At 56.3% G+C, this 56,139-nt stretch carries 59 protein-coding genes and 1 pseudogene (1 of these 60 only partly in view); 42 read left to right on the forward strand and 18 right to left on the reverse strand.

What is annotated here, in order from left to right; all coding sequences use genetic code 11:
- Positions 1–417: 417 nt before the first annotated feature.
- From HMPREF1224_RS42540 to HMPREF1224_RS45060, 7 genes and pseudogenes are all read right to left on the reverse strand, one after another.
- Positions 418–918: a GNAT family N-acetyltransferase gene (locus HMPREF1224_RS42540; protein ID WP_000376623.1), complete on the reverse strand. Its 501-nt coding sequence runs from the start codon at positions 916–918 to the stop codon at positions 418–420.
- 127 nt (positions 919–1,045) lie between these two features.
- Complete coding sequence (sul1, locus tag HMPREF1224_RS42545; protein WP_000259031.1) at positions 1,046–1,885, reverse strand: sulfonamide-resistant dihydropteroate synthase Sul1; 840 nt, start codon at positions 1,883–1,885, stop codon at positions 1,046–1,048.
- The gene (locus HMPREF1224_RS45050) at positions 1,879–2,226 is read right to left on the reverse strand and encodes a quaternary ammonium compound efflux SMR transporter QacE delta 1 (protein WP_000679427.1); all 348 of its coding nucleotides are present in this window, start codon (positions 2,224–2,226) and stop codon (positions 1,879–1,881) included. Before HMPREF1224_RS45050 ends, sul1 begins: the two co-directional genes overlap by 7 nt.
- 116 nt (positions 2,227–2,342) lie before the next feature.
- Positions 2,343–3,187, reverse strand: a pseudogene (locus tag HMPREF1224_RS42550) (AadA family aminoglycoside 3''-O-nucleotidyltransferase).
- Positions 3,188–3,261: 74 nt separating this feature from the next.
- Positions 3,262–3,597, reverse strand: coding sequence for a hypothetical protein (locus HMPREF1224_RS42555; RefSeq protein WP_010794259.1), 336 nt, complete (start codon positions 3,595–3,597; stop codon positions 3,262–3,264).
- Between the two features lie 120 nt (positions 3,598–3,717).
- Complete coding sequence (locus HMPREF1224_RS45055) at positions 3,718–4,206, reverse strand: contact-dependent growth inhibition system immunity protein (RefSeq protein ID WP_155951717.1); 489 nt, start codon at positions 4,204–4,206, stop codon at positions 3,718–3,720.
- Between the two features lie 90 nt (positions 4,207–4,296).
- Positions 4,297–4,773 (reverse strand): AAC(3)-I family aminoglycoside N-acetyltransferase, encoded by a 477-nt coding sequence (locus HMPREF1224_RS45060; protein WP_081717426.1) that lies wholly within the window; start codon positions 4,771–4,773, stop codon positions 4,297–4,299.
- A 157-nt stretch (positions 4,774–4,930) separates the two neighbouring features.
- On the opposite strand from HMPREF1224_RS45060, the gene intI1 reads away from it, so the two are divergent.
- From intI1 to HMPREF1224_RS42570, 3 genes are all read left to right on the forward strand, one after another.
- Positions 4,931–5,944, forward strand: coding sequence for a class 1 integron integrase IntI1 (gene intI1, locus HMPREF1224_RS42560; RefSeq protein WP_000845048.1), 1,014 nt, complete (start codon positions 4,931–4,933; stop codon positions 5,942–5,944).
- Between the two features lie 374 nt (positions 5,945–6,318).
- Positions 6,319–6,879: a recombinase family protein gene (locus HMPREF1224_RS42565; protein ID WP_003090771.1), complete on the forward strand. Its 561-nt coding sequence runs from the start codon at positions 6,319–6,321 to the stop codon at positions 6,877–6,879.
- Between the two features lie 3 nt (positions 6,880–6,882).
- A complete protein-coding gene (locus HMPREF1224_RS42570) occupies positions 6,883–9,849 on the forward strand; it encodes a Tn3 family transposase (RefSeq protein ID WP_003090772.1) in 2,967 nt (988 codons plus the stop codon).
- A 560-nt stretch (positions 9,850–10,409) separates the two neighbouring features.
- On the opposite strand, the gene HMPREF1224_RS42575 is transcribed toward HMPREF1224_RS42570, so the two are convergent.
- Together HMPREF1224_RS42575 and HMPREF1224_RS42580 are read right to left on the reverse strand one after the other, a co-directional pair.
- Positions 10,410–11,483, reverse strand: coding sequence for a hypothetical protein (locus HMPREF1224_RS42575; protein ID WP_010794261.1), 1,074 nt, complete (start codon positions 11,481–11,483; stop codon positions 10,410–10,412).
- Between the two features lie 30 nt (positions 11,484–11,513).
- Positions 11,514–12,704: a hypothetical protein gene (locus HMPREF1224_RS42580; RefSeq protein WP_010794262.1), complete on the reverse strand. Its 1,191-nt coding sequence runs from the start codon at positions 12,702–12,704 to the stop codon at positions 11,514–11,516.
- 221 nt (positions 12,705–12,925) lie between these two features.
- Between HMPREF1224_RS42580 and HMPREF1224_RS42585 the strand changes: the two genes are divergently transcribed.
- Complete coding sequence (locus tag HMPREF1224_RS42585; protein WP_228757897.1) at positions 12,926–13,510, forward strand: hypothetical protein; 585 nt, start codon at positions 12,926–12,928, stop codon at positions 13,508–13,510.
- Between the two features lie 19 nt (positions 13,511–13,529).
- On the opposite strand, the gene HMPREF1224_RS42590 is transcribed toward HMPREF1224_RS42585, so the two are convergent.
- The 3 genes from HMPREF1224_RS42590 to HMPREF1224_RS42600 form a co-directional block, all read right to left on the reverse strand.
- Positions 13,530–14,579 (reverse strand): MBL fold metallo-hydrolase, encoded by a 1,050-nt coding sequence (locus HMPREF1224_RS42590; RefSeq protein ID WP_256220529.1) that lies wholly within the window; start codon positions 14,577–14,579, stop codon positions 13,530–13,532.
- 44 nt (positions 14,580–14,623) lie between these two features.
- On the reverse strand, positions 14,624–15,202 hold the full coding sequence (locus HMPREF1224_RS42595) for a hypothetical protein (RefSeq protein WP_010794265.1): 579 nt from the start codon (positions 15,200–15,202) through the stop codon (positions 14,624–14,626).
- Between the two features lie 118 nt (positions 15,203–15,320).
- The gene (locus HMPREF1224_RS42600; protein ID WP_010794266.1) at positions 15,321–15,743 is read right to left on the reverse strand and encodes a TraR/DksA family transcriptional regulator; all 423 of its coding nucleotides are present in this window, start codon (positions 15,741–15,743) and stop codon (positions 15,321–15,323) included.
- Positions 15,744–15,895: 152 nt separating this feature from the next.
- Here HMPREF1224_RS42600 and HMPREF1224_RS42605 point away from each other — a divergent pair, with 152 nt between their 5' ends.
- The 26 genes from HMPREF1224_RS42605 (at position 15,896) to HMPREF1224_RS42710 (ending at position 40,103) form a co-directional block, all read left to right on the forward strand.
- Complete coding sequence (locus tag HMPREF1224_RS42605) at positions 15,896–16,243, forward strand: hypothetical protein (RefSeq protein ID WP_010792914.1); 348 nt, start codon at positions 15,896–15,898, stop codon at positions 16,241–16,243.
- A 49-nt stretch (positions 16,244–16,292) separates the two neighbouring features.
- Complete coding sequence (locus HMPREF1224_RS42610) at positions 16,293–16,613, forward strand: hypothetical protein (protein ID WP_010794267.1); 321 nt, start codon at positions 16,293–16,295, stop codon at positions 16,611–16,613.
- A 138-nt stretch (positions 16,614–16,751) separates the two neighbouring features.
- Positions 16,752–17,036 (forward strand): HU family DNA-binding protein, encoded by a 285-nt coding sequence (locus tag HMPREF1224_RS42615; protein ID WP_160329452.1) that lies wholly within the window; start codon positions 16,752–16,754, stop codon positions 17,034–17,036.
- 106 nt (positions 17,037–17,142) lie between these two features.
- Complete coding sequence (locus HMPREF1224_RS42620) at positions 17,143–17,628, forward strand: hypothetical protein (protein WP_010794268.1); 486 nt, start codon at positions 17,143–17,145, stop codon at positions 17,626–17,628.
- A gap of 2 nt (positions 17,629–17,630) precedes the next feature.
- Complete coding sequence (locus HMPREF1224_RS42625; RefSeq protein WP_228757896.1) at positions 17,631–19,841, forward strand: helix-hairpin-helix domain-containing protein; 2,211 nt, start codon at positions 17,631–17,633, stop codon at positions 19,839–19,841.
- Positions 19,816–21,627, forward strand: coding sequence for a type IV secretory system conjugative DNA transfer family protein (locus HMPREF1224_RS42630; protein ID WP_010792909.1), 1,812 nt, complete (start codon positions 19,816–19,818; stop codon positions 21,625–21,627). Before HMPREF1224_RS42625 ends, HMPREF1224_RS42630 begins: the two co-directional genes overlap by 26 nt.
- Positions 21,628–21,663: 36 nt before the next feature.
- Positions 21,664–22,005 carry a hypothetical protein gene (locus HMPREF1224_RS42635; protein WP_010794270.1) on the forward strand — a complete coding sequence of 114 codons (342 nt, stop codon included), beginning with the start codon at positions 21,664–21,666 and terminating at the stop codon, positions 22,003–22,005.
- Between the two features lie 104 nt (positions 22,006–22,109).
- Positions 22,110–22,460: a hypothetical protein gene (locus HMPREF1224_RS45070; RefSeq protein WP_010794271.1), complete on the forward strand. Its 351-nt coding sequence runs from the start codon at positions 22,110–22,112 to the stop codon at positions 22,458–22,460.
- Positions 22,461–22,463: 3 nt separating this feature from the next.
- Positions 22,464–22,853, forward strand: coding sequence for a hypothetical protein (locus HMPREF1224_RS42640; protein WP_010794272.1), 390 nt, complete (start codon positions 22,464–22,466; stop codon positions 22,851–22,853).
- Between the two features lie 381 nt (positions 22,854–23,234).
- The gene (locus tag HMPREF1224_RS42650) at positions 23,235–23,861 is read left to right on the forward strand and encodes a hypothetical protein (protein ID WP_010792904.1); all 627 of its coding nucleotides are present in this window, start codon (positions 23,235–23,237) and stop codon (positions 23,859–23,861) included.
- 2 nt (positions 23,862–23,863) lie between these two features.
- Positions 23,864–24,658, forward strand: a complete 795-nt coding sequence (locus tag HMPREF1224_RS42655; protein ID WP_010794274.1) for a hypothetical protein — start codon at positions 23,864–23,866, stop codon at positions 24,656–24,658.
- Entirely contained in the window at positions 24,655–26,178 is a 1,524-nt protein-coding gene (locus HMPREF1224_RS42660) for a TraB/TrbI/VirB10 family type IV secretion system protein (RefSeq protein ID WP_010794275.1), read from the forward strand. The genes HMPREF1224_RS42655 and HMPREF1224_RS42660 overlap by 4 nt, the downstream gene beginning before the upstream one ends.
- 9 nt (positions 26,179–26,187) lie before the next feature.
- Positions 26,188–26,511 carry a TraV family lipoprotein gene (locus HMPREF1224_RS42665; protein WP_010792901.1) on the forward strand — a complete coding sequence of 108 codons (324 nt, stop codon included), beginning with the start codon at positions 26,188–26,190 and terminating at the stop codon, positions 26,509–26,511.
- Positions 26,499–26,972 carry a hypothetical protein gene (locus HMPREF1224_RS42670; protein ID WP_010792900.1) on the forward strand — a complete coding sequence of 158 codons (474 nt, stop codon included), beginning with the start codon at positions 26,499–26,501 and terminating at the stop codon, positions 26,970–26,972. Before HMPREF1224_RS42665 ends, HMPREF1224_RS42670 begins: the two co-directional genes overlap by 13 nt.
- A complete protein-coding gene (locus HMPREF1224_RS42675) occupies positions 26,972–29,920 on the forward strand; it encodes a VirB4 family type IV secretion system protein (RefSeq protein ID WP_010794276.1) in 2,949 nt (982 codons plus the stop codon). Before HMPREF1224_RS42670 ends, HMPREF1224_RS42675 begins: the two co-directional genes overlap by 1 nt.
- Positions 29,901–30,278, forward strand: coding sequence for a hypothetical protein (locus tag HMPREF1224_RS42680; protein ID WP_019438451.1), 378 nt, complete (start codon positions 29,901–29,903; stop codon positions 30,276–30,278). The genes HMPREF1224_RS42675 and HMPREF1224_RS42680 overlap by 20 nt, the downstream gene beginning before the upstream one ends.
- Before the next feature lie 3 nt (positions 30,279–30,281).
- On the forward strand, positions 30,282–31,565 hold the full coding sequence (locus tag HMPREF1224_RS42685; RefSeq protein ID WP_010794277.1) for a hypothetical protein: 1,284 nt from the start codon (positions 30,282–30,284) through the stop codon (positions 31,563–31,565).
- Positions 31,546–32,205 carry a hypothetical protein gene (locus HMPREF1224_RS45460; RefSeq protein ID WP_010794278.1) on the forward strand — a complete coding sequence of 220 codons (660 nt, stop codon included), beginning with the start codon at positions 31,546–31,548 and terminating at the stop codon, positions 32,203–32,205. Before HMPREF1224_RS42685 ends, HMPREF1224_RS45460 begins: the two co-directional genes overlap by 20 nt.
- Positions 32,202–32,906 carry a lysozyme family protein gene (locus tag HMPREF1224_RS42690; RefSeq protein WP_010794279.1) on the forward strand — a complete coding sequence of 235 codons (705 nt, stop codon included), beginning with the start codon at positions 32,202–32,204 and terminating at the stop codon, positions 32,904–32,906. Before HMPREF1224_RS45460 ends, HMPREF1224_RS42690 begins: the two co-directional genes overlap by 4 nt.
- Positions 32,878–33,681 carry an SEL1-like repeat protein gene (locus tag HMPREF1224_RS42695; protein WP_010794280.1) on the forward strand — a complete coding sequence of 268 codons (804 nt, stop codon included), beginning with the start codon at positions 32,878–32,880 and terminating at the stop codon, positions 33,679–33,681. The genes HMPREF1224_RS42690 and HMPREF1224_RS42695 overlap by 29 nt, the downstream gene beginning before the upstream one ends.
- A 9-nt stretch (positions 33,682–33,690) precedes the next feature.
- Positions 33,691–34,584 (forward strand): TlpA family protein disulfide reductase, encoded by an 894-nt coding sequence (locus HMPREF1224_RS42700; RefSeq protein WP_010794281.1) that lies wholly within the window; start codon positions 33,691–33,693, stop codon positions 34,582–34,584.
- Positions 34,581–35,987, forward strand: coding sequence for a hypothetical protein (locus HMPREF1224_RS42705; protein WP_010794282.1), 1,407 nt, complete (start codon positions 34,581–34,583; stop codon positions 35,985–35,987). The genes HMPREF1224_RS42700 and HMPREF1224_RS42705 overlap by 4 nt, the downstream gene beginning before the upstream one ends.
- Positions 35,980–38,022: a hypothetical protein gene (locus HMPREF1224_RS46115; RefSeq protein ID WP_010794283.1), complete on the forward strand. Its 2,043-nt coding sequence runs from the start codon at positions 35,980–35,982 to the stop codon at positions 38,020–38,022. The genes HMPREF1224_RS42705 and HMPREF1224_RS46115 overlap by 8 nt, the downstream gene beginning before the upstream one ends.
- 102 nt (positions 38,023–38,124) lie before the next feature.
- The gene (locus HMPREF1224_RS45470; protein ID WP_010794284.1) at positions 38,125–39,063 is read left to right on the forward strand and encodes a hypothetical protein; all 939 of its coding nucleotides are present in this window, start codon (positions 38,125–38,127) and stop codon (positions 39,061–39,063) included.
- The gene (locus HMPREF1224_RS0112715; protein WP_031628679.1) at positions 39,060–39,608 is read left to right on the forward strand and encodes a hypothetical protein; all 549 of its coding nucleotides are present in this window, start codon (positions 39,060–39,062) and stop codon (positions 39,606–39,608) included. The genes HMPREF1224_RS45470 and HMPREF1224_RS0112715 overlap by 4 nt, the downstream gene beginning before the upstream one ends.
- 72 nt (positions 39,609–39,680) lie before the next feature.
- Complete coding sequence (locus tag HMPREF1224_RS42710) at positions 39,681–40,103, forward strand: hypothetical protein (protein WP_171886956.1); 423 nt, start codon at positions 39,681–39,683, stop codon at positions 40,101–40,103.
- Positions 40,104–40,161: 58 nt separating this feature from the next.
- Here the strand turns inward: HMPREF1224_RS42710 and HMPREF1224_RS0112720 are convergent, their stop codons facing one another.
- From HMPREF1224_RS0112720 to HMPREF1224_RS42720, 3 genes are read right to left on the reverse strand one after another with little or no spacing between them, the layout of a single operon-like run.
- The gene (locus tag HMPREF1224_RS0112720) at positions 40,162–40,737 is read right to left on the reverse strand and encodes a hypothetical protein (RefSeq protein WP_031628681.1); all 576 of its coding nucleotides are present in this window, start codon (positions 40,735–40,737) and stop codon (positions 40,162–40,164) included.
- Between the two features lie 7 nt (positions 40,738–40,744).
- On the reverse strand, positions 40,745–41,791 hold the full coding sequence (locus HMPREF1224_RS42715) for a ParM/StbA family protein (protein ID WP_223218636.1): 1,047 nt from the start codon (positions 41,789–41,791) through the stop codon (positions 40,745–40,747).
- A 21-nt stretch (positions 41,792–41,812) separates the two neighbouring features.
- Positions 41,813–42,826, reverse strand: a complete 1,014-nt coding sequence (locus tag HMPREF1224_RS42720; RefSeq protein WP_010794288.1) for a hypothetical protein — start codon at positions 42,824–42,826, stop codon at positions 41,813–41,815.
- 660 nt (positions 42,827–43,486) lie between these two features.
- Here HMPREF1224_RS42720 and HMPREF1224_RS0112725 point away from each other — a divergent pair.
- The gene (locus HMPREF1224_RS0112725) at positions 43,487–43,777 is read left to right on the forward strand and encodes a hypothetical protein (RefSeq protein WP_170831729.1); all 291 of its coding nucleotides are present in this window, start codon (positions 43,487–43,489) and stop codon (positions 43,775–43,777) included.
- 231 nt (positions 43,778–44,008) lie between these two features.
- On the opposite strand, the gene HMPREF1224_RS42725 is transcribed toward HMPREF1224_RS0112725, so the two are convergent.
- Positions 44,009–44,335, reverse strand: a complete 327-nt coding sequence (locus HMPREF1224_RS42725; protein WP_010792885.1) for a hypothetical protein — start codon at positions 44,333–44,335, stop codon at positions 44,009–44,011.
- 448 nt (positions 44,336–44,783) lie between these two features.
- Between HMPREF1224_RS42725 and HMPREF1224_RS42730 the strand changes: the two genes are divergently transcribed.
- Genes HMPREF1224_RS42730 through HMPREF1224_RS42745 form a run of 5 tightly spaced genes read left to right on the forward strand, consistent with a single transcriptional unit; the run spans position 44,784 to position 48,991 of the window.
- Positions 44,784–45,515, forward strand: a complete 732-nt coding sequence (locus tag HMPREF1224_RS42730) for a helix-turn-helix domain-containing protein (RefSeq protein ID WP_010794289.1) — start codon at positions 44,784–44,786, stop codon at positions 45,513–45,515.
- Positions 45,497–46,867, forward strand: coding sequence for a hypothetical protein (locus HMPREF1224_RS42735; RefSeq protein WP_010794290.1), 1,371 nt, complete (start codon positions 45,497–45,499; stop codon positions 46,865–46,867). Before HMPREF1224_RS42730 ends, HMPREF1224_RS42735 begins: the two co-directional genes overlap by 19 nt.
- On the forward strand, positions 46,860–47,177 hold the full coding sequence (locus HMPREF1224_RS42740) for a hypothetical protein (protein ID WP_010794291.1): 318 nt from the start codon (positions 46,860–46,862) through the stop codon (positions 47,175–47,177). The genes HMPREF1224_RS42735 and HMPREF1224_RS42740 overlap by 8 nt, the downstream gene beginning before the upstream one ends.
- Positions 47,170–47,745: a hypothetical protein gene (locus HMPREF1224_RS45475; protein ID WP_128654691.1), complete on the forward strand. Its 576-nt coding sequence runs from the start codon at positions 47,170–47,172 to the stop codon at positions 47,743–47,745. The genes HMPREF1224_RS42740 and HMPREF1224_RS45475 overlap by 8 nt, the downstream gene beginning before the upstream one ends.
- A 13-nt stretch (positions 47,746–47,758) precedes the next feature.
- Positions 47,759–48,991, forward strand: coding sequence for a hypothetical protein (locus HMPREF1224_RS42745; RefSeq protein ID WP_010794292.1), 1,233 nt, complete (start codon positions 47,759–47,761; stop codon positions 48,989–48,991).
- Between the two features lie 53 nt (positions 48,992–49,044).
- Here HMPREF1224_RS42745 and HMPREF1224_RS42750 read toward each other — a convergent pair whose 3' ends face one another.
- Both HMPREF1224_RS42750 and HMPREF1224_RS42760 read right to left on the reverse strand, forming a co-directional pair.
- The gene (locus tag HMPREF1224_RS42750; RefSeq protein WP_031628685.1) at positions 49,045–50,574 is read right to left on the reverse strand and encodes a GGDEF domain-containing protein; all 1,530 of its coding nucleotides are present in this window, start codon (positions 50,572–50,574) and stop codon (positions 49,045–49,047) included.
- Between the two features lie 1,298 nt (positions 50,575–51,872).
- Positions 51,873–52,682 (reverse strand): hypothetical protein, encoded by an 810-nt coding sequence (locus HMPREF1224_RS42760; protein WP_031628687.1) that lies wholly within the window; start codon positions 52,680–52,682, stop codon positions 51,873–51,875.
- A 112-nt stretch (positions 52,683–52,794) separates the two neighbouring features.
- On the opposite strand from HMPREF1224_RS42760, the gene HMPREF1224_RS42765 reads away from it, so the two are divergent.
- The 6 genes from HMPREF1224_RS42765 to HMPREF1224_RS42790 all read left to right on the forward strand — a co-directional run.
- Positions 52,795–53,307 (forward strand): hypothetical protein, encoded by a 513-nt coding sequence (locus HMPREF1224_RS42765; RefSeq protein WP_010794296.1) that lies wholly within the window; start codon positions 52,795–52,797, stop codon positions 53,305–53,307.
- Positions 53,308–53,456: 149 nt separating this feature from the next.
- Positions 53,457–54,203: a hypothetical protein gene (locus HMPREF1224_RS42770; protein WP_010794297.1), complete on the forward strand. Its 747-nt coding sequence runs from the start codon at positions 53,457–53,459 to the stop codon at positions 54,201–54,203.
- 101 nt (positions 54,204–54,304) lie between these two features.
- Entirely contained in the window at positions 54,305–54,607 is a 303-nt protein-coding gene (locus HMPREF1224_RS42775; RefSeq protein ID WP_010792875.1) for a DUF7740 domain-containing protein, read from the forward strand.
- 31 nt (positions 54,608–54,638) lie between these two features.
- Complete coding sequence (locus HMPREF1224_RS42780; RefSeq protein WP_010794298.1) at positions 54,639–55,076, forward strand: Lar family restriction alleviation protein; 438 nt, start codon at positions 54,639–54,641, stop codon at positions 55,074–55,076.
- Between the two features lie 274 nt (positions 55,077–55,350).
- Complete coding sequence (locus HMPREF1224_RS42785) at positions 55,351–55,713, forward strand: hypothetical protein (protein WP_010794299.1); 363 nt, start codon at positions 55,351–55,353, stop codon at positions 55,711–55,713.
- A 147-nt stretch (positions 55,714–55,860) separates the two neighbouring features.
- Positions 55,861–56,139 carry the 5' portion of a hypothetical protein gene (locus tag HMPREF1224_RS42790; RefSeq protein ID WP_010794300.1) on the forward strand. It continues 96 nt past the right edge of the window, so 279 of the gene's 375 nt are visible here — the first part of the coding sequence; its start codon is at positions 55,861–55,863; the stop codon falls past the right edge of the window.

Genomic DNA, 56,139 nt, shown 5'->3' on the forward strand with positions numbered 1-56,139 from the left:
GGTGCAGATCACTTCTGATATTGAACTGTCAGGAGCTGGCTGCACAACAGCCATTACGCCCAATCAACTGGTGCAGTCGTCTTCTGAAAATGACATTTGGTATCTCTCATAAACGGATGTTTTTGAGAGAACTATCTTCGGCCTTCACACGCACGAAAGGCGGCGAAGCTCCGCCGTTAATCCGTCCGCCGGAGATCTCGCCCAGGCAGGCTGAAGGCCGAGCAAGCCTGACAGGCCCGAAAAGCCCGGCACGGGCGTCGGCGGCGATGACGGCGGCGGCATTATCCAGGGTTGATGATGGAAGTGGAGGATATCGACAACCTCTCGCGCAACCAAGACATCGCGGTCGGACTGCAAGTGATCTTGAAGCCACGGGCCCGTCCCACCCCGACATGGACCTCGATGCCCGAACGGACGTTAGATTTCGAGTTCTAGGCGTTCTGCGATGAAGGTTGGATCCCAGCCGGGATTGAAAGTGTCGACGTGGGTGAATCCGAGCCGCTCGTATAGGCCACGCAGGTTCGGGTGGCAGTCGAGCCGCAGCTTGGCGCACCCCTGCGTTCGCGCGGCATGGCGGCAAGCCTCGATCAGCGCGGAGCTGACACCCCGGCCCGCATGTGTCCGTCGCACCGCGAGCTTGTGCAGATATGCGGCCTCCCCCTTGAGGGCGTCGGGCCAGAACTCGGGATCCTCGGCCGACAAGGTGCAACAGCCGACGATGCCGTCGCTGCAACTCGCGACTAGGAGCTCGGATCTCAGGACGAAGGTCTCCGCGAATGTCCGGTCGATCCGCGCGACGTCCCAGGCGGGCGTTCCCTTGGCGGACATCCACGCCGCAGCGTCGTGCATCAGCCGCACAACCTCGTCGATATCACCCGAGCAGGCGACCCGAACGTTCGGAGGCTCCTCGCTGTCCATTCGCTCCCCTGGCGCGGTATGAACCGCCGCCTCATAGTGCAGTTTGATCCTGACGAGCCCAGCATGTCTGCGCCCACCTTCGCGGAACCTGACCAGGGTCCGCTAGCGGGCGGCCGGAAGGTGAATGCTAGGCATGATCTAACCCTCGGTCTCTGGCGTCGCGACTGCGAAATTTCGCGAGGGTTTCCGAGAAGGTGATTGCGCTTCGCAGATCTCCAGGCGCGTGGGTGCGGACGTAGTCAGCGCCATTGCCGATCGCGTGAAGTTCCGCCGCAAGGCTCGCTGGACCCAGATCCTTTACAGGAAGGCCAACGGTGGCGCCCAAGAAGGATTTCCGCGACACCGAGACCAATAGCGGAAGCCCCAACGCCGACTTCAGCTTTTGAAGGTTCGACAGCACGTGCAGCGATGTTTCCGGTGCGGGGCTCAAGAAAAATCCCATCCCCGGATCGAGGATGAGCCGGTCGGCAGCGACCCCGCTCCGTCGCAAGGCGGAAACCCGCGCCTCGAAGAACCGCACAATCTCGTCGAGCGCGTCTTCGGGTCGAAGGTGACCGGTGCGGGTGGCGATGCCATCCCGCTGCGCTGAGTGCATAACCACCAGCCTGCAGTCCGCCTCAGCAATATCGGGATAGAGCGCAGGGTCAGGAAATCCTTGGATATCGTTCAGGTAGCCCACGCCGCGCTTGAGCGCATAGCGCTGGGTTTCCGGTTGGAAGCTGTCGATTGAAACACGGTGCATCTGATCGGACAGGGCGTCTAAGAGCGGCGCAATACGTCTGATCTCATCGGCCGGCGATACAGGCCTCGCGTCCGGATGGCTGGCGGCCGGTCCGACATCCACGACGTCTGATCCGACTCGCAGCATTTCGATCGCCGCGGTGACAGCGCCGGCGGGGTCTAGCCGCCGGCTCTCATCGAAGAAGGAGTCCTCGGTGAGATTCAGAATGCCGAACACCGTCACCATGGCGTCGGCCTCCGCAGCGACTTCCACGATGGGGATCGGGCGAGCAAAAAGGCAGCAATTATGAGCCCCATACCTACAAAGCCCCACGCATCAAGCTTTTGCCCATGAAGCAACCAGGCAATGGCTGTAATTATGACGACGCCGAGTCCCGACCAGACTGCATAAGCAACACCGACAGGGATGGATTTCAGAACCAGAGAAAGAAAATAAAATGCGATGCCATAACCGATTATGACAACGGCGGAAGGGGCAAGCTTAGTAAAGCCCTCGCTAGATTTTAATGCGGATGTTGCGATTACTTCGCCAACTATTGCGATAACAAGAAAAAGCCAGCCTTTCATGATATATCTCCCAATTTGTGTAGGGCTTATTATGCACGCTTAAAAATAATAAAAGCAGACTTGACCTGATAGTTTGGCTGTGAGCAATTATGTGCTTAGTGCATCTAACGCTTGAATTAAGCCGCGCCGCGAAGCGGCGTCGGCTTGAATGAATTGTTAGACATCATTGGCTGGCACCAAGCAGTTTAACTGCTTCATACTTCACGAATTTAATGAGCGCCGCCACCTGATCCGCACGAGCGGGCAAATAATCTTCTTCTTGCCCAAGATAAGCCCGCTTGGCATTCAACAGGATGGGCTGATGTTGAGCTGGCAAGCGTGCCATTGCCCAAGTGGCAGCAACATCCTTTGGCGCGATCTTGCCGGTTGCGGCGGTGTACCAGATACGAGACAAAGTAAGCACTACATTCCGCTCATCGCCCGCCCAATCTGGCGGCGAGTTCCATAGCTTCAGAGTATCGGCCAGTGCCTTGAATAGATCGCTTTCTGGGACTGAGCTGAAGAGATCCTTCGCTGCTGAACCTGCCAAGACGATGCTATGTTGCTTTGCCTTTGTTAGCAGAATCGCCAAGTCAGAATCGGTTGTGGCGGGCTCGAAGATGCCCGCAAGGATGTCTTTGCGCTGCCACTCTCCGAACTGCAGTTCCCGCCTGGCCGGATAACGCCAAGGTACGATGTCACTGTGCACGACGATGGTCACTTCCAAGGCGCGGAGTGCCTTGTTTTGGCCAGGGGAAGCTGAAACCTCCAAGAGATCGACGAGCAGGGCTTGCCGCACGGCATCATTGAGCGGTGCAGCTACAGCCACCAGCAAATCAATATCACTGTACGGTTTCAATCCGCCATCCAGTGCGGAGCCGTACAAATGCACGGCCAGCAACGTCGACTCCAAGTGGCGCCCGATGACGTTGAGTGCTTGTGATAGTTGCACCGAAATCTCGGCGGGCACTTTTTCACTCATGATGTCTAACGATTAAGCTAAGGGGCCGGCTTTAGCCGGTCCCAGTGAGCGAAGTGAACGGTTTGAGCGCCTTGTTAGGCGGCTGTTTCGACGTTGCTATTGCAGAAACGACAAATTTTTGCTTCTTTTTGGATTTGCTCCGCACAGCTCGGGCATTTCTTGGAGTTGCTCTCAATATATTTCCCTTCATTTTTCTTGAAGAGCAGATACATATCGATGGCCATGATTATGTTTATGCCAAGCCAAGTAGGAAGGGCCATATTAATTCTTACGGATAAAACTATTGCTGTTATTAAAAGCATGGCAAAGATTCCGACAATCCATTTGCCCATATACATATAGCCGGCGCCGGGGAGCAGGAAATTTAAACCGATTGCCAAAGGTAGTTGTTTCTGTTTTACGTTGCTCATTTTGTTTCTCCACGCCCTGTGGATGAGTTATTAGACGCGGGCGCAATGACGCCTAACGCCAAAATATGGGGCGCGAGCTTGCGAGCGTCCCAGCCCTGAAGGGGCGACATGATTTTTTTGTTATGCAATTACATTCGGAATGCACAATGATAGCCCTTCAATCGCTGCCTGCCCAATTGATCTAAATTCTGATGAGGCGGATATGGAGATATTAAAATTTTCACCGCGCCCTTCCCAAGCCGCACCTCTTCTTTTGATGCTTGGAGAGAAAATAATAACACCATCCTTATGGCTGACACTACACGACGCCATTTTTTGAAAAAGCTTTTGGCTTGATGCAATATTTGTTTCTGAAAGCATTAGTGAAACCCAGCTTTCCCATTCCGTCTCGGAGGCGCGACGATAAGCGGCCTCCTCGACTGTCAGATGTTTGCTAGCGTTCAAAGCTAATAGAACTGATTCACCCAGGCTTTCCAGTGCAACTGGTGTCTTCATAAAGCAGTGATAAGAGTCTGGGTCAGAGAACTGCATCCTATAACCTGACTGAGCAAAAACAATTAGCATTCCTCTAATTGCGTTTATTTTTGCAACTGTACTTCCGTCGATCACGGCTCTGCCTCCGCGCCTGCATAACGCCTAAGTTCACCGGAAAAATTGCCGTAGCGAAGCGAAGGCAAATTTTTCCGGTGCAACGCCTTGTTAGGCATGATTTTTATTACCCTCAACTGCAATATCGAAGTGGAATACGTCTTCGATGGTTCCCAGTTTTTTATAAAGTTCTATGGCCGGTTGGTCTTCTACGCCTTTATCGGCTTGGACGTATATGACATAAGCGCCGCGCTCGGCGCCTATCGCCTTCAATTTGTGAATTAGTGCTGTAGCTACGCCTGCTCTGCGGTGGGTTGCCGCTACAGCGAGGTCGTAGATGTAGATTTCGCTTCTTTGCTGCTCAAATTTTTGCAACTCATACGCGGCTATAGCGCCTATGACTTTTTCCTCGTGAACCGCAGCCAACGCAATAAAACTTGAACTGCCAAGCAGTTTTTTAAGATAGCTTGAGGTCGGCTTGTTGCTGGAATAATGTTCTTTATCATCGAATGCCTCACCGAACATGGCATTTATAGACTGCATTAAGCCAACATCGTTTTCAGTGAGTTGAATAACCTTGACTGACACTCATCGGCTCCTAATGCCTAACTTTGTTTTAGGGCGACTGCCCTGCTGCGTAACATCGTTGCTGCTCCATAACATCAAACATCGACCCACGGCGTAACGCGCTTGCTGCTTGGATGCCCGAGGCATAGACTGTACAAAAAAACAGTCATAACAAGCCATGAAAACCGCCACTGCGCCGTTACCACCGCTGCGTTCGGTCAAGGTTCTGGACCAGTTGCGTGAGCGCATACGCTACTTGCATTACAGCTTACGAACAGAACAGGCTTATGTCCACTGGGTTCGTGCCTTCATCCGTTTCCACGGTGTGCGTCACCCGGCAACCTTGGGCAGCAGCGAAGTCGAGGCATTTCTGTCCTGGCTGGCGAACGAGCGCAAGGTTTCGGTCTCCACGCATCGTCAGGCATTGGCGGCCTTGCTGTTCTTCTACGGCAAGGTGCTGTGCACGGATCTGCCCTGGCTTCAGGAGATCGGAAGACCTCGGCCGTCGCGGCGCTTGCCGGTGGTGCTGACCCCGGATGAAGTGGTTCGCATCCTCGGTTTTCTGGAAGGCGAGCATCGTTTGTTCGCCCAGCTTCTGTATGGAACGGGCATGCGGATCAGTGAGGGTTTGCAACTGCGGGTCAAGGATCTGGATTTCGATCACGGCACGATCATCGTGCGGGAGGGCAAGGGCTCCAAGGATCGGGCCTTGATGTTACCCGAGAGCTTGGCACCCAGCCTGCGCGAGCAGCTGTCGCGTGCACGGGCATGGTGGCTGAAGGACCAGGCCGAGGGCCGCAGCGGCGTTGCGCTTCCCGACGCCCTTGAGCGGAAGTATCCGCGCGCCGGGCATTCCTGGCCGTGGTTCTGGGTTTTTGCGCAGCACACGCATTCGACCGATCCACGGAGCGGTGTCGTGCGTCGCCATCACATGTATGACCAGACCTTTCAGCGCGCCTTCAAACGTGCCGTAGAACAAGCAGGCATCACGAAGCCCGCCACACCGCACACCCTCCGCCACTCGTTCGCGACGGCCTTGCTCCGCAGCGGTTACGACATTCGAACCGTGCAGGATCTGCTCGGCCATTCCGACGTCTCTACGACGATGATTTACACGCATGTGCTGAAAGTTGGCGGTGCCGGAGTGCGCTCACCGCTTGATGCGCTGCCGCCCCTCACTAGTGAGAGGTAGGGCAGCGCAAGTCAATCCTGGCGGATTCACTACCCCTGCGCGAAGGCCATCGGTGCCGCATCGAACGGCCGGTTGCGGAAAGTCCTCCCTGCGTCCGCTGATGGCCGGCAGCAGCCCGTCGTTGCCTGATGGATCCAACCCCTCCGCTGCTATAGTGCAGTCGGCTTCTGACGTTCAGTGCAGCCGTCTTCTGAAAACGACAAACTGGATGTCAGGCAAGGCGCATCACGCCGTCAGAATAGAGTCCGCTTTCACATTCTTTGACACATGCTTGCCAAGGTCATAGATTTCAGCCTGACAAATTCAAGGCTTCGGGCGCAATGGAACCAAAAACCAACGCAAGCCCTGCCGCCCATCCAGCCCATGGAGGCATCTTGCAGGGACAACGCATCGGTTACGTCCGGGTCAGCAGCTTCGACCAGAACCCGGAACGCCAACTTGAACAGGTCGAGGTCGGCAAGCTGTTCACCGACAAAGCCTCGGGCAAGGACACCCAGCGTCCCCAGCTGGAGGCCATGCTCGGTTTCGTTCGCGAAGGCGACACCGTGGTGGTGCACAGCATGGATCGCCTGGCACGAAACCTCGATGATTTGCGCCGCCTGGTGCAGAAGCTGACCCAGCGCGGTGTGCGCATCGAGTTCTTGAAGGAAGGCCTGGTGTTCACCGGCGAGGACTCGCCGATGGCCAACCTGATGCTGTCGGTCATGGGGGCCTTTGCCGAGTTTGAGCGCGCCCTGATTCGCGAGCGGCAGCGCGAGGGCATCGCCCTGGCCAAGCAGCGCGGTGCCTACCGGGGCCGCAAGAAAGCCCTCTCCGACGAGCAAGCCATCACGCTGCGGCAGCGGGCCGCTGCGGGCGAGCCGAAGGCGCAGCTCGCCCGCGAGTTCGGCATCAGCCGAGAAACCCTCTATCAGTACCTTCGCAAGGACGACTGAACCATGCCGCGTCGCTCGATTCTCTCGGCTACGGAGCGCGACACCTTGCTTGCGTTGCCGGAAAGCCAGGATGACCTGATCCGCTACTACACCTTCAACGACTCCGACCTGTCGCTGATCCGCCAGCGGCGCGGCGACGCCAACCGCCTGGGCTTCGCGGTGCAGCTCAGCCTGCTGCGCTACCCCGGCTATGCGTTGGGCACCGACAGCGAGCCGCCCGAGCCGGTCATCCAGTGGGTGGCCAAGCAAGTTCAGGCCGACCCGGCGAGTTGGTTGAAGTACGGCGAACGCGACGTGACTCGCCGCGAGCACGCCCAGGAACTGCGCACCTACCTACAACTGGCCCCGTTCGGCCTGTCCGACTTCCGCGCCCTGGTGCGCGAGCTGACCGAGTTGGCCCAGCAGACCGACAAGGGCTTACTGCTGGCCGGTCAGGCCCTGGAGAGCCTGCGACAGAAGCGGCGCATTCTGCCGGCGTTGAGCGTAATTGATCGAGCTTGTTCGGAGGCCATTGCGCGGGCCAATCGCCGAGTCTACCGCGCCCTGGTCGAACCACTCACGGACTCGCATCGGGCCAAGCTGGACGAGCTGTTGAAGCTCAAGGCCGGCAGCAGCATCACCTGGTTGACCTGGCTGCGACAGGCACCGCTGAAACCGAACTCCCGCCACATGCTCGAACACATCGAGCGGCTGAAGACATTTCAGCTGGTGGACTTGCCCGAAGGCCTGGGCCGACACATCCACCAGAACCGCCTGCTCAAGCTGGCCCGCGAGGGTGGGCAGATGACGCCCAAAGACCTCGGCAAGTTCGAGCCGCAGCGACGCTACGCGACCCTGGCCGCCGTGGTGCTGGAGAGCACCGCGACGGTGATTGATGAGTTGGTCGATCTGCACGACCGTATCCTGGTCAAGCTGTTCAGCAGCGCGAAGCACAAGCATCAGCAGCAGTTCCAGAAGCAGGGCAAGGCGATCAACGACAAGGTGCGCCTGTACTCGAAGATCGGCCAGGCTCTGCTGGAAGCCAAGGAAAGCGGTAGCGATCCCTATGCCGCCATTGAGGCGGTGATTCCCTGGGACGAGTTCACCGAGAGCGTCAGCGAGGCCGAGCTGCTGGCCCGGCCGGAAGGCTTCGACCATCTGCACCTGGTCGGCGAGAACTTCGCCACTCTGCGCCGTTACACGCCGGCCTTGCTGGAGGTGCTGGAACTGCGCGCTGCCCCGGCTGCGCAAGGCGTGCTGGCAGCCGTGCAGACCCTGAGCGAGATGAACGCCTACAACCTGCGCAAGGTGCCGGCCGATGCGCCCACCGCCTTCATCAAGCCGCGCTGGAAGCCGCTAGTGATAACCCCGGAAGGCCTCGACCGGCGCTTCTACGAAATCTGCGCCCTGTCCGAGCTGAAGAACGCGCTGCGCTCCGGTGACATCTGGGTCAAGGGCTCGCGGCAGTTCCGCGACTTCGACGACTACCTGCTGCCGGCAGAGAGGTTCGCCGCGCTCAAGCATGCGCAGGCTCTGCCCCTGGCGATCAACCCGAACAGCAACCAGTACCTGGAAGAGCGCTTGCAGCTGCTGGACGAGCAGCTGGCCACCGTCACCCGCCTGGCCAAGGACAACGAGCTGCCCGATGCCATCCTCACCGAGTCCGGGCTGAAGATCACCCCGCTGGATTCCGCGGTGCCCAATACCGCGCAGGCGCTGATCGACCAGACCAGCCATTTGCTGCCGCGCATCAAGATCACCGAACTGCTGATGGACGTGGACGACTGGACGGGCTTCAGCCGCCACTTCACACACCTGAAGGACGGTGCCGAGGCCAAAGACCGGACATTGCTGCTGTCAGCGATCCTGGGCGATGCAATCAACCTCGGGCTGACCAAGATGGCCGAGTCGAGCCCCGGCCTGACCTACGCCAAGCTGTCCTGGCTGCAAGCCTGGCACATCCGAGACGAAACCTACTCGGCGGCCCTGGCCGAGCTGGTCAACCACCAGTACCGTCATACCTTCGCCGCTCACTGGGGCGACGGCACGACCTCTTCTTCCGATGGCCAGCGCTTCCGGGCGGGTGGTCGAGGCGAAAGCACCGGCCACGTCAACCCGAAGTACGGCAGCGAGCCGGGGCGGCTGTTCTACACCCACATCTCCGACCAGTACGCACCGTTCAGCACCCGCGTGGTGAATGTCGGCGTGCGCGACTCTACCTATGTGCTCGACGGTCTGCTGTACCACGAGTCCGACTTGCGGATCGAGGAGCACTACACTGACACGGCTGGCTTCACCGATCATGTCTTCGCCCTGATGCACCTGCTGGGCTTCCGCTTCGCACCGCGCATCCGCGACCTCGGAGAAACCAAGCTGTATGTTCCGAATAGCGTCCAGGACTACCCGACATTGCGCCCAATGGTTGGCGGCACCCTGAACATCAAGCACGTCCGCGCCCATTGGGACGACATCCTGCGCCTGGCCAGCTCGATCAAGCAGGGCACGGTCACCGCCTCGCTGATGCTGCGCAAGCTCGGCAGCTATCCGCGCCAGAACGGCCTGGCCGTGGCCCTGCGCGAGCTGGGCCGGATCGAGCGCACGCTTTTCATCCTCGATTGGTTGCAAAGCGTCGAGCTGCGCCGGCGCGTGCATGCTGGACTGAACAAGGGCGAAGCCCGCAACTCCCTGGCCAGGGCGGTGTTCTTCAACCGCCTCGGCGAGATCAGGGATCGGAGCTTCGAGCAGCAGCGCTACCGGGCCAGTGGCCTCAACCTGGTGACGGCCGCCATCGTGTTGTGGAACACGGTGTACTTGGAGCGCGCCACCCAGGCGATGGGCGATGCGGGGAAGTCGGTGGATGGTGAGCTGCTGCAATACCTGTCGCCGCTGGGGTGGGAGCACATCAATCTGACCGGCGATTATGTCTGGCGGCAGAGCCGCAGGCTGGAGGACGGGAAGTTTCGGCCGCTAAGGCTGCCCGGAAAACCTTAGCGTACGATTTTTTCCGTTTTCTCTATTCGCCCCGTGTACAGAAGATCGTGCAAACCGACCGTTATGGTTGCGGGGTAGCGTGTTTAGCGATGGTTACCGGCTGGACATACCAACGAGCTCGGGAGCATTTCGTAAGCCAGGGGCTTGGCCAAAGGAGACATGGCCGACCGCCCTTCTCTACGAGTTCGGGCGAGATGAGGATGGCGGTGGCCACGGCAGGGCTTCTGACAGTGACTCGCCGGTGGCGGGGATGGGCCGATCTTCACGGCCTGGCGATAGTCAAATTGCGCGACATACGACCCGGAGAAAGGGAGCGATGGCACTGGGCGGTGGCGTTTCGACACCCCGAGTTCGAAATCGCAGTCTTCGATCCGCACCGGGAATGGCCGGGGTTCATTAAACCGCCAATGGACACCCTCTGCACCATCTTTGAGGCTTTTCAGCCGAAAGGCGAATGGTTGCAGGTCGAGCAGAGCTTCCCCTTAGCACCAGCTGTCTTGTGACGTTTAGGTGCATGTCTCCCATTCTGACTTGATGGGAGACACTCGTTCTGCAGAGCCTCAGGCCTGGGGCAGCTTCACTACTCCCCACCCGCTGCCGCCGGCGAGGACCACCGGCCGGTCAATGTTGGGAAGGTGCAATTCAGGAAAATCGCAGTAGCGCTCCATTGCACGGGCAAATCGCATGCCCAGCTCGAAGCCATTATCGCGCTGCTCGGGCACAGGAAGAGCCTGGCCCGAGACAATGTCGACCACCACACTCCCCAACGACTTTGAGTTAGACGACAAGGTGAGATGCCATGCGCTCTGCCCTTCAAGGAAGCTGCCGAAGATGGAGGTTTCGACTTCATCGAGCACTCTAAGCTGTGGTTCCCTGAAAAAGACCACTGCAGTTTGTGCCTTCGCTCCCTGAGGCGATGTGATCCATTCATAAATCGCACAGCTGGTCTCATCAGGGTTCAACTCAGGGTCAGGAGCCAAGCCAGTCATGAATACAGGGACCGAGCCGAGTTCGGAGTCGCTGAGATAGCCCAACCGTGCGACAGGTAGTCCAAACGGTACGTCGTAGTCACGTCCGTCGCTGAGCTCCAGGGTCCAGCCGAGATGTTGGAACATCGCCATGTACACCCGCTCATTGGTGAAGTGGCAGCCGCGGCGGTGGTTTTCTTCAGTACCAGGAACAAGCGCTCGATTTTCCTGATCCAGAGCGATGAGGATTTTGTCCAACCTCGAGGAAGGCGACTCACCCAGCTGATAAAGGGACTCTTTGACGGCCGCGCGAAGCGGCACGAGTTCAAAAGAGCCCAGGGGGTTTGCCCATAGGAAAAAATTGGCGGTGGCCGGCTTCACACCGAATTCATGGATCAGGATTGAGCGATGTTCTGCAAGAGTCGCAAGCCGTAGTTCCGGACTCAAATCCTCAGTCATGAACACGCAGTTCTGATCCGGGTTGCAGGCCTCGACCATTGCATTCCAGTGATGCCACCCTGAAAGCCTCAGGAACACTTCACGACTTCGATCTTTCAGGCCTGGAAGGAATCCGGCCAGGCACCCGACCCACGCACGAGCATAGTCCTCCGCAGGGAAGATCATCGGCTTGTCCAGCTGGGGGGCAGATGTATTGGTCTTGATCACAAAAACTCCTAGAGGCGGTGAACACTCTGCTCACTCACCATGATTCGACAAGCAGCTCTTCTGCCAGTCCGTGCCGTGAATTCGAACAAAGGCCTCCATCCCAGGAGACAGCGGACTTTCGATCCTGAAGTCTCCATAGGCCACAAGGAATCTCCCCCACCGTTCTCGCAACAACCCGCCGCGCCTGTATTTAGGCGCGAGCCAAATCCAGGATAAAGTCCAGGGGCTGCCTGATGGGTTCGTTTCCGTCCCGCAATGGAATGCACAAGCGCCTGCAATCGTGCCGTCAGCACCAGCTGGAATCAGGTAACCGTGCCAGTCAGCCGTTGCTTTAGTCGACATCGTTCCCGGCCATTGGACAAAGTCAAACCCAAAATCCGCGCGGAAACGCTGGGCGCGCTTCAATACCTCCTGATGCATCCACATGGGCACCGATGCGTCTACCCGATCGGCGACAACGCCACACTTGAGTCTGGCCGCAAACCGCTTGTTCGGGCCCGGGTCCAGTAACCGCTGTGTTTCTCTATGAACCTGACGATGTGCCTCACGATCATTACGACTGCAAGGCAGGTAGACCGTACCGCAGTAGGCACAGGTTTTTAGCGCCGAATTGACGTCTCGGATTCTGGGCCCGGCTACCTCCAGCGACAACACATCCTCCCCTTGGAGCACCAATTTGAAGCGGTTTCCTAACTCGTCCCTGTGGCGCTTGGTCGTTGGGAATGCCGGCTTGCGCTCCACATCTGACCGGAGGACTGTCGTGGTACAGCCTCGGGAAACCTCATAGGTGAGAATGAGGTACTCCGACTCCGTCAGCATGGGCTTGCCTGCCAGGTTGCTCTTTGTCGCCTGCACCAGCTGACCAGGTGAGACAGCGAAGCCCAGGCGTTCCATGAAGATCAGCAGAGCAACGGCATCGGTAACGGTATAGCCATCCATCCACAACACATCGTCGTCGAGGCGCCTGGGCTTCCGGCACAAGCTGACTTTGGGGATTCTGAAGTAGGCAGCCAGTACCTCTGCGTATCGCCCGGCAGCACCAAACCCGCGGTACTCAGTCGCAATAATCAAATCATCGAGGTCGGAACTCGAAATACCGCCACACTCCAACAGTGCGAGCTCAGCCGGAGCCAATCCCATCCGATCATCTAGCCGGTGGCGCTTCTCCGTCAGCAGTTTGTAGATCCCCTGCAACAAGTCACTGGAAAGCTTGCCGGTCAAAAGCTACCTCTCGTGTCGCGGCTTTTTGGAATAAGGCAGTCTAACGGCCGCCGGGCGAAATCAAAGGCTGATTCCCCGAGTGGTCGCGTGCGGGGAGAAACGGATCAAGCTACTTTGAGGTTAACCATCCCTCAGAGGACCTCCAGATGACAGCATCAAGGAAGAGGCACAACGCTGCCTGGTTGATCTGTACGGCTTGGATGCTAATGACGACCGTTGCAATGGCCACAGAGAACACTGCCCAGGGCGGCTCATTCTCACCAACCACACTCAAGGACTGGGTATCTGTCATCAGCACCCTGATCACCATGGCCCTGGCGGTATGGGGTATCTGGAGCGGCTTGAGGTCAGCCCGAAATGCGATCCAAGAGAAGCGAAAAGAACACCGTCAGAAGCAGCTTGCTGCTGCACGGGACATGATGAAGGAGATTTTCACAGATCCACTCGCCCGCTCTGCGATGCGAATGATGGACTGGTCAGGCCGATCCTTCACCCATGATGGCCAGACCTACGTCGTTCACTGGAGAGACCTCAAGCCAGCCCTAGTGGTGCATGAGAAGGGGTTGGGGTTCAGCAAGCAGCAGGAGTTCATTCGTGACTGCTTTGAGGCCTACTTTGATCACATGCTGGTGCTCGAACACTTCCTGAAGCAGGACTACCTGCACGAAGCCGACATTGCTGTGCCCTTAGAGTATTACGCCGGTCGCGTCATGGCATTTCCTGATACTTACGACAGGTTCCTGCGGGCGTATGGATACAGCGAAGCACGTGCACTGATGCAACGCCTTGCGGAGCGCGGAAAATAGGGTGGAATTGCTACGGCTACTACTCCATCGGAGCTGGAAGCAGGATGTCAGAGAAGGGCTCAGGCACCACTAGATTGTAGGGTTTAAGCTGTTCGAGGAGCCCTTTGTAGCTGAGCAACGGAATGGTTCGAGCAGGTTCACCAAGGTCGTTGCCAAAGAAGTTTTCCCAGTGCCCCAACAGCACAAGACGCGGTTTGGTCACCCTGAGGAGCCCTGTGGGGTAGTAACTGACTTGATTCCACCCTCCCCCGCAAAGGATCTCGACGTCAACGCGCTTTGAGTCGGAGATTATGGGTGGAAAGCCCCATGGAGGCTCAGCGGCGCTGTCTTGGTAGTGAATACGGTATACCGGCCGGCCATCCTCCCCGAGGAGGTCAATCATCCAGGCCAGAGTCACTTCACCAAGCCTCCAGTCCAGCAGACCAGTCGGCAAATCGTCTAGATCCCCGTCGTACTCACCTGGTATGAAGTTATGGCCAAAGAGGTGCCCGGCATGCATGCTTCTAATGGGCATCACACGGATTGAACCCTCGGAATTTGCTCCGTTCGCGTCCCCATCAGTGATGACCTTCCCGTCGGAGTAAAACCATGTCCCAGGTCGGGAGGGATCACGATGGTCGGTTATCTGCTGCTCGCTTGGCACCACCACCGCGCCAGCGCCAAAGATCCGCTGTCCTGAGCTGTTCTTTGCTGCATGAAGAATGTGCTTAACCGTTTCAGACCCGTATACGATCGCTTTCGGAGAGTGCTTTTCTACTACCCGGGGCACATCGAGAAGATGATCGTAGTGCGCATGACCCACCAGAAGCATCGTCACGTCTGCTGCAGGCGGCATGTGCCTGTCGACCTTCTCGTTGTCGGCTACCACTCGAGCAGGGGGTATCCCTGGAATGCCGAGACTGGCCGGGTTGGTGAACGAAGGCGCCAGCAATAGCCCCTCCCCACGCCAATGTATGAGCCAGCCACCTACGCCAAGAAACTGAATCTTCGGCTCATCGCCCCAATGCTGATTCTGAATCGATAACCCTTCTGAAAGCGGCTCATGAGTACAGCCGACCAGCAAACTCAATCCCAGTACGATCGATAGCCCTCGCATGGTCGGCCCCCCTGCTGTCAAGGTTCGAAGCGGTATACGCGGTGGTAGAAGGCCCAAAGCATGGAAAACATCGCGACCAGCAATACCCAGTGGGTGACCTCTGGCTTGAACAATGGCAAGAGGAAACCCAGTTTGAAGTAGTCGATTCCAAGAAGGCATACCAGGAGCATGCCAAGGACCAATAGCCCCCTGGGCCCCTTCATCATGCGAAGTGGATGGGCAATAACAGCAGAGAGGGGAACGCCAAGCAGTGCCAAATAGACAACCCAGACCTGCTCCGAAGGGATCGGCTCGTTTAAGAAGCGAAGACCAGCGAAACCCAGTAGCAGCGTCAAGCAGTCCACCAGGTCAGAGACGAAGGCGCGCCTGGTGTAGCCGTTCCCAAGCTCATAGTGCCTGACCATCAGCCTGCTGAATTGCAGGCAGTGGTAGCCAATGAACCAGGCAGCCATACACAGAGACCAGCCGTTTGGGGACGCGCTCTCGAGAAATGCCCTGGCATGCAAGGCACTAACCGTCCAGACAAGAGCGGCTCCCAGCGCTGCTGGGTAAAGCAACCCTGAAACGAGAAAGTACATGCGGGGACCGACTTCCATGATGCAGCTCCTAGGTAAGAGATGTTCAGCCAGCATCTTGACTGATCATAGAACCTGAGGAGTGAGGAAGTAGGAAGATCGAAGGGAGAGTCGAGGGGGCATGCCCCCTCGCTGGAGGTCATGCTACACGCTGGCGTTGCGCACGACGCTCCTGAATCTCTTGAGCATCGATGCAAAGGCTTGCAGTCGGCGCGACCAAAAGGCGCTTGAGCCCAATCGGCTGCCCAAACTCAGCGCAGTAGCCATAGTCCCCTTCCTCGATCCTTTTCAGAGCAGCCTCCACGTCCAGCAGCTCTGCCTGGTCCCGCTTCAGCATCCGCATTTCCATCGCGCGCTGCTCTTCCACGGAGGCAGTATCCGCCGCATCCGGGAGACGTGCCTCGGAGTCATCGCGAAATGCCTCTGCTCGTTGAGCGAGCAGGCCCTGTAGGTGCAGTTTTCGATTGAGAAGAAGATCCTTGAAGAAGGCCAGTTGCCGGTCGGACATGTACTCCGACTCCGGCGCGGAAAGCAGTTGCTGCTGAGTGAGTAAGGTGGACATAGGCGATTCCTTGTGAGGAGTTGGATGGCCCGAGCTTAACGAGGCCTCTCCCCTCTTCAACTCAAATGCCTCCGCTAAATCCCGGGCTACGCAGTCTTGAACCAAAGGACCGCACCGTTATGGTCACCGTCCACACCAGCAGGAGGACATTCATGGAATTCAAAGCGTTGGGCACTGGCCGTTCCACATTCGATGAGCACTACGGGGCGGCAGCCTATTCCCTGGGCGATCAGCTCGGTTTCATTTACTTTCGCTCAACCGGCATCGAGCCGAGCCATTGGGAAAGCCGTATCTATGAGAACGGCCTGGTAGCAATGGCGCCAGTGGCTACAGACACGGCTATCCAGGAGGCATTCGACAAAGTGGATCTCTGTGCCGCGCATGCCAGAGCTTTCTCCAGAGCGATGGAAGCTCTGAGTGCGCATGGTTGCTCCGATGAGGTGCTTTGTTTGCTAACAGCGGCAGAGGGGCAAATTCAGGAGTTGATTTCCGCTGTTTAGCGCTGAAAGAGGCTGCTACCCTTGTCGTGAGAGTCAAGAGGAACGCGCTATGCAAACCACCGTCAAAAGCGCTGCAGAAATCGAAGTCGGCCCATTCCGCTATACCGAACGTGCCTTCCTAGCTACGTTGCTTTGCCTGGCCATCGGAGCGCTGGCGTTGGCATCGATGCTCGGGAGTCACCCCACGAGCGATGCCACCTTGGGCACACGCATGCTGTCAGTGCAGATGATCGCTGCATACCTGATCGTCCCAATCATCAGTGTGGGCGGTTTCCTGTGCCACAGAGCCGGCTCTAAGGCCCTTGCCGGAATGCTCCCCCTTATTGGAGCAGGCTTCTTGGCCGGCGCGCTGGGCGCAAGCTTGATCTGATTTCCCCTTAGGCTCGGCACTGCCGAGCCGTTTTCTTTTTGTGCGGCGCGCATATGGCATCCAATCGCTGCAAAAGACCAGATTCACTTGGAGGCCACCAGGCAGCCGTTATACTGCTTACCTCATCCCCTGTTTTACATGGAGAAATGCGTGAATAAACAAGAACTTATCAACCAGATCGCCGAGTCCGCGGACATCACCAAGGCTGTCGCAGGGAAAGCACTGGATGCGGTGATCGAGTCCGTGACTTCCGCGCTGAAGGCCGGTGACACAGTGACGCTGGTGGGCTTTGGCTCATTTTTGGTAAAGGAGCGCGCTGCGCGCGAGGGTCGCAATCCTCAAACCGGCAATCCTGTCCAGATTGCTGCTGCGAAGATTCCTGGCTTCAAGCCAGGCAAGGCGCTCAAGGACGCGATCAACTGATCGCTCCATCGCAAGACAACCCCGCCCTTCGGCGGGGTTTTTTTTGATATCCCCCAAAAAAGGGGCACTCCCTTTCCATTATTGGATTGAACAAGGATTTCAAGACATGAAATACATCCACACTCCTGAAGCGAAGGCATTCCTGGTCGACGGCAGCACTTGGCCGGCCACCATAAACACTTCGCTCCCCCATTTCCTCGCCAAGGCATCCGGCATGCTCTTTGGCGGCAAGAGCAGCCGAGAGATTCGCCTGGCTGAAGGTCAAGTTCTACCCAAAATTGAGCATGCGCGCAGTCTGGTACTACGCCAGCTCCGCCCATTCCTGTTTGTCGACCCGACAGGGCTGTTCAACGGCATGGAGCCGGTTGCTGCATACGATAAGTCGCTGATCGTCGCAGACCAGGTCCTGGTGGCTGTTGATCTGCTTGAGGACTTCGACATTTTCGTTGGGCTGACCCGCCTGTATCCGGACTTGGTGAACGATGCTGCGGCCGTGAGAGCCGAACTCGCCAACCAGATTGCCCGTAGCTACAACGGCGTCCACAAGAGCGTACGGAACGTGAATAGCGGCCGCGCGCACCCAAGCGGATGAGCATGACTGATCGAATTCCTGACGGGGCTGAAGCCCCAACCCGCGAACGCGGTACCCTAGTCGATATTATTTTCCGTGATCCCGCCGGTCCTTGGTCGGTTTGTACCTTCCGGCGGGAAGACAACACCTCCTTCACCGGTACCGGCAATTTCGGCAACGCAATCCTCTATGAGGACTACATCCTGTACGGCAAGCGCGTACCGGATATCGACGGCGCTGATTTCGATGTCAGCCAGTTCACCTCGATGCCACCAGCGAAGGTTGAGTCACTGGTTGGATATCTCAGCGTCCTCACTGGCGTCCCACGCAGCGTTACGAGCAAGGCTGTCCAGCACTTCGGCGAAAGCCTGATTCCAATTCTGGACCAATCACCAGATAGACTCGTGGAAGCTGGAATCTCCCCGCAAGAAGCCCAGGTCTTAGGCCAGGTTTGGGCTGATCAACGAAGTGAGCAACTCGCACTCGCACAGATCGACGTCGAGGGTATTCCGCCGGCGAAGCTGGCAACCCTGCAACGTCGCTTAGGCTATGCCGCGAACCTCAGTGAGGTTCTGAAAGAAGACCCATATCTGCTCTACGTCCATTTCGAGGACATTCTCTTCACTTCCGCGCTGAACCTCGCGAAAAGGTTTGGAGTGACCAACAACACAGTCTCTGCAGTTAAAGGCGCGGTGGTCGGCGTGCTCCGCCGGGAGGCTTGGCTCGGGCACAGCTACGTTGAAGGTAGGCCGCTCATCGAGTCGGTCATGAAGATGCTTCGACTCACCAAAGATGAGATCAAGCCCCTCATTGCTCAGGCCGTAACCGACCTCGCCATGGCCAAGGTTGTCCATGCCAGCGGCGGACAGCTACAACTCCTGAGCCTGCACGAAGCAGAAAACAAACTGGCCGGCCTCGTGCGGAAATGGGCAGCACTGGACTGCAAAGACGCCGAGGACCTGGTGCCCACCGAAAAGATGGCCACCAAGCTCTTGAAGCCACTGGGCCTTGAAAACGGGACTGCGAAGACGTTGTCAGCAGGACTCCGCTCGCTCTTGGGAGAACGTTTTGCGCTGATCCAGTGCGAAACCCTCTCAGACCAAATGCTGGTTATCAAGGGCCTTCAACTCTTCCTGAAAGCCTTCGGCGCAGACGCCATCTATTCCGCTTATACAAACGAGATGGCTGACGAGGTCAACCGACTGCTCGATGACGACAGTGTCGTCGTCACTTACTCGGCCTTGATAGGCATTGATCCGAAGACAGGGGTGCCTTCACAGCATGGCAAAAGACCGATCAACGCGGATGTGTTGATTCTTGCCGGGGCGGACTCGCTTGGGATAGAGGAAATGGTGAACGTCCTGCGCGCCGTACCAGATTCGAGCAGGGTTTTCCTGCTTGGGGCAGCAAAGGACCTACCAGCTCACTCCATTGGCCAACCGTTCGCGGAGCTCACCCAAGGCGGGCCGGCGCGAGTTTTCCAGGCAAGCTTTTGGTTGCCACCCAAATCACCGCAACGCGAAGCATCGCGGCGTATCTGGAGCGGGACGCTCAAAGCGAACGACGAAACCTTCGACCCAACCCAAGCGATATCTTGGCTGTCGGTGCCATCCGAGCTGCTGTTCGAGACCTTACCTGTTGTGGTTAGGGAGTTCGCCCAGCAGCTACAGGTAGACCCGCTGCTCGATATCAGGGTTGTAGTCCCAGCCGCCAAGGGGCCTCGAGGTGAGGACATGGTGGGCCCACTGTCTGCAGCGATCGCTCGGGTGTTCACTGGCGAGGAGCACCTGGTTGAGTTCCATGGAAAAGGGCTGTTCAAAGGATTGCCTTTCGTAGTTAGGCAATCCGTCGCCAGCACAAACCATCCACCCTTTTCCGTGTTCACCGCCGCTGAAATCAATCCAGAGCGCCTGAACGCTGTAGACCGAGCTGGTAACCATTACTTGCTCAGCCTGGCAGAGCGCCTCGATGTGTTTCAGGGCGCTGTCATGACGCCGAAGCTCATCCGGGGGCGAGTCTACGACGTTGTCGTCTTGGTGGTCGGCGAAGGCCAGCAGGACCTCATCAACACCACCCTCATCTCGACTCTCCTGAACAGTGCGAAGACCACCTTGCTGGTGGTTGGCGCACTCGACGGATTGCTGACGGGATATTCCCTGCGCGAACCGACTGTTGCCCGGTCTCTTCTCCCTAAACGGATAAATCCAGATGTCGATCAAATCAGCGCGCCTTGAGGCGCTTGCCGCCGAGCATGCGGAAATTCAGCGACAGCGAAATATCGCAATCAGCCTTCCGTTGGTAGGGGCAGCAATTCCATTTGTGCCGCTCCCCCTGACGGTGGCCATCGCTGCAGGCTGCGCTATCTGGTCCCTGCTGCTTGATCGGAAAGAAGCAGAAGCGTCTACCACGGATATCTGGGACGCCGGTTACATCGAAGCCCCGATTCCGGATTGCGACTTCCGCCGCTCTACCTTTCTGGGCAAGGCCATTCCTTGGACAGAGTGGAAGGATCGCGTTGACGCGATCACGAGTACGAAGGGCATCGCCACCGCTGACGATATCCGCCGGGAGTTGATCGACACCTATCCATCAATGATCCCATTCATGCTGTCCGACGACATCATGACTCGCCATGTAGCGCTGCTCGCTGCAACCGGGACCGGCAAGACCGAACTGCTTCTGGCAATCATTCAACAACAGATAAAAAAAGGGGCTGGACTTCTGCTAATCGAAGCGAAGTCAGACTCTGATTTCTCAGGCTCGATTTACGGAATGATGGAGGCGGCCGGCCGGCTCGATGAGTTGCTGATCATCAACTTCGAGTTCCCGGAAATGTCGCATACCTACAATCCGTTCTTCTCGGGCGGGGTCCGCGCAACCATTTCCACTGCAATGAAGCTCCAAGCCAACTCCAAAGAGGAGTTCTGGACGGACATTGCTCGCTACTCCCTGACTGCCGCGGTGCTGTCGCTGAAGCTGCAGCCCGGGGAGCCAGTGTTCCACATCAAGGACATCATTGCAGTGCTGTCCGACTTCGACCTGCTGCTGAGCTTTATCCGCAACATACGGGTATCCGACTCCATCTATCACAGCGATGGTGTCGAGTGGCTGCACTCATACCTTCGCTTCTGGTTCGACGAAGAAAAACAGGTGTGGAACCTGCGCGGGTACAAGCAGTTGCTCCAAGGACTTGTGTCCAAACTTTCGGCGTTCGCCCACTCCGAATACTCCAGCATCGTCAACACCTACAGCCCGGATGTCGACCTCAAAGAGGCGATCCTCCAGAACAAGGTTGTTGTGTTGTCCATGTCGTCGCTTGCCGACAAAGACGGTGTGGAGCTATTCGGCAAATTGTTCATCTCTGATCTTGCTCGAGCGATCGGCGAAATCCAGCTCTCGAAAGCCAAGCCGTTGATGATGTGCCCGGCCATTTTCGACGAGTACCCATCATTCATGGACGAGAGCCAGGTATCCCTGTTCCAGCTGGCGCGATCGGCGAATGTGCCCATCATCATTGCTTTCCAGGGCGTTGGCTTCCTCCAGAACATTTCCCCTGCCTTCGTCGAGATGGTGCTGGGCAACTGCTGGACACACCTGTACTGCGACATCCGGGATGCCCAGACGCGGGAGTTCGCCGTCAAGCTCGCGGGGACGATGATCAAAAGGTTCGTCCAAGAGTCCTCTGGCAGCAGCACGGGGCAGAGTTACGCATCCGAGCAATCAGGTCTCTACACAAACGACTCGGAAGGCGCCAGCTCAAGTACCGGATACAAGGCGACGCGGGAGGACATCCTGCAACCCGAAGACTTTGCGTCGCTCGACCAAGGCGACGGGATCATTGTCGCGAAGTCGGGAACCTATCGTGTCCGCATGCCGTTGGTGAGGAACAGCTTCCCGAACGTCCACTTCAAGGACATGCGACTGGTCCGCAGGCCACGTCGAGCGCGCTCGGGCGTCAACGCCTGGCAACGATTCCACGAGAAGAACAAGGCAATGCTGGAAAAGCTGACTCAGGGCTGAATTTAGCATGCGAAACTCGAGCATTGAGGAGACACCATGAATTGGCAAGACAAACTGCGGCGGTGGGATTGGGACTTCGGGGTTGTATGGGACTGGTTTCTCGATATTACCCAGTTCCATGTGCAGCGAATCGGTTGGCCCGCTTACTTGGCCATCGCTGCCGTGATCATCTGCCTCGGGCTTGCTTTCCAGCCTACTCGCGGCCTGACCTCTCTGCTGATTAACGCCTTCGTCCGCATGATTTTCACCTACGTGCAGATCGTGCTGTCGTTGGTGACCGTGCAGTTGTTTGGATTCCTGGGCAAGGTGCTGCTTGCACAATTCCATCGAACCAGGCGCTGGGTTGGCCAGCTGTTCGACGAGAAAAAAACCTCTTAACTCTCTGCTCCCCTCCCCTCGGGCCGGCCCAAAGCCGGCCTGTCACCACCGACCCTCAAAAAAGGGGCACTCACTTTCCACTATTTGGGAAAGGAGGGCCCTTTATGAACTTTCACGCATGGGCTTTAGGGATCGGGTATCTGGCGGCCATTGCCGTTCAGCCAGCAATTGCTGAATCCGACCCGTACGTAATCGATCAGCGCGATCCCCGGTATCAGCGTGCCATTGAGCACCTGTCTCTCGCTGCTCAAAACCTTCGCATGGCTCAGGACGAACTCAAGAAGGCCGAAGCCAGCGCCCCACTTCCAGGGCTGGATCTCGTAAGGATGCTCGCACAGGTCCGGCCCGTGGAAGAGACCATCAACGTAGTTCTGCAACCGGAGCAAAAGCGGCTCCGTTACCAGACCGTTACCCCCGATGGCCTGTTTTTCACCCCAACTCGAGTCGGAGATTGACCCATGCAAATGACTGGCCTCGCGCCGCAACTGAAAACGGAGGACCTCAAACGCTTTGCGTTGGGGATTCTCGCTCTGGCTGTGACCATCTTCATTGTCACCATGCCCGATATCGCCATGGCTGCGTTCGACGGCGATTTCGCGCCGGATAAGGAGATCGCCAAGAACTCCAACAACAGTTTCCTCTACTGGTGGCGCTTGATCGCCAGTTATGGACTGTGGGCTGGCCTGGCGCTTCTGCTCCTGTCGGTTCTCTTTGCAGGTGCCCGCGGATGGTGGGTATTCGTGCTTGTCGTCCTCATTTCGCTCTTCGGCGAAACCGTCGTCATCAAGGCAGGTAACCTGGCCGGCTTCGATATGGCCAGTGGTTCCGGTTCCTCGGGAACAAAATAACTATGCGCCTAAGAGTCACAACTGAAGCACCGACTTATGCCTTCGCGACAGCACCGGTGAACTTTGGTGGCCTCACCCAGGAGGACCTTCTGTTCTTCATCGTGCCCCTGGTGATCGTTAGCAAAACTACTGGCGAAAACATCTGGGCCTTTGTCATTGCGTTCTTCTGTCTGTGGCTCTTCAAGCGTGTAACGCGAAACAAGCCTCAGGGCTTCCTAGCCCTGATGGCCTCAACTTTCGTAGGCGACCTCTACGTAATGACGAGCGAGTTCCCTGCCCTTCAAAAGGCAGTCGGGAAGTTCGGTCGATTCACTGCGCGGATCTGGCTCGAGATCGGGCTAATTCCATCACCGTCTTACTGCAACCGATACGAGCCCTGACATGAGTGAGCAATACGGCGCACCGTTGAAGTATTTCAATTTGCTCGGCGCAAGTGATCTTCGAGCGGGCAGAGCCATCATTACACTGATCGCCATCTCAGCGGTTTTTGCAGTCGTTATTGCCGTGCTGGTTGGCATGAATAGAGAGCTGCAGGAAACAAACCGGAGATTGCAAAGCGAGCGAATCATGTATGGATTCCCAAACTCTGAGGGGATCTTTATCAGCGAGCGGCAGATTCCACAGAGACACATCATTGCATTCGTGGCTGTCTTCCTTGACAACTATTACAACTTCACTCCTCTGTCAGCTCGAACCAATGCCGAAGAAGCATTGAGAATGATGTCGCCACGTCTCCGCGCGCTGAAGGAAGATAGTTTGAAGATCGTGGCAAACCAGTCGGTTGAGCAGCAGATCACCCAGGTATTCACAAAATCTTCTCCATATCAAGTCGAAGTTACCCCCCAGGGTTATGTGGTGTCCTTCACTGCTGAACGCCACAGGGCCACTTTGAATAGGGTTTTCAACAAGGCTAAGTACAATGTGAAAATTCTTATCAAGCCAGTCAAGCCTTCGAAGTTCTACGAGTGGGCAGTTGTGGCTGATGACTTCGACATCCAGGAGATCTAGGGTTGAAGAAGCGACTGATAGCTGCCGGCCTTTGCGCAGCCATGTCAACCACGTTATTTGCGAGCGACGAGTGCAACCGAAATCCGCGCACTGTTGTTTACAATAACTCGCCAGTTGACATTTACATTTCGAACGACACCCAGCGTGCAGAGGTTTTGTTCCCCGAGCCCTACCTCGACGGTATTTATGTAGAGGTAACTCAGGGCATGGACTTCTATCCGTCCCCTATCAAAAACAAGCTCGCATTTCAAGCGACAGATCCGCTGTATACGGGCCTTGTTTATGTCGATGCGCCGTCCAAGCAAACGTACATTCTCAAGCTTATAACCCGGCCTGGTTGCGCAGACAGCCAAGTGACTATTTCGGGCCAGCCGATCGCTGATAGGTCCGCCATGGCGCGAGACTCCCGCGGAAGAATTAAAGGTCTGATGAACTATCTCTACGATGGGAAATTGCCTTCGGGATATCGCGAACAGGATTTTTCCCGACTTTCAGAGGCTGATCGTGTTGTGTTTCGGCAGGGCTCGCTGGAATTCAAACTTCGCTCCCAAGTTGTGGGTCCGAAGTACATCGGCACTACTTACGAAGTCATCAACAACGGTCGCACGTCAACAAAAGTCGCTATTGATCAAATCGACTATGGCAACAAGGCTGTACGCGAGTCTCTTGGAATTGCCAGACAAGTCTCAATGCTCCCTTCGTCTCGGATACTAGGCCCCTCCCCCGAATACATTACCGAGGTCTACGGAGAGTCACATCGCGGGTTGCTATTCATCGTATCGGAGAAAGTACAGTGAGCGCCGATAACGAACAGAAGAAAAACGTAATAACGAAGCAACGCGGCCTTTATATCGTCGCTGCAGTTGGCGCGCTTGGTGTTGCCATGAACTTCATGGGCGGCAACAGCGAAACCACAGGTGCGACTTCGGTTGACGCACCCAAGGCAGTTGATGTTGGCAGTGACAAAGTCAACTCGATCACCATCCAGGATAAAGATGCTGCACTGACTCAGTTCGCCAAGAAGATCGAAACCCTTGAGGACAAGATCAAGCGAGGCGAGGAGGATCGCGAGGCTCTCAAGGCGAAGATGCTTGAGGACCAACGCAAAGCAGAGCAGAAATCGAACACTGAGATTCGAGCTCTCAGTGAAGAAGTTGCGCAACTACGAAAAGATCAGGTTGACGGTGTTTACGGTGGTATCAATAAGCTGGACAAAGGCTCCAGCATGCCATTGCCACCCTCCTCTTCTGAAGGGCTAAACCTCGAGGACTTTTCACTCGAGCCGCCAATGCCGGCAGTTTCTGCAAACCCATCGAACTCCAACCGTTACGGTCCGAACTATTTCCTGCTCAATGGCGGGGACGCGGGCGGTCAGCAATTCAACGGAAAAAGCGGAGGCGGCGCGGGCTCAACTGCTGAGACCGAGCAACAGCTGTTTGCCAACATGTCAGCTCCTGAGTCGAATGGCATTCAGCGCGCTGGCGTGAATACCTACAACGAGACCGACGCGACCCTGGCAAAGCTGAACGGCCGCCAGCCGAACCCGGACCCGATGCCGGCAGCCCAGTCTCTCAACGCCTCCCTGCCAACCCAGAGTCCGCGCGAAACGTATGAAGTACCCGCCTTCTCTTTTGTGGAAGTCACCACGCTTCACGGGGTTGCGTGCCCGATCGGCGCCAACGCTCCTGGGGCATCCGAAGAAGGGAAAATTCCCGCTCGACCGGTAGTCCTTCCGGTGCGCGGCATCTTCAAGGGTCCCAACGGCGCCGAACGAGATCTCGGCACTATCCACCTGATGGGCCTCTGCTCTGGCAACCGCAACTCCAGCTCGAATACGGGCCGCGCGACCATTCGCATCGAGCAACTCTCCTACTGGGACGAGACCGGTGGTGCCCAGACGGTCCCTGCAACCGGGTACATCGTCGATACGCGAGACAACGAGCAAGACGTCTACGGCCGCCTGGACAAGGCCTCAGGCCGCACCCTCGCACTCCAGTCAGCTGCAGCAGCCGCAGCGGCATATGCCTCCACCCTGAGCCAGGCCGAGTTCACTACGAATAGCGCGATGGAAAACGGAACCAGCTCAACCACCAGCCAGTTAACCGGGAACGCCACGAAGGCGGCGGTCAACGAGGGCATCGCCGGGATGTTCAAGAAGATCTCGGAGCGATTCGAGCGAGAAGCAAACGCTGCGGTAGACACCGTCATCGTCGAGCCGGGCATCAAGCTGCGCTTCGTAACAGACCAAACCTTCCGTGTTTTGAAACCAGCTGAGGCGTTCGACATTGACCCCGGCATGTACGACACCCTGATCTAGGAACCAGCCATGAACATCCGCCCATTCTTGGCCTTGTCCACCGCATTGCTTCTCAGCGGTTGTGCCAGTGAGGAGCCTTTCAAAAACAGTGCTTCGATGGACCAGATCTACGATGCGGTCCATGGCAGCGCCAGCAGAGACACGGTCTCGCTCCTGCGCCAAGGCCTGCGCGCGCGGCCAGAGCTTGGCTCATCGGAACCGTACTTTCCGATCCGAAACCCGGACGTTGTAGCGCCGGTATGGGTGGTGCCATACGCCGACGCTAAAACCGGCGTGAAGCATGGCGGCCGCTGGGATTACATCATCGTGGAGGAAGCAGATTGGGCAAACTGACCATCGGCTTCTGTCTCCTGGCAGCGGCATCCACGGCTTTGGCTGAGGGTGTTCCCCAGATGTACAAGGATGCCATTCGCGAACACCACACAAAGATGATCCTGGGATCAGGCCAAGACCTGACTGTTCTTCAACCTGACGTCGTTCTCTACCGGAAAATTTTCCAAAAGGAAAACACAACCGATCACCGCGAGCTGATTCAGGCAGACGAAATCCCGTGGGCACAACTCTTCAAGAACCAAGACCTCACCCTTGGTGAAATCGTCCGACTCTCGGCCGCAGCGTCCGGCTACGACTCTCGCTTCGATCCGCAAGTCAACCAAGACCAAGTGATCAAGCTCAACTCGCATCCCAACTCGCTGCGCGACCTTGCGGAATACCTCACCCGAGTCAGTGGCGCTCGTGTGACCGTTTACCCGGAAGGGCGCGTGGTTACAGCAACACTCAAGGGGCAGGGTTGATGGCCAAGGTAAAAATTGACGACCTGCATCTCTACGACACTGAGTTGGCTGGCCTGGCTCGCCGCGGGTATCAGGGCGGCATGCCCATCCAGTTGCTTTCCGATGCATTCCTGTACGAGAAGCATGGCAGCTATTTCCACACCATCGATGGTCGCTTCGCCAAAATCTGGAAGCTACGAGGTATGGATGCCTCGCTCCTGAACAACGATGACCTGTGGTCCCTCAGTAAAGGTCTTGGTGATGTACTGAACAAGTATCCATCTGGATCGGCCGGTCAATTCATTCGTCACACCCATCGAGATATTCGCGAAGTTCTTGGGATCTACCGTGCAGGTATTGAAGGCGGAGAAGATGAGTTCGCTCTCGAAATCGCGAACTCGATCGTCGAACGACAGATCGTTGCGGCAAGCTCGCCTGAAGGTTTCTTCACAAAGCTCTCCACCGAGGTCCTTGAGCGCATGCGTGAGGACTCTCTGGCCGAGATCGAGGATGAGAAGCTTCGAAATAATGTTCGGACTCTTCTCATGGGCGGTGACCCCTGGGCGGAAGAGGGAGAGGATGACGTCCGGGCCAATGTCACCGAGCAGATTGAGCGCGAAGTAAGCCAAGGTCGCTATCCCTTTGTAACGGACTTCTACCTGGTCTTGCTCTGGAGTCCGGATTATCTCTTCGGCAAATTCATCGACAACACAGCGAAGAACGCTCTGGCTTCGATGGGGCTTATCGACGCCAACAAGCTGGCTCATAAGGAATACACGAAGCACGCAAGACGCTTTGGCCAACTCTGTCATGAGATCGGCCAGGCTCTGGCCACGTTCGGGTTCCAGCCGGGCTCGCTTAACGGCCAAGGCCTCATCAACCTTCAGTACCAGCTTTTCAACCCCGTTCGCTGCTTCAAGGTCGACCCGCCCAAGTATCGGCCTGACTTGCCCATCCTGGATTGCTTGAAGAACCCGAGCCAAGTCGCGTACCGGGAAACTCTCAACAATGCCCCGATGTTCGCCTCTGTCGAAACCGAGGAGAAAGGCTGGACCATTCACGATTCCGGCGTCCCCTACTTCATCCGCCCAGTCTCGGTATTGGGTAAACCAACCTCGAGCTTCCCGGGCATGCTGCAGGTGGCCATGTCGGGCATCGAGAGCGAATCGCTGATCACCATCAACTGGAGCGTGCCCTCCCCAATAGCGATGATGAGCCGCCTATGGACTCGTGGGCGCATGCAATCCGGGAAAGAAGCCATGAAAATTGGCGACAAGGATCTGCTGGCTCAGCAGCGCAATGACCTGGAGAAGGTTAAATCCAAGATCAGTGCGGAAAACGCCAACAACCGCGAGCAGTTTTTTGACGTGTCGCTTCACATCAACCTGATGGGGTTCGTCGAGTCCCAGGTCGATGATCAAGCCATGCAGTTGGAGAACATGCTTTGGCGTGTGGGGCACAAAGAATCCCTTCGCGGCGACGCTGCTGTTAGGAACAGCATGCCGTTGAACTTCCGCAAGAGCAGCATGAAGCTCTTCCGTCGTGACACCCCTCACCTCACGGAAAGCTTGTCCCATCTGTGTCCGTTCTTTGTTGAATACCAAGGCTGTTCCGACCCTGCAATCCTGATGAACAACAGGGCGGGACAGCCGATCTATCTGGACCTGTGGGGCCAGATGACGAACACCGCGCATAGCCTGATTTGCGGTAGTACCGGTACCGGTAAGTCGTTCACCTTCAACAACCTGTTGATGGCCTTGAGGGTGAAGTACCGACCGAAAGTCTGGATCATCGACAAGGGCGACTCCTACGAGAGCCTCTGCCTGGTTCTCGATGGCAACTACATTCGTCTTGCGACCGAGCCGTTCAAAGAGCCGATCACCGGGCGGACCATCAACCCCATCTGTATCAACCCGTTCTGGATCGGTAAAAACGACGACGGCAACAACGAAATGCCGACGTTGGAAGACATGTTCTTCATTGCTCGCATGCTGGTGATGATGATCACCTCCAGCGCTGCAGAGCAGTCCAAAACATCGGTCATTACCCCAGTGACAGTGCCTCTGCTGTATCAGGCACTCAACGAGTTCTATACCGACTGGGTAGCTACCAAGCCGAAGGACGAACCTCGTTTCAGGGACTTCATCCCTTACCTCGACAAAACTGAGTTCACTGAACAGTCGGGCAGATCGCTCGTCCAGGCGCTCACCCTCTATTACGGGGCCGGGCCATTTGCAGCTCTCTTTGACGGTTTCCTGCAGGTCCAATGGGAGAACGACTTTACCGTTCTCGAAACCCAGCGGATGGCAAAGTCTCCAGCCCTACCCGTAGTCACTCTGGCCCTGTTCCGGCAGATCGACTTGTACTGCAAGTTCAAGCTTGAACGTAGCCGCAAGAAGATCGTGGCTGTCGACGAAGCGTGGGCAACCCTTTCTGACCCGACTGCCGCATCGGCGCTCTCCAGCTTCTATCGAGAACTCCGCCGCTATGGTGCCGGCTGCTTGCTGATTTCTCAGACCGTGAAGGACTTCGTCAACCTGATCCGTGCTGAGTCCGGTGGGAATGGCGAGTCACAGGACGGCATCCTCGAGAACACAAGCCATTACTTCTTCCTGGCCTGCTCGCAGTCGGACTACGACATCGCGAAGGAATTCCTCGCATTTACTGCCGAGGAGATTGAGCTTTGGCGATCGCTTGCATCTCTGCCCCCGCTGTACAGCGAAGTCTTTTACCGGATGCGGACAACCAAATCCGAATACTACAGCGGTGTCTTCCGGCTCTTCGCCAGCCCCATGGCGCTTTGGATCGCCTCGTCCCATCCGGACGACTACCAAATGCGCGAGCGCAAGACCCAGGAGCTTGTGCAGAAGCACTCCATCTCCGAATCAAAAGCTCGCCAGAAGGCAATCTCCGAGCTCGCAAAATCTCACCCGTATGGTGCTCGATACCATGTCAATCAAGCTGCTTAAAACCCTCGCGGCGGTAGCCGCACTCGCCTCGCTCGCAGCTTGTTCGTCGAAGTACGAACCGCGCGAAACGATCATCGAGGAGCAGGCCAAGCCTATTAAGCCCCTCTACGCCCCCAAAACCGAACTCGAGCGCCGCGCGTACGAGGAAGGCGTCACCCAGGTTCTCACAGATCTGAAGGGAAAGATGCGTGCACGCGATCGGTTCACCTGGGACCCGCCGATCATTCAGTGCGGTGTTGACATTCCTGCACGGGTGCAAAACGGAATGCTGGTCCCGGGCCACAAGGAATGCGTCCAGATCGCTCCAGGTCGCTGGACCGAAGAAGCACCAACCTATCTGCCGGTATTGGGAAATTAAGCCATGAGCAACAACGAAGAAAAACCATCCCTGAAGGACCTCGTCAATAAGATCAGCGCGGGGGTTGGCAACCTCGCACGTAAAAAGCCAGGACAGGACAGCGCCAGCCAAGGCACAGAGCCCACCATTGACCTTGGTTCGGCGGCCGCGAAAGAGTCGCCTCAAGCCGACGCACACGGCGACGAACTGGAGCCCTTGGAACCGATCATTGCGGAAGATGATGATCAGAAACCCAAGAAGACCAACAAGCTTTCCCAACTCACGATGGGGCAAAAGCTGATTGCAGCGATCCTGGTCGTGGGGCTTGTCCTCTTCGCCAAAGGTCAGATGGAGGGTTCCAGTACAAGCCAAACGCCTTCTGAGAATGAAGCAGCCCAGGAGGCCCCTACCTCCAGCGAGGAAGGAATGGCCTTTGGCACAGAACCCGCCGATCACACCCAAGCAGAACCTGGCGCCCAGGATGATCTGTCTCTGCCTATTGATGGTCCCGGTCAAACTTCGAGCAGTCTCAGTTCGGAACCAGAGCCATTCCAAAAACCAACTGAAATCAGTTCGGCTCCTCCAGCATTCGGTGGGCTGGACCAGCCATTGAGCGAGGCGGCACCCCACACCACCGCATCCCCTGACCTGGGTGTCCCTGCTCCTGCTCCTGCTCCTGCTCTTGCTCCTGCCGCGGAGCCTTTCTCGCCGCATGAGGATTCGCCGGCAAATCCTTTCGGTGCTCAAGCACCAATAGCAAGCCAATCTGGGGCCGCAATTACCTCTTCTATTGGCGCGGAAAAGCAGCCCCCCGTTTTCGCTGGAACCCCCAGCGTCAACCCGGATAGTGCTCCCGTAAAGGAAGCGCCGAAAAGCAATGAGGCTTTGACAAAGGCTAACGCTGACATTGCCGCTCAGGCTGAAAAGATCTCAGCCCTCGAGCAGAAGCTCAGCAAGATGGAAGCCCAACTCAAAGCTGAAAAGGCCAAGCAAACCAAACCGGCTGTTCAGCAACGCATCACCAAAGCGCCGACAAGAACCCCAGTGGCGAAGTCGTCGCCAGTCGCGATAAGCAAGGCTCGTCCGCGGATTTGTGTGAAAGCAGTAGCAGAGGCGGCCAGGAACTGCAGCACCTGTGTTGCACACGCCTTCATCGTGCACGCGGGAGCAGAGGACATGGTTGGCCAAGGCGATTTCCTTGATGGGTACCGCGTTTCAATCGTGGGCGATCGCTTGGACCTGCAAGACAAAAACGGTCAAGTGGCCCACAAGTTCTGGAGTTCACCAAATGGCTGTAGCGCGATCTAACGTCCTCCGTCAGGTCTCACCGGATGAGCAACTCAATCTGGAGCGCCTGGCCGACGAGGTGAATCGCAGCTACTTCGGAAATTCCATCAACATTCGCCCGCGCTGGGGCATCCCCAGCGCCTGCGAGTCCCCAGAGCCTAAGACTGAGATCAATCATCTCTCTCCACAGGAGCTGAAGGATTTGCAGGCGGGTGTTGAGGCCTACCACAAAAAAGATCTTCAACAAGCCAAAAGACTCCTGGAGCAGTTTTCACCTAACGGCCCAAGAGACGCAGCACTGCTGTACGTACGAGTGCTCACCCTGCTGAAAGATCCAACCTGGCCGGATGTGGCCAAATCGGTGAACAGAGTTTGCGACGACACGATCTACGTCGCCCCGGGCAGCATCGAAATGGTCAGCGGCGAGGAGTCGCTTCTGGTTCATCCGATCCTCTCAAGATCGGCCGGCAATGGAGCACCGATTTTCGTCATCCGGTACATCATCCATCACGAGATGGTTCACAAGTTCCTTGGTACCTCCTCTACAGACCCTCACCCGGAAGCTTTTCGACGTCTTGATGCCTGCGCACGTGATCGTTCACGCGCTTTGCAGTGGTTGCGCAAGAACCATTTCACAACGATCGAGGATTCGTCCCGATGAGATGGATTTTGATTGCACTCCTGATGATCACCTCGGCCACTGTCTCGGCTCAGGACTATGACTACCTCATCGACGCTACGGCAGCCAGATACGGAAATGATCGACTCGTGTTCCGGGCAATGGTGCAGAAGGAATCCAGAAAACAGCCGTGGGTTTTCAACGTAGACGGCGAAGGCTTTTGGTTCCAAACCAAAGACCAGGCCGTCAATGCCCTGTGGGCGCTCACCTCCGCACCCTGGCTTGTAAAGATCATCCCGGACAAAAACTCCAAAGCAATACGGCGGTTCTTCCCATCTGAACGAGCTGCAATGAGTTTCGCCAATAGCTATCAGCGCAGCAGACAGGCCCAGGGCTTCCCCGCTCTCCTTCAACGAAGGGATGACGCGAAAGAAGTCCTCGATGGGCAGCTGCGCGTGCGCAAAGTCTGGCTACTCAATACCGATCTCGGAATCGCGCAAATCAACTACCGCTTTCACGGCAAGGGCAAGGCCTCTGTCCAGCAGTGGCTCGATCCTGCTTTCAATCTTGACTACGCAGCCCGCCATCTCACGGACCTGAAAAAGCGGTACGGATCAGATCTTCAGGCGGTCGGCTACTACCACTCCAAGACCAAAAAGTACCGCGACATTTACATGAAAGAGTTCATGCCGATCTATCACGAGGAGAGAGCCCGTGCGGGTATTTCTATTGCTGCTAAGTAGCCTGCTGATCAGTACCTCACTGAACGCAGCGGAGAAAGGTCCTTCAGAGGATCAGCGCGTCGGCGAAGGCCTGGTACTCATGCTCAAAGGGGAAAATCAGAAGGCCTGGGACCTTCTTTTCCCCGAAGCCAAAGCAGGCAACGTAACGGCGATGTACCACCTCGGGATGATGATGATGCGGGCAACAAATACCCCGGATCATTTGCAGAGGGCAAAGACCTTCTTCGAGGCAGCTGCCAAGCGTGGCCATAAGGGCAGTGAGGCAATGCTCCTGCAGGTGCAGAAATCCTTAGCTGCAGCCACGCCAGGCACCCTCCCCTCGATTGCCGGGAAAAGCGGCCTCCCGGTACCGGCAGATCTGGAAGGAGCTAAACGGCAAGCAGAACGCATGAGGCAACAGGTTGGCCGTTTCATAGACCCGCTACGTGAAGCCGCTGCAGAAGTGACGATCATGTCGTTCGTGTCCGACAACTCGGATGCGGTCGAAAAGATTCGCTCTGCGATCGACGAGGTCCGGGCCCGTTTTGGTGATCGAGTAGACGCTCAGTTCTTCGTCGTAATCGATCAGGCCACATGGGACCCCAAGCGAGTTTTCAATCAGCAATCCGGCCAACTTCCAATGTTGGGGTTCACCCCTGACATGGGTGGGCGGATTGCCAGCCAGTACGGTGTGCGAAGCACGCCGGCACTGGTCCTCATTCCCAAGAACGGACAACCCAGGGTGGTCAACAACCCTGCCTCATTGGTTGCCGATCTCACATCGTTCCTGAACTGAGGTCACCCTATGAACCACAAGCTCAAAATCGGGCTCGCCTTCGTCGCCGGCGCACTGATTTCCAACGCAGGCACTGTCATGTCCAACGTGCCCAACGGCCAGGATGTCCTCGCGGAAGCCCTGTCTTCGGCGCTGGATAAGGTGAATCGGGCGGCACGGGATCGTGAGAATGAAGAACTCGACAAACTCCCGAACATCCTCGACTGCCAAAACATGCAGTGGATGAAAAACTGCACAGAGCTCAATCGAAACGCGAAGAAAAACCCGAACGCGCCTCTGCGAATCACCAACAACAAAGGGCTCGAATTCAACTTCCAACCAGGCACCCCGAGTGCAGTCATTCGCCTACAGCTAGAACAGTCTCCCGAGGCCGCCAACGAGTTGGTCAGCTACATGGACCAGACCTGGGGTCAGTATAAGCAAGCGGCGAATCTCTACCAGATGGCGATGTGGCAACGCGGCGACCTCCAACACATCAAGGGGCTTGACGCGGCCATGGAAGAGTCCGCGGCGAAGAAGCCCATCGACACCGAATCGTTGAGCATCTCGGTATTCACTGAATCCACCTGCCCTGTCTGCGATCGTCAGTTGGCCACTCTCGGCAGGCTGGTTCAGAAATACCCGAAGCTGAAGGTGCGAGTCTTCCAACTCGATCGCGATGCAAAGGTCTTCGCAGAGAAAGTGACCGCGCGTGGCTTGACCGGGCGGATGCTCAGCCAGGCTGAAAGAGACAACGTCACGAAGATGGGCATCACAGCATGGCCCATCACCTGGATCGACAACATGAAAGTGAGCCGAAGAGAAACTCTGGTTGGCAACAGAACCATGAACCAGCTGGAAGGCCGGCTGATGGCTATGACCTATGTGAAAAATAACACCGTTGCGAAGAAGGACTCCAAATGAAACTCAACAAACTCGCCACCTTCTTTCTCGGTCTTTCCCTGGCCGCAGCTTTCACCACCGCTAATGCCGCCGATGAATCGGCGAACACCGATGGTTCAGATTCTCCCTGGTCCCGGCGGATGGACGATGTAACCGGTCTGTTCGGCGCCAAACTCTCTGGAAGTGCCGTAAACAAAGCCGGACGAGGCGGAAGCGGAAGCTTTGACACCTTCACTCCATTTCAAGATAAGCAACAATTCATCGTAGGGGCGTACGGAGCTACCCAAGTCGGAGTAGGTTGTGATGGTCTGAATTTGGGGACAGTGCTTGACGGCCAGATTGGTCAGTACGGTGACATGGTCGAGCAGTTCATCCAGAACGCGCCGGCGCTCGCCATCATGTACCTCGCTTATAGCCAGCCAACCGTGAAATCGGTGATCGACGAGTTGAACGGGGTAGGCCAGTTTGGCCTTGATCTTTCGAACCTCACCTGCAGTGGTGTACGCCAGCGAGCCGACAAGGCGTACGAAGAAAACATGCAGGTGATGGCTGAAGCCGATTGTACTGTCGAAGAAGGTTACAAATCTGCGAAATGCATGTCTGGAGACGGAATCACCAGCAGTCTCATTACCCGCATGAAAGACACCAAAAACACGATTAGCAGCCGAGCCTCATCCTTGATGAATGGCGTGTCGGGGATGACCGGTGGCCTGGTTGGTGTCAAAGGGGGAGGCTCTTCAAATGGGGGGGCGTCAGGATCAAGTGGCGGGAGCGCAGGAAATGGCACAGGTTCTGGTGCGGGCTCTCCTCCGCTGCCCACGAAGAATTGCGGTGCCAAGCCAGAGGATGGCAAAACCTCCCTTGTACTGGCGGCATCTGAGCTCGGCTGTGAAGACATCAAGAAATATTCGGGCTTACTGCCAAACTACAGCACCGAAGAGGACGCGCATACGGTCACTCCTCGGACTATTACGCTCGAAGATGAATCGAAGAAACTTACTCAGGAGTATCAAAGCCTCTACGCGAACGTATATCAAGCAGACCCAGCAACCTTCGAACAAAGTGACGCTTATAAGCAGTTGGTGAATCGCGGAGGCATCGTAATCACCGAGACTGAATTTAAATTCATGCGGAAACTGGGCACTACAAATCCCGCATTGTTTGCCAAAGCACAACAAAATCTCGCCACGCTGGCCATGATGAAAGAGCTAGACGAGGTCATTTCCAAACTTGAAGTGGGTGTAATGACCGGCCTGGCGAACCAAGTTGATGACCAGGCAATAAGCTCCAATGATCAGGCTCGGTATTCAAATGCACTGTCCTCACTTCGCAAAGAATATGAAATGCTCCAGAACAAGATTAAGCATGACATGGAGCGAAACAAACTAATCGAGCAGACAGCTAAGGCGGTAATAAATGGCTGATGTTGATGTCGATAACTCCGTCAAGGACTACGATTTCCTCAAGCTCGTAGATTCTAATTTTGCTGATCTAGTTGGTTATTACCTTGGTCTTTGGCAAGACTATCACACACTTCTGGTTAACTCCGCTGGAGTTATCATCGGAGGTCTGGGTCTTGCCTGGACCTCCATCCTTATGATGAGGAGCCCTGAGGATAAGCTAAGGTCGGTTTTCACCGGCCTCACGGGCACCTGCCTGATGTTTTTGCTTCTATCAGTCTCTACATTCACATTCCCCGGCACAGGTAGCTCTGTTCAAATGGCGCGGGGTGGGGGATGGTCGTTGACTATAGTCGGTAACATCTACGCCATCTTTAAGTCTGCACTTGACAAGGTCAATGAAGGAAAGATTACGGAAGATGCATTCAGCAGGGCTTACCACGTAACAAACGAAAACACTCTAAAACGTTTTGCTGACAGCCCTGTGTACCCACTTTATTCGGACTATTTGAATAAGTGCGAGCCTGCATTTATTGCTGCTAATGGAAAGTCTCCCGAAGCGTTGAGTGCAGGACGATATGTTGGATTCTTTGGGTCTACCGGAATCGGTGCGAATGAGATTGAGTTCGAAGACAGCAGAGGCTTTCTGGACAAGGTCACGGGCAGTGGCGAGGCCAGTTACGATAACCCTACCAACTCTACCTGGCTGAAGCGTGATGGTGGAAATGCAGTAGTAGAAGGTACAAAGAAGGGTATGGCTATGCTCGACAAGATCGAGGGTGATAGCAATCCTTATGACGGCACAAACCCACCCCAAGGCTTCGAGATCCCAACCGAAGCTTATTGGGTTCAGAAGCTTTTCCCTGATAAAGCTGGGGAAGTTGCTGACCAAGCATTGTCTCTTGACGCTAACGACTCAAAGTACAAAAAATACTTGAACTCTGGCTTCAAGGAAGCACCAACTACTGGCGGAAAGCAGAATTTCTATCCCAAGACCTGCAAAGACATGTTCTTGATGATCGATATGGCTCAGAGAAACTTTAACTCTGCCGTGCAAAAACATGCTCCAGCTTATCAGGAAAACTCATTCAGGCGGGATGGTGATGATGCAGCGGCAATAATGCTCAATCACATACGAAATGAAGCCGCCCAGCGGAAAAAGGGACAGTCGGAGCTACTCACCTATGGTGGTATGTACTACCAAGATTCCGACGTCCGCGACCCTATGACCATGCTGTTCGAAAGCGGAACAACAAAGTTCATGGACATAGGCAAAACCTTCCGCGAATGGATGCTTACTGTAAAAATTCCTATGATGATAAATGGCGCTGCCATGCTCGCCGCACTAATGGGAATTACATTCCCCATCTTTGCAGTTTTTGGCATATTTTGGTCGACGAGAGTAATCTTCACCTCCGTTAAGATTATTGCCTTTTGCTTTATTGTTGCATTTGTAAATGATCTATGCTTAACGATGGCCTCCACAATGCTTGCAGTTAATGCTGAGACCATGCAAGGCTACAATATGGGCAACTACGCTCAAAACTCCACTCTATTAATATCGGCCGGAACTGGCCAGTACATTATCTTTGTGGCGCTGACCGTAATTGAAATCATCTTCGCTAAACTTTTGCTCTGGGACGATGTTAAGAGTCTTGGAGGCTTCAACCCTGCCGGTGCAACTACCGGCTTAGCGGCAACCGGCATGGCCGTAGTGGGAGCAGCCATTCGACTTGCGGGGGCCGCTACCGGAATTGCAGGTACAGCTGGGGCTCTCGCCAGTGGCGGCGCCAGTGCTGCAGGTGCCCCTTCTGGAGGTAATCCAACACCTGGTGGTGGGGGCGGTGGGGGCGGCGGTGGACCAGCGCAGCAGAAAGTACAAACTGCAGCCCAGGTTGCGGGTGGGTTCGCCGGGGGGCTGGGAGGAGGTGGAGGTGGGCAAAATGGCGGTGGCCCAGGTTCATCGGGTGCCAACGCACGTTTGGGAGTGAAAATTCCAACGCCGCAGGCTTCTCAGTCCTCCAAAGGCCAGCGCTCGAGCCTGGACGATCTCATCTGATAGACCTAATCCTGCTCAGGGCCCATATTGGGCCCTTTTTTTTGCTTGAAATCCGAACACCGGGCGGTATAACGATCGCCATCCGAAGATGGAGAATGAACGATGAAGGGAAAAATGATGTTGCTGGCATGCCTTCTGGTAAGCGCATGCGGGAATGGGGAAGTCGAGAACAATGCGGCCGGGGTTGCCTCCACAGGCCAGGTGGATGGGCACCCCGACTGGAAAATGCCTAACTCAACCGTCTACGAGATAGTGAACAGTCCAAACAAAAAGGCTACGTATGGCTATGAATTCCGCGCCAAACGAACCAAGGACTGGGAATCGGAAGGGTGGACAGTTTGGGTTGCTTCCAACACCTACTCCGATGCAAAGGCACAGCTTAATAATGCCGGCCAAGCCGAGCAAAGCCATGTACGAGCTCGCCGTGAAGGACGGGCTATGTGGGATCTGAAGCTGCTCCTAAAAAATGCAGGGCTTCCGGTGTCCATCAATTATCTGTCGTATGGCCAGATGCCTATGTCCACTGTACGAACAGCTCAACGTGACCATGGCGTTGGGATGACATTCTTCGGAGACGAATGTGGTACTGGATTCCGGGAGTGTGTCGACCACTACTACTACTCGCCGGCACTACGGCTGAAAGAGCGCGGTAAGCTATCGTTCAAAGAGTGGCTCGCTCCTTACAGCTACTTCCCTGACAACGAGTGGGGCCAGATGAATCAACGTACGATGCTGGCACAGGGATTTGGTGCAGACGAATCGTCGGCGTTCTACGACTGGTGGCCAACGATGGTCTTTCTGGTCAACCCCGACAATGAAGTCGTACGCGCTTGGCTTCCTCAAACCGGTAACGCCGCAACCCCACATACCATTCTTCGCGCTGTAGTGGAGGAAATGGACGTGGACCCGAAGACAGTCTCATTGACCGGGGCTCGCCCAGCCCAGTACACCACCTTCCCCAACCATGCATACTTTGGCACCAGCATGGAAGACAAGGCGATCCAGGATATCGCCAAGATCCTGGAGGACATTTCGGGATGATTGGATCGCTTCACTTTCAAATCAACGAAGAGTCGGTTCCCTGCTATGTCCTTGACATGGCTGGGAACCTGATTCGCCGCGCGGCCGTAGGTTCTCCACTTACGCTGATCCCCTACGCCGTTGAGTTGGTGACTCCGGCGGCTGAAGTGATTGCCCCACGCCCCTGGTCGATCACGCCTGAAACGGTAATGTCCCGTGTCACGAAGGTTGCTCCTCTGCTGCCAGAGGTCGGCCGTGCGTACCCACGAAATTCGGTTGAACAGATCCTCATGCCGTTCGCACCTCAGGTAGAAACGGATGAGTCTGATGAATCGATAATTCAGGCTATCGACATGCTGCCTGGGTTGGATGAAGAGTCGGCCAAGGCGGTAAGAGAGACTCTTGCGATCCACGGTATCCACCCAATCCCTGTGAGTGGTAACTACAACGAGAATCTTCATCAGGCCCGCGCCGGCGAGATTTGCGTTGGGGAGGTCGTGAAGGTCGCAGATGGCTGGTTTTCAAACATGAAGGTGTACCGGAAAGCACTGGTTCGTTCTGCTTAGGTTACGGGTCCGAACGTGTGCCACCAGCCCAGCACCTGAATTTTTTTGGTGAATCCAATGCGCAGCATTCAGATGAACAACGACTTCGATTTCGATACGGACACCAGCTACCTTCAGCAAGACGATGCATTTTCGGTGAACGAAATGCTCTCGGAATGGCCTACGACCAAGAATGCGTTTGTTAAACGCCTGGCCAACACTTTGGGCCAGGGTGCGTATTTCGAAGCTCTACGCCTGCAGGACTTCATGGACCTGGTTGGCTCTACGGCCGTCGCTCGACCGCGTGAGACTGTCACATACGAGGTTCACCTTCGCGATAGGGACACCCTGCTCGTCGACGTTGCCATCACCTCGATCGCCGGCACGAATCCCCCGATCTCCGCGGACAACGCTGGCTTCTTTAAGTACGCCCTTCGCTGGTTTGCAAAAGAGCGTCCGAAGATCAAGCTCTCTGCTCGAGCTGACGGCCTTTTCTGGGTTCACCTGCCCGAGTAATTTCAGATCAAAAAAAAGGCTATCGGGAGCTCCAGATAGCCTTTTTTATTGCCCATTCTCAGAGGCCTATGTCCACTGATGCCATGGGGTCAGGGACGAATAAAGGAGCCGGAGGTTCAGGCGTCACGTCTTGTGAAGCAGCCGAGATCGCGCTGGCGACCGAGTTCGCATGCCCCACTGGCTCATCAGGCCTGGGATTTCCGGACGGCTCAGCCACCCCAGCGGCAGTATCTTGACTCAGCACCGTCCGTGTAGATTCGGGGCACGATCTGGCAAGAGCATAATCTGTCATTGCCTGCATCACCGCTTCTGGAGCACCAAAGCTCAACGACACGTGGCGGTTGAGCATGTTGAGGAAGACAGTTTGTCGATTGCCATGCCCCAAGCCTTTGTAGAGGCGGAAGAGTTCGGGGTAGTAATCCTCTCTCAGAGTCATCTTCACCTCGACTGCGCGCTCGTCAGAATGCGCCGGCGGGGTGAAGTCACTCAACGTGACAGGCCACTGTTTCTGGCAGGCAGCTGAAATGCTGAACACCATCTGATTTCCGGCTCTGGGCCCATGTTGGCCCAGGGCTTCGATCAACGCATCGTGGTGGCCAGGGATGAGCTCCGCTCGGATCACGACTTTGCTCATCTGTGCGTTACCCCTGGCGGATCAAAGCATGCTCTTTGAAATACTGACTGACCATGAAGCGGTAGTACCCGCGGACAATCGACTTGTCAGGGTCTTTTGCGCTGTAGATCGGGCAGGTGATGTGGCGCTTCAAGAGAGGGCGGCCAAGAACGGTAGTTCCACCGCCGGCGGCTACCATCCCTTTCAGGAAATCAGTTGAGCCCCACAACTGCTTGATGAAGCGAGGAATGGTCTGATCGGTGAAAGCCTGGCGCGCGGGAAAGCTGATCGGTTCCATATCGATCTTGGTTCCACGCCAGATGAAGTGGCCTTCCCTCAGCCAGACATCCATCGTGTACTCGTTGATCTGGTTGTCTAATGCGAAGTTTTTCGGAAGCTTCGCTCCCTTCTTCGTGATGAGCTCGTTCAACTGCTCAGGGTTACTCAGAGAGGTGTAGATCGCTTTGTGGATGTCAGAGACGCCACTGGATTCGCCGTATCGGATATCACTGACACGACCATTATTGAACTGCCCACCGTCGATCGTGCCGTAGCCGATATCGATGATGCCGTACTTACCTTTGACCATTTCGTTGGGATCAAGCGGGTTACCCTCTTCGTCCTCGAGCTCTGGATCGAACCATGGGCCAGCGAACTGGGGAAGGATCTTGACCAGCTCTGGATGGTAGCCGTCTTCTCGTGCCCACTTTTTCAGATCGGCCTCGAACTCGGCCGCGTGGGTGGCGAAGAATTCGGTCGGTAATCCTGTAGCGATGACCGGGTTCTTGATATTCGCATCCTTCAGCACCTTCAGAAAGAGCACTCGAATCTCGTCGGATTTGTAGAAGCTCGAGTCTGTGCTACGAGAGCGCGCACCCTCTTCCCTGCAATCATCACCCACCAGGTAGCGACGACCGTTCTTCGTGGTGAAGACTTCCCGACTGAGGGCTCCACCAAGACTGCTGCCGGCATAGGGTGCAACCAAGGATGGATATTCCCCGCTGGCACCGTTACCGGCCTTGTAGCTCGTCGAGCCGTTGCCCAGATCTATGGCAACCAATTGCTCAAGCTTCATAGACATTAAATCCCCTCATGGTCAAAGCAACGCTTGAAAAAGGCCGCGTAGTGCGAGCCATTCATCCATAGACGCTGCGATAGTTTTTTGTTGCCTAAGGATGCTGCCTGAATGCTTACCCAGGTAGCAGTGAGAGATGACATCACTCGTGATCCACTGCGTCGGCGGCCTCCTCTTCTGACGCCCTATTGCTTCAGCTACCTCACCAGGTGTCGGGTTTCGCCCCAACTCTTTAGCCAAGCTCGCTTTCATCTCCGCGCGGAGCATGCTCCGCTTGAACTCTTCGATCGGCTCAGTTTTCCGGGCCCCAGTGACCCGATTAAAAATTCTGACCACCCTGAAGATAGGCTGCGATGGGCCCAGCGGATCACTTTGATCGACATCCTGGCGGCAGATGATCGACCTATATCGTACAGGCTGCCTGGCCTGGTTGAACTCGATTAAGGCCTCCTGAAGTTCTGAGTCGACCAACTCGAAACGGCCAATCAAGGTTTCAAGCTTCATTGGAGCGCTGCCCCCCAGCCGTTCAATCGCACCAACCCAAGCGCTGATCACCGAGCCAAAGCGAACGACGTCGATGTCTAGAGGCATTCCTAACGTATGCGCCCATCGACTCACACGTTCTGAAAAGTGGAGAAGGTCACCCAGGTCGTTGAGAAATTCAGTGGTAAGCCGTTTCCCCAGGAGCGAAGTTAGCAGATCGATTACGTCAGGCTCGGCATCAGGAAGGATGGCCTTTCGGTAGCTCTGCAGTCGTCCCTCAATCCGCTCGTTGCACTTAAGGTAGAGCCGGAGAGAGCCAGACGATTTCCGGGAGGCTCTCCATTTCCAGAAAGTGGAGATGGTTCTCCCGTCTTGCTCAATTGGAAAACGTGAAAGAGCGATTTCAAGCTGCATGAGCTTTTCGGTAGCAGACCGGGCTGCGGTACGCAGGGAATTGAGGAGCGCCAGAAATGTCTCTGACCGGCGCCTTACCGAGTGCTCGTACTCATCAACATACCCTTTAGCCAGGGCATCACGGATTTCCTTCTTCAAAAGTCACCCTACTGAATGTTTTCTGTAATTTTCGGAAATTCTGGGCATTTTCATCTCCCCTTATTCGCCTCTAATCGGCCTTAACCGGCGCACCCATCCTTTTCCCGCCCTAGAACTCCCCCATATCGCCCCGTAAGGCCCCTTTCACGCCCTTCCACGCCCGGAATCCGATCTAAATTCCGTTTCCGCAATGAGTCTGAAAATCACCCATAAATGCCCTTAGCCGGCCTTTCTAGGCATCTCCAGGCCAATTCCGGCCCTTAAATCCCTTATCCCGCCCCATGACGGCATTTATGGCCCCACACGAACGCCTTCGAGAGCCAGAATTTCGCAAAATGACCTCTTCAGTAGGTTTTTTGGGTAAATTAGGCAAGCAATTCACCATTGAAACGGCAGGACGCGGGCCGACTGCGTTCCCCTATTTTTGGTTAAAACCCCGTCTAATGTAATAGTACGGATTTCTTAGGATTTTGCTTCTTCAAGGCACTTACCCAATTTCCCCATATGGAACGACTCTCCACCGTCCAGGCTGCTAACCACCTCCACATTTCTCGGCCCACCATGCGGAAACTGCGCAACACCGTTCTCCCGCCTGACGAGGTGTCAGGCAGTGGCAGGCCCTATTGGTACCGAAGCACGCTCGATAACTACCGAGCTGGCTTGGATACGCAGAAAGCCATTGCCCTATACATCACGTGCGTTGTTGACGGGATTGGACTTGGCGGTGACGTGACAACCATGCCGCTATTGAAAGACGTCCACTTAAGGGAGTACCGGCCAGCATCTGGAACCAGGACAGAGCAGTTGATCGAGGTCCTCAATGAGATCCAGAGGGTTAAACCAGCCGCGGTGATCCTCCCATTTCAGCGGGTGCTGACTCCCCCCGCCGCGGTGGTCACTGATCTGTGTTACGACCTCGGGATTGCCGTCGTACTGCAAGGGAAGGCCTGATGCGGCTTACGGGGCACGCAGTGGGCTACTTCGTGTAGCCCATTGAGGATGGCCAAGGTCTTGATGCCAAGGCGAGCGCTGGCACGATGGCTTGTTCGGTTAACCGGCGCAGAAGGATTGCTGCCTGCCCTGCTGAGCAGCCTGGTAAGGGGGACGTTCTTGTGGACTTGGCGCTGTCATCAGGGTAGCGGACAAGCTCCCATTTATATAGGAAGCAGACCAAGGGCTCACTCAGTGCTTAGTGCTGCCGTTAAAACCTAGTTTCGTACCAGCATCAATTGGCCGCGCACCGCAGTAGATGTTGCGAAGGGCACCAACCAGGTGCTCTCCCCCGCCAGCTCTTTCATTTAGATAAGCAACAATGAGGTCGAGATCTGCTGCATGGGTGTGGTCCATCCAGACCACCTCTGCGCACACGTCGCCATTGTCCTGATAGACCAGGGCGATTATGGACGGGACACCGTCCACGCTTTCCACCAACCAACCCCTCACTCTCTGCGCGCCGAAGGCGTGATGCCCCGCTACAGCCTTCATTGCATCGCTGTGTACACCGATCATCAGTTTTGTACTCCCATTTACACATTCCTGACCTTAACGACGATCGGTGCAATTTCCAGCCAGCAGCTAAAACCAACGTGTCACGCGCTGACTGTTTTCAGGCGCCAAAACCCTGATGGATACTGGCGTTGCGCCATACCATGGCTTTGACCCAGCCCACACAAACTAGGCGCGCATGTCACCAAATCGGCCTCGGACCCGCCTATTTCGCGGGATTTCAGCCACCTTTTTTGGGTTGCCTGTCCTTTTCTTGCCCCATAAAATCGCCGCGAACTACCAGGGGACAATCTGCGGATGGCCACTGGAGTTGGTGCAGTGACAGCTGAAAAAGCTGCACTCACTGTTTGAGGGGGGGGCCAATTGGCAATCAGCCGATTGGAGATTGTTGCGGTGTCGGCTTTCGACACCGCGACGCTTAGGACCGGCTGTTCTTGCCGGAGGAGGGGCCATGCGCTCACAGCGCAATAATTGGCTGACGGGATTGTCACGCGAGGAGTTCGCGCAGCTCGATCCGTGGGAAGTCGTCTGCCATCCCGAGTCAAGACCACAGTGGATCGCTGAGGTTCGTTCAAAGCTGCGCGTCAGCCTGACGGACGACGAGATCCTGTCCATCCTTCAGATCGGGCTCTACAAGGCCGTCGCTTCCGCGATCGAGCTTTATCAAGATGTCGAGCCTCATCAACGTGCTGCCCATATCATCGGCGCGGCTCTCAACTACATACGTTGGGACGGACGCGGGGATGTGCTTGCTGAAGTTCCTGGCAGCTCGGCTATCAATATGGGTGACCTGGTAACCGAACTTGGTCCTCGCTCCCATTCTCTTCAGTCCGACTACATGCTCGCGACTGCACAGTTTTCTGAGGCGTTGGAATACGCACCTCAGTTCCTGGCTGATGGGGTCCTTCTACCGGACGAGACCGGCCAAACCTGCCACCAATACATCGAACAGATCCGCCACCTTCTTTCTGCCCGTGAGCACCACATCCTGAGGCTGGCTGTTATTGAGAATCAGGAGTCCGGCGCGATTGCTGAGATACTGAAGATCTCAAGAAAGCAGACATGGAAGGTACGTCGCGGCCTGAAGCGGAAGCTAGCTGAGATCGCCAGTGAGGCCGGCGCCTCGAAGGAATTCATCCGAGCGGTTTCGACAGGAGCAGCCGAATGCAGCGCCAGTCAATAACCGAATTCCTCCATGAAAAGGTGTATCCCGAAATAGATGCAGTCTCGTCAGGCTTGCTCGACCACCTGAAGCCGACGAAGCTTCAGACCTCAGGGACATACCGGATGCTCTGCCCGGCCTGCGGAATGCATGAGGCCTTCCATCATCCTGGAACCCACTTGATCCATTGTCCGCGCAAGAAGAACTGTGGCGAATCGACGTCGCTGTGGGACGTGATGGAGAAATCGGGCTACTCGAGGAAGGAGATCGTAGAGCGCCTATGCGAGCTTGCCCGAGTTGACCCCCCTTCGAACAAAAATCCTGAAGGTCGTATCAATGGCTCCCCTGCCCCCCTCTCCCCAGGGCGCGCCATTATCCAAGCGACCCAAATCCTGGCCCGCAAGTACCCGGATCTTCTTCAGCAGCTGCAGACAGATCGTGGTTACAACGATGAGCAGATGGCGACGATGCGACTTGGCGTCTATTCGTCCCCCGAAGAGGTTCTGGCTTTACTCGAGGAGCGCGGTATCTCCCGGGAAGTAGCCATCGCCAAGGGATACATCTTGGTCGAGGAGAACAACCCTTCGAAGTACCGGCGGACGATGAACAATCGTGTCATCGGTTACTGGCCGCATCCTGATGGGGACGTTCGTCTCTGGGGACGCCTGCCTTCCGGCAAAGGCGATCGATGGAACAAGAAGTATATGTTCGCCGACTCGCTCAAGAAGGACACCCCGTATCTGTTCAGCATGAGGAAGCCCGGCCCCCTAATTGCTGTTGAGGGTACTTTCGATGGCTGGTCGATCCAGTTCATGGGGTTCTGGGGTACCGCTATTGGGCAGGCTTCCATCAATGCTGGTCAGGCGGCCTTCCTCGCAGGTGAAGGTGTCACCGAGGTGGCACATATGGTGGACGGCGACATCGCGGGGTATGAAGGCGGGATCGTCTCGATCAGAAACTGCGAACCTGCAGGCATCGTCACGGCAATTGTCCCGCTGGGCCAAGGCATGGATGACCCTGATGCACTCCGAAAAGCTGGACGCACCGCCGAGTTCGAGAAGCTCATTGCGTCCAGGATGAACGCAGGCGAGTTCTTGGCTCGCATGTGCCACACCTATGCATCGGAATCTCCCCCGAACATTTCCGGCATTCGAAAGATCCACGCGATCGTTCCCATGCTTACCCCAGTTTCAACAAAGCACTGGAAGGACTGGAGCCAAACCTTAGGAGTCAGTGAACCTAAGGACGTCGCCTCGGTGCGCCTCCTCTCCTCACTGGTCGATGGTGGCTTTGATCTCGACGAGGCTCTTGCCTTGGTCCTCAAGCGCACAGGCTTCCGCATCACGCTCACACAGGAAACCGTCAATGGCTGAAGGAAAAGCAAGCAGCCCTGTTCGTCAGATCCTCACGTTGATCCTCGCGGTCACGCTGATCCTTTACATCGGCAAGATCTACCTCCGTACGCCGGAGTATCGACACATCGAGGTCTGCTACCTGCCCCACAAGGCTGCCCATCTCTTCTGGGTTGATGTGTGGGGAGCCTTGGTGCCTGACGACACCGCCTCATATCTCAAGCACTCACGCGACCTTGAGGAATTCTTCAACTCCTGCGTCCAGCGCACAGCGCACTGGACCTGGCTCCGGTCTTTTGGCCCAAGCAACCAAGGTGACAACAATGGCTGATGAACGCAGCAATGAAGCTCTACACCCGACCAAAGAGGTTCGGATCACTGGCGAACGATCTGCAACCCTGGTGGGTATGGCAATCCAAGCCTCCCGCGTTGATACCACGATCCTCCAGATGAAAATGGCCGGCTCACCTGAGACTCGGCGCCGTGCTACTGAGGCTGCCGACCGATTCGAGCGCGCCTTGAACGCATTCGATGCCGAAATGCGAGAGGTGAACAAGGACCTGAACCTCAACCGGAACGGCGGCGGGCAGTCCGCTCGATCCGCGCAACAGTCTGGCCAATCGAAGCAAGCCCCTAAACCTGTCCTGCAGAAAGCGAAAAAGGGCGGAGAGCAACAAACTCAAGCCCAGGGCAACGCTAAGGCAACTCAGACCGGTCAGCAGAAGCAAGGCAGCAACGCCAAACCTCAGGGCCAGCAACAGAAGAACGCCGCCGGCCAAAAAAACAATGGCAAAGCTCAACAGCCAGCGGGCGCGGCTTCCAAGCCACAGAAACCAACTGCGCCAGCGGTAAAGGAAGCTACTCCGGCTCCGGAAGTAGCCGCTGAAGCCCAGGCATAAGAAAGGAGGGATGATGAGCAGTCTCAGCAATTTAAAGGAGGCAACCCGGCTTCTGCCGGGTTGGGTACCTCCGTTCTTTTTGTCGTGCCTGGTAGTTGGTCTGTATGTACTGGCCGTGTTCACTTATAAGGACAGACCGAGTGATCTCGTAGAGACGGCAACGACGGCTGCCATCGTCCTCTCCATCGTGATTGCTTTCGCTTTCCTGGTGTCGGCGATTGTTAAAGCCGATCCCGGGAAGCTGGGGAAGTCTATGAGCGATGGCTTCGCTCGCGGCCTTCACTTCGTTTGGGCAACAGCATCCGCAGGACTGGCAACCTACGTAGGCGCAGCTGGCATTTACAGAGCGGTGACAGACAATCTGGGTTACAGCATCTCTGCCCTCCTGGTTGCTGCTCTGCTGGGTGGCGCCTATTGGGCTACGTCCTCCAAGAAGGAGGTCAAGCCTGAAACCACCGACCCGATTTCCGGGATGTCTAAAGCACTTGCTCTCCCTGAAACGTTCGCGCAGACGCCAGCCCAACGGCCGGCCTTTCAGGTGACAATGGCTGATACAACACGCTTGGCCATACACCAAGCCGCACGGATCATCGCTTACAAAGGCAGCAACTGCCTGATCGATGGCAGTTTCTACGCAGACCTGGATCTCAATGCCCGTACCGCCAAGATCTTTTCGGACATGAACCTGATTGCTACTGGCCAATTCATCAATTGGCGCATGCACATGCTTCTGATTGGTAGCGCAGCAGAGCAGGTCATCCGCGGCACCGCAAGCGAAGCAGCATTCGATGACCTGCAGTCGTTCGACGAACTTGCTTCGAAGTTCTTGATGTTGGGCGATGGCCGCCATGCGTTCTACAGGCCAGCAAATGATGCCGAAGCAACGCTGAAGGCTTCACGCCTGGCGATGATCCGCAAGAACGTATGGTCGCGGTGCATGGCTGCCGTTGAGATGAACAAAGAGGCGATTATCCAACTCGTACGCTTGATGCGTATTCAGCCTTGCCTTACCCATGGCGACATCAAACACCTGCTCGAGAAGGTCGAGATGCCGCTTGATTTCCCCATAGCGGAGTTCGATACCGACGAGATGATGGAGCGCGCGCTGCTCGGGCTCGTCCATGAGGCCGAACCTGTGGAAGAGGATGATCACTCCCAAACATCGTCCCTGGACGAACAACCGCCAAGCACCCGACCGGACAATGTGCGGGAGTTTCAGCCGCGCAACACCACACTCCAGGCCTGAAGACTGGAAACCAAAAGCCCCGCAGAGTGCGGGGCTTTCATTTTGCGGATAAGTTATCCAAGCAAGGCGATCTCAACACGATCTCGCCCACTCCGTTTCGCACTGTAGAGCGCTTCATCGGCGGCACGGTGCGCTTCCTTCACGCTTACATTCAGAATCGCAACACCGGCACTGAACGAGCAACTGAACGAGGTCCCATCTTCGGACTGGAACTGAATCGCGGTAAAGATGGACCGCAGCCGATCCACAACCATTTTCGCCTGGCTTGGATTGGCACCTACCATGACAATGCCGAACTCCTCTCCCCCAAGCCGCCCGACATAGTCATCAGTCCGCAGCGAATCGGTGAGCACCTCGGCCAGGCCAACCAGCACCCTATCCCCCACTGGATGGCCAAAGGTATCGTTGACCGACTTGAAATGATCGATGTCGATCAGAACCAGCGAACTTGGCGGGCCTTCGGCAAGAACAGTCGCGGCGGACGCCATAAATTGGCCGTGATTCAGGAGGTTCGTCAGGGGGTCTCTTCTCATCCTGGACTCCAATACCTTGGACCTGCTGATTATCGACTTCAACGCCTTGATGAAGGCTCCTCGCTTCAGCGGTTTCTGGACGAAGCCGTCCGCCCCTCGGGACAAGGCGAGCAGTTGCTTCTCGGCGTTGGATTCCCGGCTCAGGAAAATAATGGGAATGGTGGCGTCCCTGTCCTGCCTGATGATCGAGGCAACGACGTCCCCGTTCGCCTCCGGCATGTGGAAGTCAGTCACCAAAACATCAGGTCGGAATCGGGATAGAGCTTCCAGCACTTGGCTTGGATGCTGGATGTGCTCAACGATCAGGCCTTCCTCGGTGAGGAATTTCCGGGCGAGGTAGGCATCGGTCCTGGAGTCATCTAGAAGCAGCACCCGATACCCTTCGATCTCGATGTCACGATTTCGGCTCCGGAATAGGGAGCGCAAGTTGCGGATGTCATCATCGAGTCCCAAGATACGAACTTGTCCGAGCTCCGTGGCTGTCCGACGCTGCTCGAATGTCAGAGGGCAGGACTCCACGACAAGCACGACCAGGGCATCAGACTCAGAGGTCATCACGATCTTGGAGATGAAGGGGATGGCCTCTGGATCGTTGAGCACTCCGTCACCGACGATGAGCATACTGGAGCGGCGAATTCCGGCCTCATCTTCGGGGTTGAAAGGGATCTGGTGGCAGAGCGTGATGACCTTCGCCCCCATACCTTGGAGGCCACGAGCTAATTCTTGCGCCCTGACCCCAAAGCCAGGGACGAATAGCGCCACCGGCCCTGACGTTTCAGCGGCTGCGTCATTCACTCGCCGGCTTGCGGATTGAAGCTCTTCCATCATGCGATCGACCTCAGAAAATACGGCCTCAGTCAACGAGGGCGCCTTACGGATTGCTGTGAGGACGTCTTGTACTCCAGTGACATAGCTGCCATCGACGTCTCTCAGAATGTGGGTTGCGGAAGCTAGGAGTTGGATAAACGCATCGCGGTGACGAAGGCTTGGCATCGGCCGCACTTGTAGCCACCAGGTTGTTTGCAAAGCGTGGTTTACAGAACTGATCATTGGGGAGGATCTCCTCACCCTAATAGTGTCCTTTGGGTGCCCCTTTTCCGCAGCCCGCGAATCCGCGTGGGAAGGAATTTCCTCTGCCGACGAATCCCTACACCATCCCGGCGGTGCAGGTCGGAATCCGTCCTGAGGGCTGTTCAAAGTCAGAGACAGGTTCTGGCACAGCGCCCGTCCCTGGAATATGGAGGCTACATAGGAGACAACAGCATGTACCCAATCAACCGTGATGCACTGGTCTGCCCGATGCACCTTCGTACCGCCCGGCTGCGCCTCAAAGGGATGTGGAAGGATTCTGACGAAGCAACCAATGACGTAGTACGTGCCCTAGAGGCTGGCTGGTTTCTGATCCCAGCTGGACGTGAGGGTAACTACACCAAACGGCAGTTTGAGGCCTTTGATAAGTGCTTCGCCGCGGCCCCCTGGGTGAAGCAGATCCAACATGAGGCTGGAGATTTTGACGAGAGGTTGCGGGCCCGCCTCGGTGCCAGATTTGAACGTCTGTTTTCAGGTGGACGGAAGCTGACTTCTCCCCTCACCCAGGCACTTGCCCTCCCCCATCGGGTCGCGCGACTACCGCTGAGCTTCGAGGCCGGCGCATTCGGCCCCGAGCTTCTGGTTTCATGCCTTGAGGATACCCAGAGGGTGTGCCTGCGGATTCAAGACGAAATGCAAGGTCTTGAGCCGGATTGGGTCCTGGCTGAATCCGTAGACGTGGGCGCCCTTGTTGAACACCTGAACCGGGCTAGGTGCGTCCACCTCCTGATACCGATTCTGGTGGCTACCAGCCCCAGCTACCTCCCCAGGGAGCAACAAGGATGGCTTTGGCAGGTCCAGGTCGGGAATCTTACCGTTACCGAATATCTGGACAGGATCGCGAGACGAGACCAGGAACATACCGACCACGTTCGTGAGTCGTGGAGGAGGCGATTCGCACAAATTCGCACCCTAGCTTCGGTTCTGGAGAGTCTTCCGTCTTACCACCAGGCGACTATTACCCGGCGTCTCCAGTCGGCTGATTGGAGATTCAGGGCGAAACGTTGGCAGGGAAGCTTGGTAATTGATCTCGGTGACCTTCATGAGGTTGGTGCGAGGCACCAGCTGCGTGATGGTTTCGAGTTGGTGAACTTCGTTTTGGCCCTGGACCAGGCCCTCGATCGGGCGGAACCGTGCTGGGACTCGTATCACCGAGGCGAACACAGCGCATTTGCCCAAGTCGAGCGAATGAGGGAGGAGATGGCCCAGGAAGGCCCGCCGCGGGGCCTAGGAGACGTTTTCAGGTCGAACCAATCGCCTCAGCTAGATTCGCCGCTAAGGGCCCCATAGGCGCCCAAAGCCGCCATCATGACAAGAACCGCCGGCCCTATGATGTTCAGGTGCTTAGCGATGAAGGTAGCAACGCCCCACCGGATGGGACGTCGACGCGCATCATCAAGAGCGTTTTGAAGGCTACTGCAGCGATTCTCCAGCGTGCTGATCTCGTGGCACAGACCACGCACGTGGCTGTCTTGGTGCTTGAGATAGTCGCCCATTCCTAGTTCTTGGATGTTCTGTTTCCAGGTCTCGACAAGAATGAGGTCTCCGGCGCGTGCCGGTCGCGATCTTCCGTTCTCATGTTCCTCATCGTAAAAGTCGAACTGGAGACCTACTTGCTCATAGAACCGGTTTCTGCGCACTCGATTGGATCTGTACGCTTGGGCATCGCTCAACCTGATGGGATTTACCTGTGCATCTGGAAATTGGTGAAGGAACTGCACCACTCGCCACATGAGATAGGTTCCTAACCTGTGCCCCTGTAGGGCATCCGGCGTCACTGTGATGAATCCTCGGTTAAAGCCGTCGGTAGCACCGATCGACGCCGTGTTCATGTTCCTGTTCACACCTGCGGCCAGGCTCCCCTTACCAGTTGAGGCATGGCTGCGGCCTGAGGTTGTGTACTCGACTGTGATAAACGCCTCGTGCTGGGTGATCACTTCCGTACAGGTTACGAAGACTTTTGCGACCTCACACTCCGGCGCACCTCTACTGCCGATGACCAAGACAGTGGAACTGACACGCGGGTGACGGCTGACTGCCGGCCATGAGTTGATTGCTTGCTCCAACACGGGTGCATGGTTCCCTGGATTGTGGGGTGAGATGTATCTGCGCAGAGCGTGATTCTGGCACACGGAAACGCCATTGAGGATGGAGATGCCATAAACCACAAAGGCATCTCACATGGAAATGACCATCAAAAACCTCAAGGCCATCTCTGCCGCCCGCATACGGCTGAAGGACCTGCACACTCACGAAGATGGTGACGGCGAAAATCTGGCCTGGTCCTGCATCGTGTTTCTCAAGGGAAAACGGTTGGGGAGCGTTCAGGACCCGGGCGAAGAAAAGCCCCTGTCGATCGAGATCGACTCCATCCAGCAAGTAGCAATGGTAAAGGCGCTGAAGGAGCACGGGTATCAGCTCAACCTCGAGGCTGCTTCTCAGATCGACGCCAGCGATACCCACGAATACCTGGAGCAGGCGCTACCGCAAATGGCTGACGAGGTGGAGTGGTTCAACAAGGCGAAGCCGCTCTTGAAGTCCAACACCTTGTTTCGCATTCGAGGTGACGAGGAAGGTACGTTCCGTCTGATCCTCGCGTTGTACAACGAGAAGACGGAGCACGCCCTCCAATCGAGGTTTGGCGATCAGCTTGAGGCTGTCCTGAACAATCAGTTGAAGGGGATCACTCTGTAGTGAGGGCTGGGCGGGCCTCCAATACGATTGTTGGGCACCGAAGACCAGTATTGGCGACCCGCCTGGCCCAGATACTCGCAATGCCCGGCTTCTGGTACCCTCCGCCAGACATGAACATGGACTCCATCGACACAGACGCGGAGTACACCATGACGCAACAGCCCCACATCACGCATCCGATACCCGAACAGTGGTGCCTGGTGTTTGCAGACTATCCACTGGGTGAGCCCGCCATGGACGCAATCCAGGGGCCGCTCTTCTTCAGCAGCAAACGAGAAGCGCTGATCGAATACCTGAAGTACCTATCCCCACGACTGGAGCAGGAAGGTGGCCTAGGAGAGTTCCTGGATGCCTTGAGCGATCTGGGCATGGTGCCCAAAACCCTCGCCGCCGACACCAGCGGGGAGTTGCTCCGTCTTGCAGAGACGGCCGAACTGGAGATCCTGGAGGGAATCTGCGCCGGCTACGGCCAGGACAGGACGTCTGAAGGTCGAGAGGTAATTTTCCTGCTCGAGGCTGTTCCACCCGCAAGACAACCCTCATTCCCACCGGTAACTGCTCCGCCACCACAATACCTGGCCAACGATGACACCTCGGAAGATGGGCCCCGGGTTTACGCAACTTTTCATCCTCAAGCCTGGCAGAACGATAACGCAGTAGGCATAGACCCTGGCCCTACTCAGATTGACGTGACGCCCGAGCTTCTTGCGATGGATCGGGCCTATGTATTGGGGATCAGGGACAACACTCACGAGTCTGACGGTTTCATCCACGCTCGGCTCGCACCTGAGTGGGTACGCGACTGGCAAGGCCCCTTCTACATCGAGTGCAAGGAATCTATCGAGAAGTTCTTTGCCAGCACCGCAAGCGTGGGTAACTCCACAGTGACTGGCTAACCCCGCGCCCGCTGTGGATTACAGCCTACCACTTTGGCTCTGAATGACACCGGTCCCCCGGTAGTATCCGGGGCTCCGGCCTTCCTATCGTGAGGAACCCTATGCGCCCATTAGACGTAATTCTCTGCCTCGCGTTGGCAGCCACTTACCATCGGACCGACGCTGCCGTGGTGGCAACGGCGAAGCGTTTACTCAAGCGAGTAGAGCGCCGGGACAGGCAATCGCTCTTTGATGTGATCAACCACAAGACGCCGTGCCGTTACATCATCCACCACTTGGTGAACCTTCCCGATGAGGTCATCTGTATGGATCTGCCGGCTGAGCGCGTAGCACCACACATCAAGCTGTCGATGGCCAAGGCTCAAGCAGCCAGTGCCATCCAGAAACCTTCACCTGCCGCCTAACATCGGAATCAACTCGCAAAAGGAGCGACGGATGAGCCAACAGAACGCTCGTTGCCCGTACTGCAAGACCATCAAATTGCTCGCCGAACAGAGTCTGGCGGGCCATTTCATCCAGTGCCAGTGCTGTGGAGCGCGCGGACCAATCAAGGACTCCGAGGCAGAAGCCTTTGCCGCCTGGAATGGGGTAGACGAATCGCGCTCAAACTCCACCGGCGACCTGCAGGTGCTCGGCTTCCTCAGTACCGAGGCAGTGGAGGCACTCCTAACCGATGCCGATGTAGCTGTCACCTGTTTCAACAAAGCCAGGATGATCCCTACCGGCGCGATCGCCGTAGTCCGCTATGACCATGCTCAGGCGCAGGTTGAATTCGCAGAGGCTCGGCAGTCACTGCTGACTCTCGAAGTAGACCCTAAGTCTCCATCCAATATTTGGACCCCAGCTTTGGGATCAACGGTTAGCTCTACATAGGTGACCAAATCGATTTGGCAGGCATGGCGGTCATCGCGTGATGGCGAGAGCTGCCGTCGGCGGGCGCGTCACCTTGGCTGAGTTCGAGCGGGTGGCGAGGTTGGGAAATCATCGCGATCAGGTAGCTGGTCACCCCTGGCATACCAAGCGCCAGCCTGACAACAGCTGGTGGCACAGGGCGGGGTTGGGAGAATGCGAGGCTCAAGAGCAAAAGCAGGCCTTTCAAGTACGAGTGATCGGCTTGTTGTAACCACTACATTCGGGAGTAGCCTTCATGATCGATCTCAACACCGCCGGTGCACGTCAGGCTCTGCGCATGCAGCAACCTGATGAGGAAATGGAAGTTCGGGTGCGATATCAAGGCCGAATCTTCGACATCACGTTCCTTCCTGACGAAGATGGCACCCAACCCACAGACCCCAACGATCATCCGGTAACCGACGAGCAGGCTAAAGGATGGCTGCGCGGAGAGTGGTGGTATCACCACATCATGGTTCATATCCGCAACCATGACGGCTCGGAGATCGACGATGTGAAGGCCACCTGTGACAGCTACAGTTGCCTGCCCAGCTTCTCCGAACCCTACGACATCATCGTTCGCCTCTGTGATGAGCTCCTCAAAGAACACCCCTTCTGATCTCGCACAATCATCCCCGAGATTCGGGGGTGGACGCTTCGCTGGAACCCCTCCTGCGCTCTGATACCCTGCAGAAATTCAACCTCATTCCTCGGCGCTGAATGGCGCCGGGGCTTTTGCAGCCGGACCAGAAGGCGACTCCGAACGATGCTGAACCTCTACGACCCGGCCGCCCGCCATGCCCTACGCATGCCCGGCCGAGACCAGGAACATACCGTCGAGCTCCGACATCGAGGCGAAGGCTGGTGGGTGGACTTCAAAGTCACCTTCATCCCCGAAGAACCTAAGCAATGCGTTCAGCCTGAAACATCGGAGACCAATGCGTTGGTGCAGCCCGCCGTGGGGGGAAACGAAGAGTGGTGGTACCACCGCATGGTCGTAACCTTCCTGAACCAAACGGTGGAACCGAACGAGAGTGATCCATCC

The sequence above is a fragment of the Pseudomonas sp. P179 genome (genome assembly GCF_000478485.2).
GTDB lineage: Bacteria > Pseudomonadota > Gammaproteobacteria > Pseudomonadales > Pseudomonadaceae > Pseudomonas > Pseudomonas aeruginosa.

What these genes read in the sequence shown, in the direction of transcription:
- HMPREF1224_RS42715 (WP_223218636.1), bottom strand. Translation starts at nt 41,791, where the DNA reads ATGAAGCTTGAGCAATTGGTTGCCATAGATCTGGGCAACGGCTCGACG.
- HMPREF1224_RS42595 (WP_010794265.1), bottom strand. Translation starts at nt 15,202, where the DNA reads ATGGAAGTCGGTCCCCGCATGTACTTTCTCGTTTCAGGGTTGCTTTAC.
- HMPREF1224_RS42690 (WP_010794279.1), top strand. Translation starts at nt 32,202, where the DNA reads ATGAGATGGATTTTGATTGCACTCCTGATGATCACCTCGGCCACTGTC.
- HMPREF1224_RS42710 (WP_171886956.1), top strand. Translation starts at nt 39,681, where the DNA reads ATGAACAACGACTTCGATTTCGATACGGACACCAGCTACCTTCAGCAA.
- HMPREF1224_RS42785 (WP_010794299.1), top strand. Translation starts at nt 55,351, where the DNA reads ATGATCGATCTCAACACCGCCGGTGCACGTCAGGCTCTGCGCATGCAG.
- HMPREF1224_RS42540 (WP_000376623.1), bottom strand. Translation starts at nt 918, where the DNA reads ATGGACAGCGAGGAGCCTCCGAACGTTCGGGTCGCCTGCTCGGGTGAT.
- HMPREF1224_RS42765 (WP_010794296.1), top strand. Translation starts at nt 52,795, where the DNA reads ATGGAAATGACCATCAAAAACCTCAAGGCCATCTCTGCCGCCCGCATA.
- HMPREF1224_RS42750 (WP_031628685.1), bottom strand. Translation starts at nt 50,574, where the DNA reads ATGATCAGTTCTGTAAACCACGCTTTGCAAACAACCTGGTGGCTACAA.
- HMPREF1224_RS42640 (WP_010794272.1), top strand. Translation starts at nt 22,464, where the DNA reads ATGCAAATGACTGGCCTCGCGCCGCAACTGAAAACGGAGGACCTCAAA.
- sul1 (WP_000259031.1), bottom strand. Translation starts at nt 1,885, where the DNA reads ATGGTGACGGTGTTCGGCATTCTGAATCTCACCGAGGACTCCTTCTTC.
- HMPREF1224_RS42735 (WP_010794290.1), top strand. Translation starts at nt 45,497, where the DNA reads ATGCAGCGCCAGTCAATAACCGAATTCCTCCATGAAAAGGTGTATCCC.
- HMPREF1224_RS45070 (WP_010794271.1), top strand. Translation starts at nt 22,110, where the DNA reads ATGAACTTTCACGCATGGGCTTTAGGGATCGGGTATCTGGCGGCCATT.
- HMPREF1224_RS46115 (WP_010794283.1), top strand. Translation starts at nt 35,980, where the DNA reads ATGGCTGATGTTGATGTCGATAACTCCGTCAAGGACTACGATTTCCTC.
- HMPREF1224_RS42705 (WP_010794282.1), top strand. Translation starts at nt 34,581, where the DNA reads ATGAAACTCAACAAACTCGCCACCTTCTTTCTCGGTCTTTCCCTGGCC.
- HMPREF1224_RS42610 (WP_010794267.1), top strand. Translation starts at nt 16,293, where the DNA reads ATGCAAACCACCGTCAAAAGCGCTGCAGAAATCGAAGTCGGCCCATTC.
- HMPREF1224_RS42615 (WP_160329452.1), top strand. Translation starts at nt 16,752, where the DNA reads ATGGAGAAATGCGTGAATAAACAAGAACTTATCAACCAGATCGCCGAG.
- HMPREF1224_RS0112720 (WP_031628681.1), bottom strand. Translation starts at nt 40,737, where the DNA reads ATGAGCAAAGTCGTGATCCGAGCGGAGCTCATCCCTGGCCACCACGAT.
- HMPREF1224_RS42630 (WP_010792909.1), top strand. Translation starts at nt 19,816, where the DNA reads ATGTCGATCAAATCAGCGCGCCTTGAGGCGCTTGCCGCCGAGCATGCG.
- HMPREF1224_RS42740 (WP_010794291.1), top strand. Translation starts at nt 46,860, where the DNA reads ATGGCTGAAGGAAAAGCAAGCAGCCCTGTTCGTCAGATCCTCACGTTG.
- HMPREF1224_RS42770 (WP_010794297.1), top strand. Translation starts at nt 53,457, where the DNA reads ATGACGCAACAGCCCCACATCACGCATCCGATACCCGAACAGTGGTGC.
- HMPREF1224_RS42700 (WP_010794281.1), top strand. Translation starts at nt 33,691, where the DNA reads ATGAACCACAAGCTCAAAATCGGGCTCGCCTTCGTCGCCGGCGCACTG.
- HMPREF1224_RS42665 (WP_010792901.1), top strand. Translation starts at nt 26,188, where the DNA reads ATGAACATCCGCCCATTCTTGGCCTTGTCCACCGCATTGCTTCTCAGC.
- HMPREF1224_RS42650 (WP_010792904.1), top strand. Translation starts at nt 23,235, where the DNA reads ATGAGTGAGCAATACGGCGCACCGTTGAAGTATTTCAATTTGCTCGGC.
- HMPREF1224_RS42605 (WP_010792914.1), top strand. Translation starts at nt 15,896, where the DNA reads ATGGAATTCAAAGCGTTGGGCACTGGCCGTTCCACATTCGATGAGCAC.
- HMPREF1224_RS42745 (WP_010794292.1), top strand. Translation starts at nt 47,759, where the DNA reads ATGAGCAGTCTCAGCAATTTAAAGGAGGCAACCCGGCTTCTGCCGGGT.
- HMPREF1224_RS42625 (WP_228757896.1), top strand. Translation starts at nt 17,631, where the DNA reads ATGACTGATCGAATTCCTGACGGGGCTGAAGCCCCAACCCGCGAACGC.
- HMPREF1224_RS42635 (WP_010794270.1), top strand. Translation starts at nt 21,664, where the DNA reads ATGAATTGGCAAGACAAACTGCGGCGGTGGGATTGGGACTTCGGGGTT.
- HMPREF1224_RS42570 (WP_003090772.1), top strand. Translation starts at nt 6,883, where the DNA reads ATGCCGCGTCGCTCGATTCTCTCGGCTACGGAGCGCGACACCTTGCTT.
- HMPREF1224_RS45050 (WP_000679427.1), bottom strand. Translation starts at nt 2,226, where the DNA reads ATGAAAGGCTGGCTTTTTCTTGTTATCGCAATAGTTGGCGAAGTAATC.
- HMPREF1224_RS42620 (WP_010794268.1), top strand. Translation starts at nt 17,143, where the DNA reads ATGAAATACATCCACACTCCTGAAGCGAAGGCATTCCTGGTCGACGGC.
- HMPREF1224_RS42675 (WP_010794276.1), top strand. Translation starts at nt 26,972, where the DNA reads ATGGCCAAGGTAAAAATTGACGACCTGCATCTCTACGACACTGAGTTG.
- HMPREF1224_RS45470 (WP_010794284.1), top strand. Translation starts at nt 38,125, where the DNA reads ATGAAGGGAAAAATGATGTTGCTGGCATGCCTTCTGGTAAGCGCATGC.
- HMPREF1224_RS42600 (WP_010794266.1), bottom strand. Translation starts at nt 15,743, where the DNA reads ATGTCCACCTTACTCACTCAGCAGCAACTGCTTTCCGCGCCGGAGTCG.
- HMPREF1224_RS42680 (WP_019438451.1), top strand. Translation starts at nt 29,901, where the DNA reads ATGTCAATCAAGCTGCTTAAAACCCTCGCGGCGGTAGCCGCACTCGCC.
- HMPREF1224_RS42725 (WP_010792885.1), bottom strand. Translation starts at nt 44,335, where the DNA reads ATGATCGGTGTACACAGCGATGCAATGAAGGCTGTAGCGGGGCATCAC.
- HMPREF1224_RS45460 (WP_010794278.1), top strand. Translation starts at nt 31,546, where the DNA reads ATGGCTGTAGCGCGATCTAACGTCCTCCGTCAGGTCTCACCGGATGAG.
- HMPREF1224_RS42585 (WP_228757897.1), top strand. Translation starts at nt 12,926, where the DNA reads ATGGCCACAGAGAACACTGCCCAGGGCGGCTCATTCTCACCAACCACA.
- intI1 (WP_000845048.1), top strand. Translation starts at nt 4,931, where the DNA reads ATGAAAACCGCCACTGCGCCGTTACCACCGCTGCGTTCGGTCAAGGTT.
- HMPREF1224_RS45475 (WP_128654691.1), top strand. Translation starts at nt 47,170, where the DNA reads ATGGCTGATGAACGCAGCAATGAAGCTCTACACCCGACCAAAGAGGTT.
- HMPREF1224_RS42730 (WP_010794289.1), top strand. Translation starts at nt 44,784, where the DNA reads ATGCGCTCACAGCGCAATAATTGGCTGACGGGATTGTCACGCGAGGAG.
- HMPREF1224_RS0112715 (WP_031628679.1), top strand. Translation starts at nt 39,060, where the DNA reads ATGATTGGATCGCTTCACTTTCAAATCAACGAAGAGTCGGTTCCCTGC.
- HMPREF1224_RS42775 (WP_010792875.1), top strand. Translation starts at nt 54,305, where the DNA reads ATGCGCCCATTAGACGTAATTCTCTGCCTCGCGTTGGCAGCCACTTAC.
- HMPREF1224_RS42555 (WP_010794259.1), bottom strand. Translation starts at nt 3,597, where the DNA reads ATGAGCAACGTAAAACAGAAACAACTACCTTTGGCAATCGGTTTAAAT.
- HMPREF1224_RS42685 (WP_010794277.1), top strand. Translation starts at nt 30,282, where the DNA reads ATGAGCAACAACGAAGAAAAACCATCCCTGAAGGACCTCGTCAATAAG.
- HMPREF1224_RS42780 (WP_010794298.1), top strand. Translation starts at nt 54,639, where the DNA reads ATGAGCCAACAGAACGCTCGTTGCCCGTACTGCAAGACCATCAAATTG.